A 57,671-nucleotide genomic window follows, 5' to 3' on the forward strand; every position below is an offset into this window, starting at 1 on the left:
TGCCGTGTCAGTGGAGGCGCAGTATAGACACTTCTCGTGCCCTGACAAGGGCTAATTTCAATTTTATTTCTGAGTGCCTACTATTCAGCCAAAAAGCCACTAAAGCGGTAGTTTTTCCAACGATTCAAAGCCGAAGCGCTGCAAAACGGGCCACAGGGTCGCCACTTTAGGCGTAATCGTCATGCAATAAGCCAGATTTTTTTCCGTGCTCAGGGCCGGTGGCTGTTCCAGGTTAGCGAGATGCCATGCCGTTCTTCTGGCGATTGCCGCCCCGGAATCCACCAGTCGCGTGCCGTTGGGCAACACCAACTGTAACTCTTCCGCTAATAAGGGAAAGTGCGTACAGCCAAGCACCACAGTATCCGGAGGCTCAGGCAATTTCAGCCAAGGGTGGAGAATTTGCTGCAATGCCAATAACGATACGTTATCTCCTTGCAACTTAGCCTCCGCCAGCTCCACTAACTCCGCCGACCCGAGCAGCAATATCTGGCAGTCCGTGGCAAAACGAGCAATCAGCTCGTGCGTGTAGGAGCGCTGCACCGTGGCACGCGTTGCCAGAACGCCGACGATGCCATTACGTGTCAATTTTGCGGCAGGCTTCACGGCAGGCACAACGCCGACTACCGGGAAGGTAAAACGCCCGCGCAATGCAGGCAGTGAAATGGTGCTTGCGGTGTTGCAGGCAATAACGACGGCGGCCAGTTGATGGCGCTGTTGTACCGCAGAAACGATTTGAACCACACGCTCAACAATAAAGTCTTGCGGTTTCTCACCGTAGGGGAACGCTTCATTATCGAAGGCGTAGATATAATGAAGATCCGGCAGCAACTGCCGAATCTCGTTATACACAGATAACCCCCCCACGCCGGAGTCAAACACCAAAACCGTGGGGCGGGCGGGCAGGTTAGAAGGTGTAGCTTCCGTTGAGATAGTACTCTCTTCCTGCCGTTTGATAGCCATATGCTGTCTCGTACTCTTTATCAAACAGGTTGGCGATTCTACCACGAACTGTAAGATGAGAGGTGACAGGATATGATACAGCGAGGTCCCAGAGACTTACGCCACCAAGTTTGACTGTTGGATTATCGAAAGTGGGAGTATAGACACCATAGTCTTTATCATAACGGCTACCCAGATAGTGATAGGTCACGCTCCAATCCAAGTCATACACCTGCCAGTCCAACTGATATTTAACTTGTTGTTTTGAACGGCGAGTCAGCGGCTCATCGGTAATGGCATTACGGGAATCAACGTAGTCATAGCTAATTCGATGGCCCAACAGACCTGTATCAAACGCTGCTGTTGCTTCAATTCCTTTGATTTTTGCTTTGCCGACATTTTCAAAAACGTAGCCCGTACTACTCGTTGCATCCATCAGGTTGTCGATATCGTTACGGTAGCCTGAAATACGCCACGTTACGGGGCCACTGAGTCCTTCAACCCCAGTTTCCCACTGTTTGCTTTCTTCTGGCTGTAGGTTGCGGTTGCTGTTATTTCGACCATATAGCTGCACCATATTTGGCGCTTTAAATGCAGTAGCATAGGAAGCAATCACGCGATAGCCTTCAATAAACTCCCAGGACGCGCCGGTTTGCCACGTGTTGTGCCAACCAAATTCTGAATGATCGTCACCACGCACAGACCCTTCAAGCACAATGGAATCAAAACGTTGCTGGCCTGTCAGATAAATGCCAGTATTGTTCTGGCTTTCCTCCCGCTTCACGTTGGTTGAATCCGGTTTGATGATCTGATCTTTCCAATCAACACCAGCGCTCACTGTACCTGCACCCAGTTGCAGCGTGTTGCCCCACTGCGCATTGTATTGCTGGGAATCTACTAACGTCCCACCGCTAGCATGTAGGCCTTTGCTCGGATCATAGTCATAATCCTTACTATGGCTATAGCTTCCAATCAACTGCGTGGAGTAAATCCCACTCTGGTAACGCAGTCCTGTATCCCATGTTTGGCTATAAAGCTGGCGAGTATCGACTGCATTGAAGTTGTCGTAATCGCTGCGGTTATCATAGCCATAGGCACGTAAAAAACCGCTAAACCGATCATCAAATTTGTGCTCAACCATACCGTACAGCGATTTACTCAAAAATCCGTCACGGTCGGGTTGCGCAGGCGAAGCGGTACCATAGGCAACAACATCAAAACCTTTGGTGTAGAGGTAATTCCCCGCCAACGTCGCTGTTGTACTGTCACCCAAGGCCTGTTGCGTTGCCGCATCGTAGGATTGATAACCTTTCGACCCCACGCCAGCCGTTAATGTAGTGCCATTCTTCTCTCTGGTTGTGATGATGTTGACTACACCACCGACAGCATCTGAGCCGTAGACCGCAGAACGTGCACCGCGAATATATTCAATGCGTTGTACTAAAGATATGGGGATTTGGCTAAGGTCTGATGAGCCACTGATACCTGCCTGATTTAAACGAATACCATCAACCAAAATCAGTACGTGACTAGAATTGGTTCCGCGAATAAACAGAGAGCTTTTTTGCCCCAACCCGCCATTCTGCCCAATATCCACTCCCGGCAAACGGCGCATCACGTCGGTCAGGCTCTTCGCCTGCCAGCGGTCAATATCTTCGCGAGTAACCACTGTTGTCGGTGCCAGCACCGTATTCACAGGCTGTTGAAAACGGTTAGCGGTAACCACCATGGTGTTGTTGTCAGTTTGCTGAGCCCAGCCGGAAAAAGCCGTAGCAGAGAGCGCCGCTAGCAGCGATAATTTTTTATAAGACATGTAGTTAGCATCCAAATCACATTGCGGATGCCGCATTACCACAATCGATAGCTCGCGACGATCGTGAACATTGCGACGTAAACCGGCAGGTCTTCGGGCTCGGGTGACATTGCTGTTGCAATCAGAAACGACGACTTCCCACCCGCAGGCAGTGTCTGCATTCAATGCTGTCGTTACTCTTCCCCTTACCGCTGCGCGTCAGCTCCAGATTTTCACTGGATTCCCTTTTAACTCACACTGCATTAGCACACAGTGCAATACCGGCACGCTATGCTACGATGGCCGCTTACGGATGTCTAGACTTCCACGATGTGAAATTACTCTCGCAGCAACAACGCTGGACATCCCTTCGAGATGCCCTACAATCCCGGCCAGTAACTTCTTTTCATCTTTTCATCGTTTTGTAGCCGAGAACACCATGACGCCAGAGAACCTGCCCATCGAACAGTATGACGACCAGCTTGCGGAAAAGACGGAACGTCTACGGCAGATGATGGTGCCCTTTGCTGCGCCAGAGCCAGAGGTGTTCCGTTCCCCGGTGAGTCATTACCGTATGCGGGCCGAGTTTCGCATTTGGCACGAAGGGGACGATCTCTACCACATCATGTTCGATCAGCAGACCAAACAGCGGATCAGAGTCGATCAATTCCCTGTGGCCAGCGCGTTGATTAATCAGCTCATGCCCATTCTGGTCGATGCACTACGCAACGATGTGATACTGCGCCACAAGCTGTTTCAGATTGACTATCTGTCGACGATGAGCGGTGAAATCGTGGTGACGTTTATCTACCACAAAGCGTTAGATGACGCGTGGCAACAACAGGCACGCGCGCTGCGCGATACACTGCGCGCTCAGGGATTCGCTCTGCAACTGATTGGCCGGGCAACAAAAACTAAAATATGTCTCGACAGAGATTATGTTGATGAACGCCTGCCAGTCGCCGGGCGTGAGATGACCTACCGCCAGGTTGAAAACAGCTTCACCCAGCCCAATGCCGCCATCAATATCCAAATGCTGGAGTGGGCGCTGAAGGCTACCGCGGGATCAACAGGCGATCTGCTTGAGCTTTATTGCGGCAACGGCAACTTCTCATTGGCACTGGCGCGTAATTTCAACCGTGTATTGGCTACCGAGATCGCCAAACCGTCTGTCGCCGCAGCACAATTCAATATCGCCGCGAACCAGATTGATAACGTGCAGATTATTCGTATGGCGGCGGAAGAATTCACTCAAGCGCTACAGGGTAAGCGTGAATTTACCCGTTTGCAGGGTATCGATTTGTCCGAGTATCAATGCAACACCATTTTTGTCGATCCGCCACGCAGTGGCCTGGACGACCAAACGCTGTGCATGGTGCAGGGTTACTCGCGTATTCTCTACATTTCCTGCAACCCGGAAACCTTGTGCAACAACCTGGCCCAACTCACGACGACCCACCGTATCACTCGTCTGGCCTTGTTCGATCAGTTTCCCTACACCCATCACATGGAATGCGGCGTGCTGTTAGAGAAGAAGGCGTAACCGCCCACCTCCGTCATTCCCGCGAAGGCGGGAATCTCTTACAGTAGAGACGCGTTTATTCTGGCAGAGATCCCCGGCTTTCGCCGAGGATGACGGAGAGGAGAGTCGAGGATGACGAGGAGTAAAGTGACTTTGTCCGTAGTCATCAGGATGCAGGCGCGTCGTCTACCGGGCGGCGCTTTTTAAGCCGCAAACCAATCCAGAACACCAACACAACGCACAGTAACGAAGGCAGGAAGTTGGAGCCAATCTGCGGATATTCAACGCGAACCAATGCGCTATACAGCAGCAACCCCAACAAAAAGCAGGCGGCGGCCAGCAGCGGTATGCCTTCAGGCATCTCAATATTGAGGTAACGCTGGTGCAGGCAGTAAACCGAGAGCACCAGGGCAATCAGCGGAAAGACGGAAAAGGGCACGATTGAACTGAACAAGGCGGCAAAGGAACCATTGACCGACAAACCGGCGATCAATGCCAAAACCAGGGTGCCTTTTTCTTGATGAGGGTATTTTGTCATGATGTCTCCCGTAGTTTTAAACACTCAAGCGTTTTAAACACTCAGGAACACGATGAGACGCCTACCGCGTACCGCCTAACAGAGGGAAATGTCACCTCAGGCTCGCTGCTACACGTCAGAAGTATTCACTTCCTTCTCATGTTCCTTTCTGTACCAGTAGTAAGCCCCTTTGGCGATCAGGCGTAATTGCAGCACCAGGCGCTCTTCCAATTGCCGCCGCTGTTCAAGCCCTACGTCCAACGCCTCTGCGCCAGCGCTAAACACAATCGTAACCATAGCCTCAGACTGGGCCTCCGCAAATTCACGCGGGATATGATTTTCCACTTCAAGGTAATCCGCCAGCTCCGCAATAAAATGCTGGATTTCACGGGCGACAGCAGCACGAAACGCGGCGGAGGTGCCCGAACGTTCACGCAGCAACAGGCGAAACGCATTGGGGTTATTGCCAATGAACTCCATAAAGGTGGCGACCGACGTGCGAATAACGCTACCGCTTTTGGCAATGCGCTGGCGTGCCTGTCGCATCAGTTGACGCAACATCAGGCCGCTTTCATCGACCATCGTCAAACCCAATTCATCGACATCGCGGAAGTGGCGATAAAAAGAGGTAGGAGCGATGCCCGCCTCACGCGCGACTTCGCGCAAGCTCAGGCTGGCGAAACTCCGTTCGGCACTGAGTTGACTGAAAGCAGCTTCGATTAAGGAACGGCGAGTGCGTTCTTTTTGTTGTGCTCTGACACCCATATTTTGTGTTCCGACACCCATATTCAGCTGACACCATTCGCTTTCCTTTCCAGGAAAGCACTATAGCAAACTTTACTTACGACATACTGAGACAAAGTTTGCCATATTGAAAATGAGACAGAGGATTGTCATACCAGCAACAGGGATAAATTGGGTTATGAACGCGGCAGTGTTACAATAGCGTTATCGGCTTGTATAAAAACAGGATTACCCTACCATGACACAGCAAGCACAGACTCAGCAACCGTTTGATTATGACGCCATCATCATTGGTTCCGGCCCAGGCGGCGAAGGGGCCGCGATGGGGCTGGTAAAGCAGGGTGCCAGAGTGGCCGTCATCGAGCGATATAACAACGTCGGCGGCGGGTGTACGCACTGGGGAACCATTCCCTCCAAAGCGTTGCGCCATGCCGTCAGCCGTATTATCGAATTCAACCAGAACCCGCTGTACAGCGATAATGCACGCCCTATTCGCTCCTCGTTCTCCGATATCCTGCGCCACGCAGACAGCGTTATCGGCCAGCAAACCCGCATGCGGCAGGGTTTTTACGAACGTAACCATTGCGAAATATTTTCGGGTGAAGCGCATTTCATCGATGAACACACGGTTTCCGTACAGTATCCCGATAATATGCAAGATACGCTTACCGCCGCCCACATAATCATTGCCACAGGCTCACGCCCCTACCACCCGGCAAATGTAGACTTTGCGCATCCCCGTATTTACGACAGCGATTCCATTCTGGAGCTGGATCACGAGCCCCAACACGTGATTATTTATGGCGCAGGCGTGATTGGCTGTGAATATGCCTCGATCTTTCGCGGCCTGAGCGTAAAAGTGGATCTGATCAACACCCGCGATCGCCTGCTGGCGTTTCTCGATCAGGAAATGTCAGACGCCCTTTCCTACCATTTCTGGAACAACGGCGTTGTCATTCGCCATAACGAAGAGTTCGAATCGATCGAAGGCACCGCTGACGGCGTCATTGTTCACCTTAAATCCGGTAAAAAGATGAAGGCCGACTGCTTGCTGTACGCCAATGGCCGCACCGGCAATACCGAGACGTTAGGGCTGGAAAAAATCGGTTTGGTGCCCGACGGACGCGGCCAGTTGAAGGTCAACAGTATGTACCAAACCGCGCTGGCACACATCTACGCGGTGGGTGACGTCATCGGCTATCCCAGCCTGGCTTCGGCAGCCTACGATCAGGGACGGTTGGCGGCGCAGGCCATCGTCAAAGGCGATGCCAGTGCCCACCTTATCGAGGATATCCCGACCGGGATCTACACCATTCCGGAAATCAGTTCAGTGGGGAAAACCGAACAGGAGCTTACTGCGATGAAAGTGCCCTATGAGGTTGGGCGAGCGCAGTTCAAACATCTGGCGCGGGCGCAAATCGTCGGTATGAACGTGGGGAGCCTGAAGATACTTTTCCACCGAGAAACCAGGCAAATCCTCGGCATTCACTGCTTCGGCGAGCGCGCGGCGGAGATTATTCACATCGGCCAGGCCATCATGGAGCAAAAAGGCGAAGGTAATACTATCGAATATTTCGTTAATACAACCTTTAATTACCCAACGATGGCCGAAGCTTACCGGGTGGCGGCACTCAACGGGTTAAACCGCCTGTTTTAATGCACTGTCCAAATAGTGCTGCATGTGTTCCCGCACGGCGTCCGCCAACTGTTCATAGCGACCGCGCAGTGGCGATCCAGGGCGGTACACCAGCGCGACAGTTCGCTTCGGCTCCGGCTTGTAGCACGGCAAATAACAGACGCCATCGCGCTGGCGCTCATGAGGCACCGCCAGTGAAGGCAGCAAGGTGATACCACTGCCGGCGGCAACCATGTTGCGCAGCGTTTCCAGGCTGGTGGCGCGAAAATGCGTATCTTCATCGGCCCCTGCCTGGAAGCAGAACCCCAGCGCCTGATCGCGCAGGCAGTGCCCATCTTCCAGCATCAGCAGTTTTTCACCGGCCAGATCCGACATGGCAACGCGCTCACGGTTTGCCCACGGGTGATCCTGATAAATTGCCAGTTTCATGGGTTCATCAAACAATGGTACTTCGATAAACGCTTCCGATTCCTTGACCATCGCGAGAATGGCGCAGTCCAGCTTGCCGCTATCCAGATGTGTCAGCAGTTGATGGGTCTGCGCTTCATGCAGGTACATTTCCAGCTTGGGGAACGTGCGGTGCAGCATGGGAATGATATGCGGCAACAGGTAAGGCCCAACGGTGGGGATCAGCCCAATATGCAGCGGGCCAGACATGGTCTCTCCCTGCTGGCTCGCCATCTCTTTAAGTACTTTGACTTCGCGCAGCACGGTTCTTGCCTGTTCGACCAGTAGCAAGCCAGCCTGAGTAAACAACACTTTTCTGCTGGTGCGCTCCAATAACATCACGCCCAGTTCATCTTCCAGTTTACGAATTTGACCGCTGAGCGTCGGTTGGCTGACATGACAGGAGTCCGCTGCACGCCTGAAATGACGGTGTTCAGCTAACGCCACCAGATACTCTAGATCCCGAATGTTCATTTATCATTATCCTTAACACGATAGCCAAAAACGATAGGTAGGATACCAATCAATGGTAAGCCCTATCAACAAAGAAAACGTTTGGTTCCCGACAACAACGGTATCTTATCGGTTAAAAAAATATAACCAGCGACGGCGTTAAGAAAATGAAGTTTGTTTCACTATTGAAATTTTATAAAACCTTCACTGCTGGATAATCACAAGATGCCAAATATTAAAAACACACAAAGCCGACACACTTTACCGAGGTCGTGGTAATAACATAGCGCATCAATAATGACATAATTATTTTACCCTGCAACATATCAATGAAGCTTGAATAAAAAGTGGAATCAAGCCGAGCGTTTACCTGTCACATCGTGCGATGTAGTAGCGAAATTTAGTACTCCATCAGCGTCAATCGCGTTAAGGTCCAAGAAAGACTGTAAACTGAGAAAGAATATTAATGAAAATATACCAGCAAGGGAGATGTCATCACTCACGCTTACCGGCGGACAAGCATGTCAGAAACAGTGATATCAATGACTTAATTTTGAGGTTATGGCGAGTTAAATCAATGCCCGATAATCCCCCGCCATTGCGTACTAAGAGAAAACAAGAACTCGAATCCATATTAAAAAATACGCGAAGATGTTTAGAGATTATTATCAATAATCCTGAAAAGCATAACTTTAGTAAAATTCCCCGGCTGGATAAGCTGGAGGTAAAAACCTATGGCTATATTCTCGATGAGCGGGCCAAAGACTACGACACGGAATCAGATTCTGAGATGTCACTCTGTGAATCAGAGTCAGAACCGGAGAGCAAGGATCGCCCGACAACCAGCAAAGCGACGAGGGAAAGAGGAAAAGAAAAACGCACGTTATGACAATGCGTGACGATCACGCACTGTCATAGAGGTTTACGATCAGTTAGCAGCAGGTCTTACACCCAGTGTGTGGCAGATCGCATAACTCAACTCTGCACGGTTGAGCGTGTAGAAGTGGAAATCCTTTACCCCCTCACGACTCAGAATTTTCACCATGTCCATGGCGATGGCCGCGCCCACCATCTTACGGGTGTCCGCATCGTTATCCAGCCCATCGAACATTGCCGTCATCCAGTTCGGCACACGCACGTTCGTCATGGTGGCGAAGCGTTGCAGCTGTTTGAAGTTGGAGACCGGCAGAATACCCGGCACAATCTCCACATCAATGCCGGTTGATACACAGCGATCGCGAAAACGTAAATAGCTTTCTACATCGAAAAAGAACTGCGTGATGGCGCGATTAGCACCTGCATCAATCTTTTTCTTCAGGTTGATCAGATCGGCCTGCGCGCTTTTGGCTTCCGGGTGAACTTCCGGATAAGCCGCGACCGAGATATCAAAATCACCGACGCTTTTAAGCAGGCTCACTAAATCGGCGGCATACATGTCCGGTTTGCCCCCTTCCTGCGGCAAATCCCCACGCAGCGCCACAATGTGGCGAATACCGCTCTGCCAGTAATCCTGTGCGATTTCACGCAGTTGCTCGCGGGAGGCATCAATACACGTCAGGTGCGGCGCAGCTTCCAGCCCGGTACGCTCTTTGATCGTCTTGATAATGCTGTGAGTGCGGTCGCGTTCGCCAGAGTTTGCGCCGTAGGTAACAGAAACAAACTTGGGTTTCAGGTTGCTCAGGCGATCAATTGAGTTCCACAGCGTTTCTTCCATTTCACTGGTTTTCGGCGGGAAAAATTCAAAAGAAACATTGATTTGCCCCTGGAGCTCCGCCAGGCTTTGATTCAGCGCTTCCCGCTGGTTTGCGTGAAAAAAACTCATACCCTTGCCACCCTTGTCGTCACGTTACCGTCATGATTTATCGAACGTCTATACGTTTAGACGTCTATATAGAAAATGACGGAATCTCAACCAAGAGTCAACGAATTTCGTTTAAAAGCTGTTGATGATTGCTCAAGGTAAATGAATTTTTTTCATCATGTTGTCCAGCCTCGCGTCAAAGGGCGGGAACGTCATTGAAATGCACCGTATGCCCTTGCGCCGTTACCCAGAAAACAGCGTATTGCGGCGTTTCCTGACTGACCTCAAAACCGGGTACAAAACGCAGTGCCGACTGATGGTTAGTACCGCGCACTGTACTAAAGGTGATACCGCGCCAGTTACCGCTGGCAGGGCGATGCACATGGCCTGCGGCTATATGCCGCACATTGCCATAACGCAAACAGCATTGATGCAACGCATCCGCAGCGTCCGGCGCTAACCGCACCTCATCCAGCGACGGCAAGCCGATGGGCATCGGCGGATGATGTAAAAACAACAATACGGCTTTGTCCTGAGCTCGGCGCAGTTGGTCTTCCAGCCACTGTAAGCGCGTACTGCACAGGTTTCCCGCAACATCACCACTTTGCAATGAATCCAGCATAATCACGCAGTGATCGCCGAGGTTCGTGACATTTTGGATAAAACCGTATTCATCTGCCAACGCGGGAAACGCACGCAAAAAAGCCGCTCGATCATCATGGTTACCCAGCGTCACGCGCCAGGGAACCTGCAACTCAGCCAGCGTGTCAGCGAGGGCAGCATAAGATGCCGCGCTGCCATCATCAGAAAGATCGCCGGAAATAACCACCAGCGCAGCGTCACGCTGGTGCGTATTAATATCCGCGACGGCGGCCTGAAAGTGTTGTAGCGGATCGCGCCCGTGCAACACACGGCCAGGCGTCGTTAAATGAAGGTCGGAGAGCTGAATGATTTTCATGGTTTCCCTTTGTGCATCATCAAGAGTGGCATGTTCAAGCGAGTCAGGCCGATTGACGACGCACCAGCGGCGCGCTGACTTCGGCTTTGCTGGTCGGTGCCTGCGGCTGTGCTTGTCGACGTTCCAGCAGCCGTAGCGCCTGCGCCGCCATCACCACCGGATCCTGACGGAAGGTGGTCAGCGAATAGGCATCCCAACCTGCGGCAGGAATATCATCGAAACCAATAACCGCCAGATCGTCTGGCACTGATAATCCTCGCTGACGCGCGCAATCAATAACGCCAAACGCCATCAAATCATTGATGCAGAACACGGCATCCGGCCAATCCACCGGCGACTGCGCGAACAGAGACTGACAGGCACCAAGCCCCCCCGCGTAGTCTGATTCAGCGCCACGTACCGTACTGACGTCCAATCCCAGCGTGCGCGCTTCATCGCAAAACGCCTGTTCACGTTCAACAATGTTCGGTGTCGCCGAGGCACAGCCAATCAGCGCCACCTGTTTTTTACCATCAGCGGCGAACAAGCGCGCCGCCGTGCGTGCCGCCGTGTCATTGTCGATATGCACGCTGTCGCAGGCGTCTTCATTGCGCCCAATGACGATCAACGGCTGGCCGTTCAACTGCGCCAGTTCAACAAATTCCTGCGGCGGTGAGCCAGATAAAACGATAGTCGCTTCAGCACGATGGCCGAACAGAATCGAACGTGCCGCCGCCATCGCACCGCGCGTGTGTCCGGTGTTGATCAGCACCGGAATCGAACCACGCTGAATGAGCGCCTGAGAAAGTGCCGCCACAAGATTGGCGCGGAACCCCACTTCCGGCTGTGTGACCACCAAACCCACCAAACGGCTGCCGTTCGCCAGCAGACCACGCGCCAAATCGTTGACCTGATAGCCCAGTTCCTGCGCCGCCGTCATCACTTTAGCGTAGGTCTCTGCCGAGACGCTTGCGCCCGGTGTGAAGCTGCGCGACACCGCCGAGCGCGATACGCCTGCCCGGCGCGCCACATCCTGCGCGCTGACATAGCGCTGTTTGTTGATACTCATTTACCGATCCTCGCCAACACGTCCGCTTTTAGGAAACGTTCCACCACCAGCATGAAAACGATGGAAGGCACCAGCAATACCAGCGCGGTTATCGACGCAATCTGGTAATTTCCGCCCGCCCCGGCGCTGTAAAGCATCAGCGGCATCATCTGCACATCCGGCGCGCCGACAAAGTAGCTGCCGGTGAATTCATCCAGCGATTCCAGAAAGACAAAAATGGCCGCCGCCATCAGCCCCGGAAGTGCTTGCGGCAGGGAAATATCGATAAACGTGCGCCACGGTCCGGCCCCAATGGAGCGCGCGGCCTGTTCCATCTCGCGGCTGATGGCAGCAAACGCCGCTGAGGCAATCCACACCGCAAACACCAGCCCGTGCACCGTATGTACCAGCACCACGCCAAACAGCGTGCCGTTCAGCCCCCACTGATAAAACAGGCGGGCGATATTCACATACACCGTCAGATTGGGAAACGCTTGTGGAATCAGAAAAACCAGCAGAATAACGCCGCGCGCAGGCAACGCCAGCCGCGCCAGCGCATACCCGGCGGGAATAGCCAGCGCCAGCGAGGCCAGCACCGTGAATATCGCCACCAGTACACTGTTGCCCAGCGCTTCCCAGGCAACGCTGCGCGCCGAGAACACGCGCCGCCAGAAGGCAAAACCCCATTCATTGGGCAGCAGGTGCGGATAAAACCATTTTTCCGCCACCGCCCACAGCAGCAGGTTAGCCAACGGACCAAAGATAAGAAAAATCAGCACGCCCAGAATAAGCGCCGGGGCAATCCATCCGAATACGCGTCTCATGCTTTCTCCCTCATGCTGATACGCAGATAGATAACCGCAAATACCGCCGTCATTAGCAGTGAGATGGCACCCAGCGCATTCGCTACGCCGTAGTCTCCATAGGCATTGATACGAAAGGCAATATTAGCGCTCAGCAGCGTCGGGGATTGCGCATTGATCATCAGCGGCACCGACAGCACCGACATCATGGTCACGAAAGAGAGAATCAATCCGGTCAGCAACGTGTGCCACACCTGCGGCACCACAATTTCGAACAAAATACGCAGCCGCCCCGCGCCGAGATTGCGCGCCGACTCCATCGTCGCACGGTCCAGCGATGCCATCGCGCCGGAGACCAACAGCGCCACAAACGGCGTCTGTTTCCAGACAAAAGCAAACACGATACCGCGCCAATCGAGCCAGTTACTGGCGCTGGCGATATCGACGATGCCCACCATATCCAGGGCGCCGTTTAGCCAGCCGTTCTTAGCCAGAAAGGTACGTAAAATCTGTCCGGTGACGATAAACGGAATAAACAGCGGCCAGCGATAAACCCAGCGCAGCAGTGCGACCCAACGCGGATTTTCACCCAGCGTCAGGTAGCCGCCGATCAACACGGAAAACAGACCGATCAGTAACGTAGACACGCCAACAATCAGCAGGGTAAACAGAATATCCGGGGTATAGAGCGTCAGTGCGGTAACAAAATTGGCACCGCCGATGCCCTGCTCGCTGACAAAGGCGCCGCCAACGGACAGCCCAAGCGGTGCGATAAAGCACAGCGCCACCACCAGCAGCGCAGGCAGCACCAGCGCAATGCCAGCCAGACGAGAAGAAAAAGAAGGGAGTGGTAACATGCGGCTCTCCCCTTCCCGGCCAGACGGGCCGGGAAGGATGCTATCAATAGATCGGGTCAATAAAGCGGGCGATTACTGCGCCATCGCGTGCTCATAAGCATTGAGGATCGCCGCGTTATACGGCGCGATGGGGAAGGTTTTCCCTTTCGTCGCCAGATCCTGCGGCGAAATATCGGTAAACAGACGCTGCCAGACTTCCGGCTTCAGCGCCGATTGTACGTATTTGGCATCAATGCCCGGATACCAGTTGAAACGCTCAACAATGCCTTGCGCCTGCACTTTCGGGCTGGTGGCGAGTTCGACAAACTGCTGGGCCAACTCGCGATTGGGCGCTTGCGCCGGGATCACGTAGTGCATCGGCTGACCGGGCATACCCGGAGCAGGCAGCAGCAGTTTGAAATTATCCGGCAACTGGCCGTTGGCTTTCCACGAGTAGAACATGTCTACCCACACCGGACCGATGGCAATCTCACCCCGGCTCAGCATATCCAGCGTGCCCGCATTGCCCGGCGTCAGGGTAACGTTTTTATTGAACGCTTTCAGGCGGTCAAAGGCCGGTTGCCATTTCTGCGCTTCCGTTTCTTCAAACGGGCCGTTCATCAGCTTATTGGCATCGCCGCCGTAAGCATAAACCCATCCCATCACGAAGCTGACACCCGACGCGCCCCCTTTAATGCCGTTATAGCCAAACTGTTTTGGGTGTGCCGCTGCCCACTGTTGCAGTTCGTCATAGCTTTTCGGCGGATTCGGCACCAGCGCCGGGTTATAGGCCAGTGCGGTTTGGCTGCTGAACATCGGCATCACATAGCCTTTGACATCACTGCCTAACGCTTTGTCTGCCGCCGCCATGGTCACCAGCTTGCCGCTGGCAATCGCATCACGGTATTGCAGCAGTTGGCCGCCCTTCACCATCGGGCCGACAAATTTTTCATGCACCACGGCAACGTCGGTATCCCAGACTTTGCTGCCTGCGGCTTGCTGCGCGTTAAAGCGCTCGAGGATCTTCTGTGAACCTGCATCGCCCGGCCCAGTACCAACGGCTCTGACCTTGACGCCCGGATGCTGTTGCTCAAACAGCGGCCCCAGATAGTCGTTCACATAATCGACCATGTTTTGATCGCCAGCCGTCAGCACGGTCAGCTCTTGCGCCTGCGCGGCAGAAAGTGAAGCGCCCATCATGAGCGTTACAGCAAAAATGCGTTTCATGTCAGTGGTCTCCAGTACAAGATTGGGTAGTCAGGCCGGGAAGCGAATCGTGAGAAGGGGAAGCAGAAGCCAGTGATGTTGCAGTGAACGGGGCTGATGCATCAGATGCCGAAAACAGAAACAGCGCCTCAGCCGGGATCTGTACCTCAACGCGCTGACCAACGGCATAAGGCGCAGAGGCATGCACCTGCATCCGCCATACACCGCTGACAACCGTGTGCTGCCAATGGCCGCCCGGATAGCTTTGTGCCAACACCGTGCCCTGACGCACCAGCATGCCGGGAGCCGCTGGCGGCGCTTGTGTTGCATCGTAGAGCTGTGCAGCTTCGGCGCGAAAGCGCGCTTCTACCATGCCGGGTTGCAACGTCGAATGCCGTGGCACCAGCGCCGCGCCCTGCTCATCGCCGCGCAGCGTCAACCTGTCGCCGTCATAATAGGCCTCCAGCATCAGCTGGTTTTCAGCCCCCATAAACGCCGCGACAAAGGCACTGGTTGGGTGGTGATACACCTGTTGTGGACTGCCCGCCTGCATCACACGTCCTTGGTGCAGAATAACGATGCGATCCGCCATCACCATGGCTTCTTCGCGATCGTGCGTCACGTGAATCGCCGTGAGGCCCAGACGCTGCTGCAAGGCGCGAATCTCGTCGCGCAGTTGCAAGCGAATGCGGGTATCCAGATTGGAGAGCGGCTCATCAAGCAGCAAGATGTCTGGCTGTATCGCCAATGCTCGCCCCAAGGCTACGCGCTGGCGCTGGCCGCCGGAGAGCTGTGCCGGTTTGCGCTCCCCCAACCCGGTCAGTCCCAGCATGCTTTCAAGCTGGGTCACGCGGCGCGCGATCTCCGCTCTCGGCAGGCGCCGTAATTTGAGGCCGTAGGCAATGTGCTGTGCCACCGTCATATGCGGCCACAGCGCGTAGCTTTGAAACACCAGCGCCATGCCGCGTTTTTCCGGCGGAAAGTGGGTAATATCCTGGCCGTTGACCAGAACCGCACCGGCATCCGGCGAGGAAAATCCAGCAATAGTGCGCAGCAAGGTGGTCTTGCCACAGCCAGAGGCACCGAGCAGCGCGACAAATTCACCTTGAGCAATCTCCAGGTGAATATCATTTAAAACAGGCGTAGCACCGTACCCGGCATGCAGATGCGCGAGCGTAATGTGCGGCGTTAGCGCGGCGGAAGAAGACGTTGTGTTTTGCACACCTGTGCACCCAAACAAACCTTTCGATGGCGCTGATTGTCCGGGGTAATGATGTCAACGACGTGTTAACGCCATGACATTTCAGTGACAGGATGAAGAGGAATAGCGGTGGTCAACAACCACCGCTAGCAAGAGAAGAGGCCTTACAGCAGTTGCGCCAATCGGTTGAGATCCGACTGAATTGCCCCGGCCGTTACATCGCGTCCGGCACCCGGCCCGCGGATCACCAGCGGATTGTCGCGATACCACCGGCTTTCGATAGCGAACACGTTGTCACAGGGCAGCAGAGAAGCCAGTGGATGATCGGGTCGTACCGCTTCCACGCCCACGCGCGCCTTGCCGCTGACATCGAAACGCGCCACGTGACGCAGCACCAATCCCATCTCCTGTGCCGCTTCCAGACGCTGTACCATCTGCTCGTTCAGCGAATCGCCATTTTCGAAAAACTGATCGATTGACCCCGCTTCACTGCCCGCAGGCACCAGCGATTCCACCCGTACCTGATTAGGTTCGATGTCATAGCCCGCTTCGCGCGCCAAAATAACCAGTTTGCGCATCACGTCCTGCCCGGAAAGATCGACGCGCGGGTCCGGCTCCGTCAGCCCCTGTTGCCAGGCCTGATCCACCAGCTCGGTGAACGGGACGCTGCCATCAAATTGCAGGAACAGCCACGACAAAGTGCCGGAGAAGATACCGCTGATAGCCAGAATACTGTCACCGCTGTCGCGCAGATCGTGCACCGCATAGTTCACCGGCAGCCCTGCACCCACGGTGGCGTTATACAGCCAGTGACGCCCGGTTTTGGCAAAGGCATCGCGAATCTGGCGATAACGATCGCCGCTGGAGGCGCCCGCAATCTTGTTGGCGCTGATCACATGAAAACCGTAGCTGGCGAAATCAAGATAGAGATCCGATACCGCTTCGCTGGCGGTTACATCCAACACCACCAGGTCGTCATAAGGATGAGCACGCATCCATAGGAACAGGTCTTCACCATCACGTTCCTGCGCTTCATCATCAAAGAAGGCCAGCACGCGACTGGCTTCCAGCCCGTCGTAGTTCAGCAGGCTACGCGTACTGTCTACCACGCCCGCCAGCACAAACTCAAAGCCGGTACGCGCCGAGATCAGCGCCTGCTCGCGCGCAAACAGCTCCAGCCAGCGGGAACCAATATTGCCTTTGCCGAACAGCACCAGTCCGATCCGTTTTTCTGCGCGGAACAATGAGTGGTGCAAACCGCGAATCAAATGCTCGGTCGGCCCCACGCGCAGCACCGCCACCAGGCTGATACCATCTTCGGACTGCCAGACAAACTCGATAGGCTGATCTTTCAACTGCTGATAAAAACGGTGGCTGTGCAACGGGTTACGACACACACCGGCCCCGACCATGGCTACCAACGCCAACCCTTCACGCAGAGTGAACGTCACTGGCAACCCCGCCTTTTCCAATGCCTGCCAGGCGCTGTCCACCACTTCCGAGGTGTAACACAGTTGCACCAGATTGCGATCGGCATGGACACCAATCGCCAGCGGACGCACTTGCGCACGGCTGACGAATTGTTCAATCTCTTTGTGCACGCGCGCAAAATCATGCTGTGTGGGAATCTGCACGTCGATCAGGCAAACGTCATCGTGGCTGGTGACAATCTTCGCCCCCGTGCCCGACGCTAACACGCGCTCAATGCGCGTAGAGCCTTGTTCCGGGTTGTAACTGCAACGCAGTTGCAGATCGATATCGCTCGCAGACACCGGCTGCAAGGTGCGCGCATGCAGCACCGGTGCCGCCAGACGCGCCAGTTCGCTGGCCTCATCAAGGCGCAGCAAAGGCAGCAGACAGGCATCTTTCACCTTACGCGGGTCGGCGCTGTAAACACCGGCAACATCGCTCCAAATGGTCACGCGCTCTACACCCGCCAGCGCACCGATTTGCGTCGCCGAATAGTCACTGCCGTTGCGCCCCAGCAATACCGTCTCACCGGCCTCGTTGCGGCTGATAAAACCGGTCACCACCAGCCGTTGCCCCAGATGCTGCGTCAACAGCTGTTGCAGCAGCGGCCAGGAGCGCCCTTCGTCCACCTGTGGCTGTGCGGAGCGTTCAGCGCGTAAGAAATCGCGAGCGTCCAGCCAGTTGGCGTCGATATTGCTCAAGTTCAATACCGCCGACATCAGGCGCGCAGACCAAATTTCACCGTGCCCCACCACTTCGGCATAAACCGCATCGGTCACGCCACCATCCAGCAGCGCCGCCAGACGCTCCAGATCGCGGATAAAAAGCGAGGTCAGCCGCTCTGCGGCATCCGCAGGCAGCAAGCCGGCAATCAAATCGCTTTGGTAACGACGCAACGCCTGCTGCACCTGATGGGCAGAAAGGCGATCGCTCTGGCTCAGTTTGAGCCAGCTAATCAGTTGGTTCGTTGTGCCGCCTGCGGCTGACACCACCATCAAATCACCAGGGCGGCTGTACTCCGCCATGATCCCCGCAACGCGTTGATAACACTTCACATCTGCCAGACTGCTGCCGCCAAATTTATGCAGTTGGCGGCCAGAAACCGCCGCTGATACGCCTAACGCACTCATGCTGCTCCCTCAGTTGCCACCCGGAATGCCCGATCCAGATCGGCAACCAGATCGTCACCGTCTTCAATGCCGACCGAAATACGCAGCAGGGTTTCAGAGATACCCGCTGCTGCACGCGCTTCCGGCGCCATGCCCGCATGGGTCATGGTGGCCGCATGAGAAATCAGGCTTTCCACGCCGCCCAGCGATTCCGCCAGCGTAAACAGTTCCAGCTCACCCAGGAAACGGCGCAGGGTGTCTTCATCCCCGTCCAGTTCAAAACTCAACATGGCACCGAAACCGGACTGCTGACGACGCGCAATCTCATGGCCTGGGTTGTTCGGCAGCGAAGGGTGATAAAGCTTTTTCACCAGCGGCTGCGTTTGCAGGTAATCAATCAGTTGCAGCGCATTTTTCTGCGCGGCGGCCATACGCGGGCCGAGGGTGCGCAGCCCGCGCAGCAGCAGGTAGCTGTCAAACGCCGCTCCCGTCACACCGATATTGTTCGCCCACCAGGCCAGCTCGGTCACGAGCGCCGGGTCTTTGGCAATCACTGTACCTGCCACCACATCGGAGTGACCATTGAGATACTTGGTGCAGGAGTGCACCACCAAATCCGCCCCCAATGCCAGCGGACGCTGCAACGCCGGGCTCAGGAAGGTGTTATCCACCACGCTGACCGCACCGGCTTCACGCGCTGCCTGACAAATGGCGGCGATATCCACCACGCGCAGCAGCGGGTTGCTGGGGCTTTCCACCAGCACCAGTTTGGGTTTCTCTTCCAGCGCCGCTGCCAGCGCAGCCGCGTCGCCCTGATCGACAAATTTTACGCGGAACGCGCCGCGCTTGCTCAGGCTGTCAAACAAACGGTAGCTGCCGCCATAGCAATCATGAGGCGCAACCAACACATCACCCGGACGCAGAAAAACGGTGCACACCAGCAAAATGGCTGACATGCCGCTGCTGGTCATTACCGATCCAGCCCCGCCTTCCAGTTCCGCCAACGCACGCTGCACCACATCACGCGTCGGGTTACCGCGACGCGAGTAGTCATGGGCTCTGGGCTGGTTGAAACCGGTGAAATTGTAGGTGCTGGAGAGATGAATCGGCGGAACCACACAGCCGTATTGTTCATCATCATTAAGTCCGCTACGAACGGCGATCGTTGCTTGTTTACGCGTCATGGTCATTTTCCTAACTGGCGGCAGGGTATAGGCTCTCAAGAGTAATCCCAAGCTCAACGGACGTCAATACATCTAGACTTCTAAACTTCTTTGCGTATAGATTGAGCATTGACGGAAATCCCGTTAGAATTACCCTCATATCATGACGGTTTTATCTTCCCGACGACTATATTTTTAAGGTATCCCATGGCTGAGTGGAACGGCGAGTATGTCAGCCCTTACGCTGAACACGGTAAAAAGAGCGAGCAAGTTAAAAAGATCACGGTCTCGATTCCGCTTAAAGTGCTGAAAATCCTGACTGATGAGCGCACCCGACGTCAGGTCAATAACCTGCGCCATGCAACCAACAGTGAATTGTTGTGCGAAGCGTTTCTGCACGCATTTACCGGTCAGCCGCTACCGGATGACCACGATTTGCGTAAAGAGCGCAGCGATGAAATCCCTGAAGTGGCCAAGGCGATCATGCGCGAGATGGGGATTGACCCGGATACGTGGGAATATTGATCGGTTGATCGGACGGTAGAAACAATAAAGGCACCCTTGGGTGCCTTTATTGTTTATGCGGGGACGCTTATTTTTTGCTGCCCGGCACGCTGAAACGCTTGTTGAAGCGCTCAACACGACCACCGGTGTCAACAACACGTTGTTTACCGGTATAGAACGGGTGGCATTCGCCACAAACGTCCAGGTTCAGATCGTGACCCACGGTAGAATGGGTTTTGATAACGTTACCGCAAGAACACGTTGCAGTAATTGCGACATAATTCGGGTGAATACCTTTTTTCATGGCAAACCTCTGTTAAGGCCGTGTCGCTATCCAGCCCTGTTTCGCCAGACACCACACGAAGTTAAGTACTGTAAGCACAGTACTGTACATTGACTACTTACGATCAGTATACGCTTCGCCATCGCGCCGGTCATTACACCACGCATAGCAAAGTCGTATAAAGGCGGCGAATCATACAGAAATTAGCCAGCCGATGCAATCAGGTAACACATTTTAGTCTGCAACCTGTACACTGGCGGCGCAAGCCCCCATGACGTCCGCAGCGCGGTAACCCATCGTGCCGCCGGACTGCGCTGTGCAGGGAAAACAGCATAGCGCCAGAGTTATCAGCCGGAGAAAGCATGTCCATCGTTCAGGTCGCATTGCCCGTGCCACTGGCACGCACATTCGATTACCTGCTGCCCGCAGGCATGTCGCCGTCGCCGGGCGTGCGCGTCAGCGTGCCTTTTGGCAACCGCAAGGCAATTGGTATTGTCGTGGCATGCAGCGATCGCAGCGAACTTCCGGTAGAACAGCTCAAATCCATTCACGACGTACTCGATGCGCAGCCGCTTTTCCCTGACAGCCTGTGGCGCATTCTGCTCTGGGCCGTGGGCTACTATCACTATCCGATAGGTGAAGTGCTGTTCCACGCCTTACCGATTTTGCTGCGACAGGGCAAACCGGCCCATCGCGCCCCGCTCTGGCAGTGGTTCGCCACCGAACAAGGCAAGGCCACGCCGCTCGCCACGCTGGCGCGGGCCCGCAAACAGCAGCAGGCACTGGCGGCCCTGATACAGGGTGCGTTGTACCGCCATCAGGTGACTGAATCCGGCCTGACGGAAACCGCATTGCAGGCGCTGCGCGCCAAAGGGTTGTGCGATCTCAAAGCCATCGAGGCAGAGGTGCGGGACTGGCGTGACCAGCCCATCACCCATGATGAGCGGCTGCGCCTCAATACCGAGCAGGCGACCGCCGTGGGTGCCATTCGCAGCGAAGACAGCCATTTTACCACCTGGCTGCTGGCGGGGATTACCGGCTCTGGCAAAACCGAGGTGTACCTGAGCGCGCTGGAAAACGTGCTATCACAAGGCAAGCAGGCGCTGGTGCTGGTGCCCGAGATCGGCCTGACGCCACAAACCATTGCCCGTTTCCGCGCACGCTTCATCGCGCCGGTGGATGTGCTGCACTCTGGACTGAACGACAGCGAGCGCCTGGCGGTTTGGCTACGCGCACGCAGTGGAGAATCCGCGATTGTCATCGGCACCCGCTCCGCACTGTTTACCCCGTTTGCCCGTCTGGGAATGATCATCATCGATGAAGAGCACGACGGCTCGTACAAACAACACGAAGGATGGCGTTATCACGCGCGTGATTTGGCGGTGTTCCGCGCCAGAGAGGAAAATATTCCCATCGTGCTGGGCTCCGCCACGCCGGCGTTGGAAACGCTCTACAACGTGCAGAACGGTAAATACCGTCAGCTTACGCTGCGCAAACGCGCGGGCAATGCACAACCTGCGCGCCAACATATCCTCGATGTCAAAGGATTACCGCTCACCAGCGGCCTGTCACAGCCGCTGATTACCCGCATTCGCCACCATCTTGAACACAATAATCAGGTCATCCTGTTTCTTAACCGCCGGGGTTTTTCGCCGGTGGTGATGTGTCACGAATGCGGTTGGATCGCCGAATGCCAGCGCTGCGAGCACTATTACACCTATCACCAGCAGCAGCGTCAGCTCCGTTGCCACCATTGTGACAGCCAGCGTCCGGTGCCGCAGCAGTGTCCGCACTGCGGTTCAACGCACTTGGTGCCAGTTGGCTTGGGCACCGAGCAGTTAGAGGAGTCGCTGACGTCGCTGTTCACCGACGTACCGATTACCCGTATCGATCGCGATACCACCAGCCGCAAAGGCATGCTCGAACAGCAACTGGCGCAGGTACGTCAGGGAGACGCACGCATTCTTATCGGCACGCAGATGCTGGCAAAAGGGCATCATTTCCCTGATGTCACGCTGGTGGCGCTGCTGGATGTTGACAGCTCGCTGTTTTCTGCCGATTTTCGCGCCACAGAACGTTTTGCCCAGTTGTATACCCAGGTTTCCGGACGCGCCGGACGCGCCGGGAAAAGCGGCGAAGTGGTGCTGCAAACCCACCATCCTGACCATCCGTTACTGCAATTGCTGCTACAAAAGGGTTACGACGCCTTCGCCAGCCAGACGCTGAAAGAGCGCCAGAGCGTGTTTCTGCCCCCCTACACCAGCCACATTCTGTTCCGCGCCGACGATCACGATAATCAGCATGCGTCGCTTTTCCTCCAGCAGCTGCGCAACCTGCTGGAAAGTAGCCCGCTCAAGGATGATGCGCTCTGGCTGCTCGGCCCGGTTCCCGCATTGCAACCCAAACGCGCCGGGCGCTTTCGCTGGCAATTGCTGTTGCAGCATCCTTCCCGCGCCACGCTTCAGCGTGTCGTCAAAGCTTCACTGCCGCTGATCCCGCTCCTGCCCGAGGCGCGAAAAGTGAAATGGGTGTTGGATGTCGACCCCACCGATAACTGATCGCCGACGTTAACACACCGCGAAAAAATGCGAACGGTGCCGAAAAAACGACATCCGTCACATCTTTTATGCAATCGGAGCAGCAAAACTTGCGCGCCATCTGTTAAGCGTATGCAGAGAAACAGTATCCTTAGCACAAAAGGTGGTATAAGCCTGTCGGGCAAAAAATTGGGCGGTGTGCGTGCCGCCGTCTTGTTCGCCAATCGCATACGATGCAAGGAGAACCGCGTTGGACTATAAAAATGACACCACGCCGGCGACGATGAAAGACGTGGCAGAGGTCGCTGGTGTGTCGACGGCCACGGTCTCCCGAACGTTGATGAACCCGGAGAAGGTTTCCAGCCAAACGCGTAAGCGGGTTGAACAAGCCGTGCTCACTGTCGGTTACGCGCCGCATGCGCTTGCCCGTCATGTAAAACGCAGCGAGTCACGCACGCTGCTCGCTATCGTGCCGGATATTTGCGATCCTTTTTTCACCGATGTGCTGCGCGGTATCGAAGAAACCGCCGCAAAACAAGGCTATCTGGTACTGATTGGCGATTGCGCCCACCAGCATCACAAAGAAAAATCCTTCGTGGATTTGATTATCACCAAGCAGATTGATGGCATGTTGCTGCTCGGAGCCAATCTGCCGTTTAGCGCCAGCAAAGAGGAACGGCGCAACCTGCCGCCGATGGTGATGGTCAACGAGTTCTCACCCGACCTGGAATTGCCGACGGTGCACATCGATAATCTCACCGCCGCCTTTGATGCCGTTTATTATCTGCACCGACTCGGGCATCGTCGTATTGCCTGTATCGCGGGTCCTGAAAACATGCATCTGAGCGAATACCGTTTGCAAGGGTATATTCAGGCGCTGCGCCGCAGCGGTATTCAAGTGGATAATCAGTATATCTATCGCGGCAGCTTCAGTTATGAAACCGGCATCAATGGGCTAATGATGCTGATGAAGCACCCGGCACCGCCCAGCGCCATATTTTGCCACAGCGACATGATGGCGATGGGCGTGCTCTCTCAAGCGAAAAAAATGAAGCTGGATGTTCCGAAAGACCTGTCGCTGGTGGGTTTTGATGATATCGAGCAGGCACAATACTGTTTCCCAGCGCTCACCACCGTCGCGCAACCCCGCTATGAACTGGGGTGTGAATCCATGCATCTGTTATTGGAACAATTGCAGGGCCATTCGGTGCCCAGCGGTTCACGGTTACTCAACAGCAAACTGGTTATTCGTGACAGCACGGCCACGCCAAATTACGCTCGTTATCGGGTTTAAGAATTCCGGTGCTGGTCAAAGTTTTTAGGGTTCAGTAACATGCTCCCTAAATCTTTCATTTCATTTGTAGCGAAACGACAGTGGCACAACGAGATTACGTCAGCCGTGGGCGCTCAGGCGCACGACGAAAAAAGACAACCAGTCGAAGAGGAGGCTCTTCGTCGGGCGTCTCTAAGTTTATGATAATGCTGGCTGTTGCCGTGCTGGTAACCTTTGCTGGCGGGCTCTATTTTATCGCCAACAACAAGCCTGCCGAGTCGCCGGTGTTACCGCGCAGCGCCACTAACAACGGCAATGGCCTGCCGCCGAAGCCGGAAGAGCGCTGGCGTTATATTAAAGAACTGGAGAATCGTCAGTTGGGTGTTCCTGAGCCGACGGCGCCCAATTCCGGTGGAGAAATCAAATCACCGGTCCAGCTTACGCAAGAACAGCGCCAACTGTTAGAGCAGATGCAGGCGGATATGCGCCGTGCGCCGACGCAGTTGTCAGAAGTGCCTTATAACGATCAAACGCCGGTGCCCCGCTCTCAGGTCACGGTTACCACGCCCAAAACCGTGGTGGTACCGCCGGTGGCGACCACGCCGACGGTGACTCAGCCGCCTGTGAGTGCGCGTGCGCCTGTCACCGCCCCCGTGACACAGCCCGCCACGCCTAAGCAGGAAGCGCAAAAACCGGTGGAAACCGCGAAGCAGCCGGAAGCGCCCAAACCAGAAAAAGCGCAGCGCTGGATGGTGCAGTGTGGTTCGTTTAAAACGCTGGAGCCAGCGGAATCAGTGCGCGCGCAGTTGGCGTTTGCCGGTATCGAAAGCCGCATCGCCAGCAGTGGCGGCTGGAATCGCATCACATTAGGGCCGTATAAAGATCGTGCCACCGCCGACAAAATGTTATCGCGCTTGAAAGATGCAGGCGCAGCAAACTGTATTCCTCTCGCTGCCGGGGGTTGAAAACCCCCACCTTTTCCCCCATCTACAACATCAATATGCCCCGCATCGCTGTGGGGTTCTTCTTCCTTATCTAGCGGGGATCGACACGTGACAACTATAGTAAGTGCACGTCGCAACGGCCACGTGGTGATTGGCGGCGACGGCCAAGCCACATTGGGCAACACGGTTATGAAGGGCAACGTGCGTAAAGTGCGCCGCCTGTATAACGACAACGTCATCGCTGGCTTTGCGGGCGGCACCGCCGATGCGTTTACGCTGTTCGAGCTGTTTGAACGCAAGCTGGAACTGCATCAGGGCCATCTGGTCAAGGCCGCCGTAGAATTGGCAAAAGACTGGCGCACCGATCGTATGCTGCGCCGTTTGGAAGCACTGCTGGCCGTTGCCGATGAAAAATCATCACTCATCATCACCGGTAATGGCGATGTAATTCAACCGGAAAACGATTTGATTGCTATCGGTTCTGGTGGCCCCTATGCGCAAGCCGCAGCCAGAGCACTGTTGGAGAACACCGAGCTTAGCGCACGCGAGATCGTTGAAAAGTCGCTGGGTATCGCAGGCGATATCTGCATCTACACCAACCAGTTCCACACGATTGAAGAATTAGCCTCAAAGGCGTAAGGAATAACATTATGTCTGAAATGACCCCGCGCGAAATCGTTAGCGAACTCGACAGCTACATCATCGGTCAGCACAAGGCCAAACGTGCGGTGGCAATCGCATTGCGTAACCGCTGGCGCCGTATGCAGCTTTCCGACGCGTTACGCCATGAAGTGACACCCAAGAATATCCTGATGATCGGGCCGACCGGCGTCGGTAAAACCGAGATTGCCCGTCGTCTGGCCAAACTGGCTAACGCCCCGTTTATCAAAGTGGAAGCGACTAAATTCACCGAAGTCGGCTATGTCGGTAAAGAAGTAGACTCCATCATCCGCGATCTGACGGATGCAGCTATCAAGATGATGCGCCAGCAATCGCTGGAAAAAAACCGCTTCCGCGCTGAAGAGATGGCCGAAGATCGTATTCTGGATGCCTTGATTCCCCCGGCAAAAAATAACTGGGGCCAGCCGGAAGAGCCGCAAGAACCTTCCGCTGCGCGTCAGGCTTTCCGCAAAAAACTGCGTGAAGGACAGCTAGACGATAAAGAAATTGAAATCAATCTGGCAGCCACCCCGATGGGCGTTGAAATCATGGCCCCTCCCGGCATGGAAGAGATGACCAATCAGTTGCAGTCCATGTTCCAGAATCTGGCGGGTCAGAAGCAGAAAGCGCACAAGATGAAAATCAAAGACGCCTTCAAGCTGCTGATTGAAGAAGAAGCCGCCAAGCTGGTGAACCCGGAAGAGCTGAAACAGCAGGCTATCGAGTCCGTAGAGCAACACGGTATCGTGTTTATCGATGAGATCGATAAAATCTGTAAACGCGGGGAAACCTCCGGCCCGGACGTCTCGCGTGAAGGGGTACAGCGCGATCTGCTGCCGCTGGTGGAAGGCTGTACGGTCTCCACCAAACACGGCATGGTGAAAACCGATCACATCCTGTTTATCGCCTCAGGCGCGTTCCAGGTCTCCAGCCCGTCGGATCTGATTCCCGAGCTGCAAGGGCGTTTACCTATCCGCGTTGAGCTGCAAGCGCTGACCACGGAAGACTTCGAACGCATCCTGACGGAGCCCAGCGCATCACTGACGGAACAGTACAAAGCGTTGCTGGCGACGGAAGGCGTGGATATCATCTTCACCACGGATGGCATTCGTCGCATTGCCGAAGCGGCCTGGCAGGTCAACGAGCGTACCGAGAACATCGGCGCACGTCGTCTGCATACCGTTTTGGAACGTTTGATCGAAGAGATCTCTTACGATGCCAGCGAAATGGGCGGCCAAACTGTTACCGTGGACGCAGAATACGTGCGTAGTCATCTTGACGAGCTCGTAGCAGATGAAGATCTGAGTCGTTTTATCTTATAATCCCTGTAACTCGGATTGTCCTGTTGCGCAAACGTTCTGTTTGGCAAATGATGGGAGGCTGACGCCTCCCATTTGCGTTTCTGGCCAGCGCTCATGGACTGGACTTTTCATCAACACATGCATGCGACAGACATTGCATTGAAAAAACGATACGTATCATGACCTTATCAACCAAAAGCAGCAAAACCAAAGCCTGGCTGGACAGCTTGCGTCCGAAAACGCTTCCCTTGGCGTTTGCGTCCATTGTCACAGGCTCCGCCATCGCCAGTTGGCACAACAATTTTAAACCGGGTATCGCTCTGCTGGCGCTAGTGACTGCCGGATTGCTGCAAATCCTCTCCAATCTGGCGAACGATTACGGTGATGCGGTAAAAGGCAGCGATACCGAAACCCGTATTGGGCCGTTGCGCGGCATCCAAACCGGCGTGATCTCGCTGTCGCAGTTGCGCATGGCGCTGATCGTCACCGTGGTGCTGACCATCGTGTCCGGGCTTTCGCTGGTCATCATGGCGTGCGAGAAGCCGTCGGATATCGTCGGTTTTCTGATCCTCGGGGTGCTGGCGATGATCGCCGCCATTACCTATACCGTGGGTAACAAACCCTACGGTTATATGGGGTTGGGGGACATATCCGTCATGATTTTCTTTGGCTGGCTCAGCGTCGCAGGCTCCTATTACCTGCAAACCGGCCATTTTGACAGCATTGTTATGCTGCCCGCCACCGCCTGTGGCCTGCTCGCCACCGCGGTGCTCAACATCAACAATTTGCGCGATATCGACAACGATCGGCTCAGCGGTAAAAACACGCTGGCCGTTCGCCTCGGCGCGCAGCGTGCCCGTTGCTACCATTCCCTGCTGTTGCTGACCGCGCCGCTGTGCCTGGCCCTGTTCGCGATGTTTTATCTGCACACGCTGGCTGGCTGGCTGTTTATCCTGACCCTGCCGCTGCTGCTCAAGCAGGCTGCCTATGTACGCCGCGAAATCAGTCCGTTCAGTATGCGTCCCATGCTGGAAAAAACCGTCAAGGGCGCGCTGCTGACCAATTTGCTGTTTGCTGTGGGTGTGATGCTCAGCTAAGCGGCGAGTATTTACTGATACGCATCAAGTTAACATTTGATGATTTTGCCAACACTTGCCTTTAAGGGATATACTCAGGATCCCGGCGGCAAACTGACGTAAATCCGATGAAATACGATACTTCCGAGCTGTGCGATATCTATCACGAAGAGGTGAACGTTGTTGAACCTCTGTTTTCCAACTTTGGAGGACGCACTTCCTTTGGTGGCAAAATCACCACGGTGAAATGCTTTGAGGATAACGGCATCCTCTACGATGTGCTGGAAGAGAGCGGCGTAGGCCGTGTACTTCTGGTGGATGGTGGCGGTTCTGTGCGTCGTGCGTTAATTGATGCCGAACTGGCCCGTCTGGCGACACAGAGCGCCTGGGAAGGCATCGTCGTCTACGGAGCGGTGCGCCAGGTGGACGACCTGGAAGAGTTGGATATCGGCATTCAGGCCATGGCTGCCATTCCAGTGGGTGCCGCCAGCGAAGGGGTTGGCGAAAGCGATATTCGCGTCAATTTCGGCGGTGTGACCTTCTTCTCCGGCGATCATCTGTATGCCGACAACACCGGCATTATCCTGTCGGAAGATCCGCTGGATATCGAATAGTTCGGCAATAACGTATTGATAAAAAAGGGCGCAATGCGCCCTTGAGATTGCAGACAAACGTGCTTATGCATGTCCGTGTTTCCCGGCGAATCACGACGAGGGGCACTCCGGCGGCTCACGCCGCTACGACCCCATCGCCGCACTCCGCCTAATAACAGACTGTTATACTCGCTTAGACTTCTTCCATCTTGCCCAGCAGCGCGCGCAGGCGTTCCTGCCAGACGACCTGTTCTTCTTTCAAGTGTTCGTTTTCACGCACCAGCGTTTCACGGGATGCAGCGGCCTGTTGTACTTCCTGGCTCAGCTGACCGTTCTTTTCTTTCAGCTCTTCGATTTCCATCTGCAATAATGTAATGGTATCAATCGCCTGCTGAACTTTGGCTTCCAGTTTTTCAAACACTTCAAATGACATTCTTCAACCCCTTTTAATCGCAAGGCACCAATGAGGCGTACTATCTCCCCTTCCCATGCCAATCCTGCTTAACGGACGCTCGCTATCACGCTTGCGTTAAGGATGGCACTCCACCAGCACGTCTCTTTCGTTCAGTGTATCAGTAAATTGTATGGGGCCGTCAGGGCGCTGTCTAGCAGACATCCACTCTGGTGGGAGTCTTGATCGATTTTTTAACCGCAACAATCAGCGCAAACTGAAATTCCTTGCTTGCTTGCATAATAATTCGCGCGCTACTCTTCTGCCCCACCCGCCCTCATGTTAACAACGTTAACGCCGCCATTAACATGAAACGGGCGTAAGTAACCGTACAGCAGTGCTTTGATAGGCGAATACGCTCATTTTTATGACGAACAACACACATTTTGATTTCGATATTTCTCGTTTTCGAACATTAACGATAAATTCACATCGTCCACACATTTATACAGGGTCGCTCTATGTCAGCGGCCTGAACATTACTCTGTAGCCCCGTAAACAGGAAACCATTATGAGTCAATCAAGAGTGCCAACCTTAAAAGGCCAATGTATCGCCGAGTTTCTCGGCACCGGTCTGCTAATTTTCTTTGGAGTGGGTTGCGTGGCAGCATTAAAACTTGCCGGTGCCAGCTTTGGTCAGTGGGAAATCAGCGCCGTCTGGGGTTTGGGCGTCGCCATGGCGGTCTACCTGACTGCTGCCATTTCCGGGGCCCACCTTAACCCGGCAGTCACCATCGCCCTGTGGCTGTTTGCCTGCTTCGACGCACGCAAGGTAGTTCCGTACATCATTGCGCAAGTGGCGGGAGCCTTCTGCGCCGCGGCCCTGGTTTACGGTCTTTATCACAATTTGTTCGCAGATTTTGAACAGACTCACAACATCGTGCGCGGTAGTGTGGAAAGTTTAAATCTGGCGGGCACGTTCTCGACGTATCCACACCCGCAGATTTCAGTCTTCCAGGCCTTTATCGTTGAAATGGTTATCACCGCCGTACTGATGTGTTTGATTCTGGCGCTGACCGACGATGGCAACGGCGTACCGCGCGGTCCGTTAGCACCGCTGCTGATCGGTATCCTGATCGCAGTCATCGGTGCCTCCATGGGTCCGTTGACCGGGTTTGCACTAAACCCTGCACGTGACTTCGGTCCGAAGCTGTTTGCCTATCTGGCTGGCTGGGGACAAGTGGCCTTCACCGGCGCGCGTGATATTCCGTATTTCCTCGTGCCGATTTTCGGGCCGATCGTTGGGGCATGTTTGGGTGCCTTCGGCTACCGCGCCTTGATTGGCCGTAATTTGCCTTGCGATGTCTGCGAAGTAGAAGACAAAGAAACGCAGCGTACTGAAGCACGCTAAGCGACGCCACGGCATACGCTTTTTTACCCGCTACACAACAGGATTAGAACCTATGACACCGGAAAAAAAATACATTGTCGCGCTGGATCAGGGTACTACCAGCTCCCGCGCCGTCATACTCGATCATGATGCCAACATCATCGCCATCTCCCAGCGCGAATTCACCCAGATTTACCCCAAAGCGGGCTGGGTTGAACATGACCCGATGGAAATCTGGGCAACGCAAAGCGCCACGCTGGTTGAAGTGCTGGCTAAAGCAGATATCAGCTCTGATGAAGTAGCCGGTATCGGTATCACCAACCAACGTGAAACCACGGTGGTGTGGGAAAAAGAGACAGGCAAACCGGTTTACAACGCTATCGTATGGCAGTGCCGTCGCACCGCTGATATTTGCGAAACGCTGAAAAAACAAGGTCTGGAAGATTACATCCGCACCAACACCGGCCTGGTGGTTGACCCTTACTTCTCCGGCACCAAGGTGAAGTGGATTCTGGACAACGTGGAAGGTGCGCGCGAGCGCGCCAAACGTGGCGAACTGCTGTTCGGTACCATCGATACCTGGCTGATTTGGAAAATGACCCAGGGTCGCGTACACGTGACCGATTACACCAACGCCTCACGTACCATGCTGTTCAACATCAAGACCTTGGATTGGGACGATCGCATGCTGGAAGCGCTGGATATTCCACGCAATATGCTGCCGCAAGTGCGTCCTTCTTCCGAAGTTTATGGCCAAACCAACATTGGCGGCAAAGGCGGCACGCGTATTCCGATCGCCGGTATCGCCGGTGACCAGCAAGCAGCCCTTTACGGCCAGCTTTGCGTTCAGCCGGGCATGGCGAAAAACACCTACGGTACAGGCTGCTTCCTGCTGATGAACACCGGCAAAGAGCCGGTGCAATCCCAGCATGGCTTGCTGACCACCATCGCCTGTGGCCCGCGTGGCGAAGTGAACTACGCGCTGGAAGGCTCCGTGTTCGTGGGCGGTGCCTCTATTCAATGGCTGCGTGATGAACTGAAACTGATCGGTGAATCCATGGACTCCGAATATTTCGCCACCAAGGTGAAAGATTCCAACGGCGTCTACGTTGTCCCTGCCTTTACCGGACTGGGCGCACCCTATTGGGACCCGTATGCCCGTGGTGCCATCTTTGGCCTGACGCGCGGCGTGAACTCCAACCACATCATCCGCGCTACGCTGGAATCCATTGCTTATCAAACACGTGACGTGTTGGATGCCATGCAGGCAGATTCAGGCACACGTCTGCAATCACTGCGCGTTGACGGCGGTGCGGTTGCCAACAACTTCCTGATGCAGTTCCAGTCCGATATCCTCGGCACCCGCGTAGAACGCCCTGAAGTGCGCGAATCCACCGCACTGGGTGCAGCGTTCCTGGCAGGCCTGGCTACCGGCTTCTGGAACGATTTGGATGAAGTGAAGAGCAAGGCAACGATTGAACGTGAGTTCCGTCCCAGCATTGAAACCGTAGAGCGTAACTACCGTTACAGCGGCTGGAAGAAAGCCGTGGCACGTGCTCAAGCGTGGGAAGATCACGAATAATTCCCGCAGGGAAAACAAAAAGGGCGCAGCAATAGCTGCGCCCTTTTTTATTAACCGGCAACGGGTAATCGCTCAGGCGTCAGCGCATTGATGCAACGCTGTACCACACCGTCGACGGGTGAGGCGATATCTACCGCCACCACATCCGGTTCGTCCGCCTGTGGCGTTTCCAGCGCCATAAACTGACTTTTGAGCAAACTTTCCGGCATGAAATGGCCTTTGCGCTGCTGCATACGAGCCAATACCAGCGCGTAATCCCCCGTCAGCCAGAGAAAGGTGATGCCGTGATTATCCTTCCTCAGCCGATCGCGATAGCGTTTTTTCAGCGAGGAACAGACCAGAATGCCTGTCTCATTCTTTTGTTGCAGGCTGAAGATCACATCGTTCAACCGCTCAAGCCAGGGCTCACGATCATCATCATTCAGCGCCTGCCCCTGTGACATCTTGAGAATATTGTGACGCGGATGCAGATCGTCACCATCAATAAACTTGGCCCCTAACCGCTGCGCCAACCGCGCACCCACACTCGATTTTCCCGTGCTGGATACGCCCATGATCACCGCGCATTGTCCTGCCATAACGGCTCCTTGTTAAACGGCAACCAGCATGCCGCCATCAACAAACAACAAATGTCCGTTAACAAAATCAGAGGCGCGTGAGGAGAGATAAACCGCCGCGCCGATCAGCTCTTCCGGGTTGCCCCAGCGCGCAGCAGGCGTGCGTTTACACAGCCATTGGGTAAAGGCTTCATCGTCGACCAGCGCTTTGGTCATGTCGGTTTTGAAATACCCTGGAGCAATGCCGTTGACCTGAATGTTATAGCGCGCAAGCTCAACGCACATGCCACGCGTCAGCATTTTTACCGCCCCTTTTGAGGCAGCATAGGGGGTAATGGTGTCCCGCCCAAGCTCACTCTGCATTGAGCAGATATTAATGATTTTGCCACGCTGCCGTTTCACCATAAAACGGGATACCGCCTGAGAAACCAGAAACACGGATTTCTGATTAACATCGATCACCGCATCCCATTCTTTTTCAGGAAACTCAGTGAAAGGATGGCGGCGTTGAATACCGGCGTTATTAATCAGCACGTCGATTGCGCCAATATTTTCTTCAATCTCGGCAATGGCGTTATTCACCGCCTGACCATTGGTCACATCAAAAGCGCAGGCATAAGCGACAAACCCGGCATCACGTAATTGGCTGGCAGCATGTTGAGCGCGATCGTCGGTAATATCATTGATAATAATATCGGCACCTTGCTCGGCTAAACCTTGCGCCAACAGAAAACCAATACCTTGCGCGGAACCGGTAATAAGGACTTTTTTATTCGTTAACGAAAAAAGATCTTTCATTATGCTTTCCCGATAAATAATAGAACGGCATGTCCTATTGATAACGATAAGAAACTCAAAGCCCGCTGAGAAGAAGGCTCAATAAGTGATCGTGTGGAACGCCGCTGTCGTGATAATAACAGCGGCGTAAATAACATCGCCAATGCCAGACGCCCTATTATCAAACCGGTTTATTACCCGCAAAACTGTGAAGGAGATCACTCAATATCATGTTACGAAAAGAGGTTACTTTTTACGTGATCCGTTGCGCGTATTTCCGCTGGAATAGAGGCTACCGTTTATGCCCCTTTCTCTAACACACGAAAAACTCTTATTATTTTCGCGCTTATTGCCATGTTACAAGAGGTATTCCGGTAACACGCTTTCCTTTTCCCGAAGCGGCAGTGCATAATCCTCGTTTTGAATCAGGCGACACTCGGGCTTTCCTGCATGAAGAACCAGCGCGTTACGTTACAGGACATTGCACAATTATCAGGCGTCACCAAGATGACCGTCAGTCGTTATCTGCGCACGCCGGATAAAGTGTCGCCTGAAACCGCGCAGCGCATCGCCCAGGTGATGGCGGAAGTGAATTACACTGCCGATGAACGTAAAGAGGCGGCACAAGCGCCCGCACCGCGCATCGGCATTCTGGTACCTTCGTTTAATAACCAGATTTTCTCCGATCTGCTGGCCGGGATTGAATCGGTTACCGCACTGAACGGCTACCAAACGCTGGTGGTCAATTACAACTACGATAAAACCCGGGAAGAAGAGCAGATCGTTAACCTGCTGTCTTGTAACATCGCCGGCTTGATTCTTACCGACTCCGAACACACGCTGCGCGCCAACAAATACCTCGACTCGGCCAATATTCCCGTCGCGCAGGTGATGGATCTGGAGCCGTTACCGGGCCGCATTGTGGTTGGGTTCAACAATACGCAGGCCGCCTATGACATGACGGTGGCGATTCTGGCCAGCGGCAAACGCCACGTGCTCTATTTTGGATCCATGTCCGATGTGCGCGACCGCAAGCGCTATCAGGGCTATAGCCGCGCCATGCAGGAAGCGGGATTAGAACCGATGCAAATATCGCCCAACAAGGTCTCTTCTGTCTCGATTGGTGCTGATATGCTGGCACTGATACGCCAGATGTACCCACTGGTGGATGCGATTTTCTGCACCAATGACGATATCGCTGTCGGGGTGCTGCAAGAGTGCCTGCGCCTGTCGCTTAACATTCCGGGTCACATCGCGATTTCCGGTTTCCACGGTTTAGATATTGGGCAAGCCACCACACCTGCCATTGCCAGCGTTGTCACACCCCGTTTTGAAATGGGTAAAGTGGCAACAGAAATATTGATCAAAAAAATCAATAAACTGCCAACGATTGAATACGTTGATTTGCATTATCGCCTGTCGCTGGGCGGTACGCTGTAATCGCCTGCCAAACGCGCCATTGCCACCCAAATGCGGCGTGACTCGCCGCCAAATGTCAGGCCGATCACGTTGCCGGTAACATCTTTTTTTAACATGATTTACAGTGATATCTGTCACAAAAATAAAATCGGAAAAAGGTTCTCATATTTATAACGTCAACAATGCCTGATGACAGAGAAGTACAAAATAAGTATCGGCAACAGTTATATTGCCATTGATTAATTAATATTCATTCGGAGCACCTATTTCTAAAATAGATCTCAATGCAAGATGATGCGGGTTAATAATACGCATCACATAAATCCTTTTACATAACATTATGTGCCTTATCATTTGATTTGGCATCCAGGAATGTTTTTCAACATTATCCTGCTGCACGCTAAGATGCAGATGATAACAATGCAAAATAAACAGGTAACCATGATGACGACTAAAAAATTAGCTGTTCAGCGTTGGTGGTATTTAATGCCCATCATTTTTATTACCTACAGCCTCGCCTATCTCGATCGTGCCAACTATGGTTTCGCGGCCGCATCAGGTATTGAGGTGGATTTGGGCATCAGCAAGGGAACATCTTCACTGATTGGCGCGTTGTTCTTTCTCGGCTATTTCTTCTTTCAAGTACCGGGTTCCATTTACGCCGTCAAACGCAGCGTGCGCAAACTGATTTTTGTCAGCCTGATCTTGTGGGGGTTGTGTGCTGCCGCCACCGGGTTGGTCAATAATATTCCGATGCTGATGGTGATCCGTTTCATCCTCGGCGTGGTAGAAGCGGCGGTGATGCCCTCCATGCTGATTTACATCAGCACCTGGTTTACCAAAGAGGAACGCTCGCGCGCCAACACCTTCCTGGTATTGGGCAATCCGGTCACCGTGCTGTGGATGTCCATCGTCTCCGGCTACCTGATCAATGCGTTCGGCTGGCGCGAAATGTTCATTATCGAAGGTGCGCCGGCGATTATCTGGGCGTTTATCTGGTGGTTCCTGGTACGCGATAAGCCGTCTGAAGTCACCTGGATGAGTGCTCAGGAAAAGGCGGATTTCCAGGCGGTGATGGATGCCGAACAAAAGAACATCAAGCCGGTACGCAACTACGGTGAAGCCTTGCGTTCACGCAACGTGATTATTCTGTGTGCCGTGCATGCCTTCTGGAGCATCGGGGTTTACGGCTTTATGATGTGGATGCCGTCGATCCTCAAATCTGCCGCCTCTCTGGATATCGTTTCCGTCGGCTGGCTCTCGGCACTGCCTTACTTTGCTGCCATCGTGCTGATGCTGACGGTCTCCTGGCTATCGGACAAAATGCAGAACCGCAAGCTCTTTATCTGGCCTCTGCTGTTGATCGCATCGTTAGCCTTCTTCACCTCTTACGCCATTGGTACCCAGCACTTCTGGGTGTCTTATGCGCTGTTGGTGGTTGCAGCTGCCTGCATGTATGCACCCTATGGCCCGTTCTTCGCCCTGATTCCTGAGCTGTTGCCTAAAAACGTTTCTGGGGTATCGATTGGTTTGATCAACAGCTTTGGCGCACTGGGCGCATTCCTCGGCGCCTGGCTGGTTGGCTACCTCAACGGCATTACCGGCAACCCGAGCATGTCCTATAGCTTTATGGCCGTTGCATTGCTGCTCTCGGTGGTATTGACCATTACGGTTAAAGCGCCGGGCAGTGAGAAAAAAGCACAACTCGCCACTTCACACCGTTAATACTCATGACGCCGCTCAGCAGAGCGGCGTATTCTCCACTCCCTTGATATCATCCTGCTCCCGCCCGCAGCGAGTGTGGTAAAATCGCGCGCAATTCCCCCTATTCCTATTACTCAACAGACAGGTATCCATGAAACGTGAATTGGCGATTGAGTTTTCCCGCGTGACAGAAGCTGCCGCGCTGGCAGGCTACAAATGGCTTGGCCGTGGCGATAAAAATGCCGCCGATGGCGCGGCGGTGCAGGCCATGCGCATCATGCTCAATCAGGTTGATATCAACGGGCAGATTGTCATCGGTGAAGGCGAAATCGACGAAGCCCCCATGCTTTACATCGGTGAGCAGGTCGGCACCGGCGTGGGTGATGCGGTGGATATCGCCGTCGACCCGATTGAAGGCACGCGAATGACGGCGATGGGGCAAGCCAATGCGCTCGCCGTATTGGCGGTCGGCGAAAAAGATACCTTTCTGCACGCGCCCGACATGTACATGGAAAAGCTGATCGTCGGTCCACAGGCCAAAGGCGCTATCAACCTGGCACTGCCGTTAGCGGATAACCTGCGCAACATCGCCATCAAAATTGGTAAACCATTACAGCAGCTTACGGTAATCACACTGGCGAAACCGCGCCATGACGGGGTGATTGCCGAAATGCAGCAACTGGGCGTGAAAGTCTTTGCCATTCCTGACGGTGATGTTGCCGCCTCAATTCTGACCTGTATGCCTGACAGCGAAGTCGATGTGCTGTATGGCATCGGTGGCGCACCGGAAGGGGTGATTTCCGCCGCAGTGATCCGTGCGCTGGATGGCGATATGCAAGGCCGCCTGCTTGCACGTCATCAGGTTAAAGGGGACAGCGAGGAAAACCGTCGTTTGGGTGAGCGTGAGCTGGAACGTTGTGCAGAAATGGGGATTGAAGCCGGACGCGTACTGACGCTGAGCGATATGGCGCGTAATGACAACGTGATCTTCTCGGCTACTGGCATCACCAAAGGCGATCTGTTGGAAGGGATTGCCCGCCGGGGTAACATCGCCACCACCGAAACCCTGCTGATTCGCGGCAAATCACGCACTATCCGGCGTATTCGCTCTACACACTATCTCGATCGCAAAGATCCGGCGTTGCATGACTTCCTGCTGTAATCGCATGAATTCACAACGTCTATACCCTAAATAATTCGAGTTGCAGGAAGGCGGCAAGTGAGTGACAAATCTGTCTGGAACAGATTTGAACAGCGCTTGCGCTGGCCCGCAGGGTGAATCTCAGGGATGAGATTCATTAATCCCGATGAGCTTACACAAGTAAGTGATTCGGGTGAACGAGAGCAGCCAACACGCCTGCAACTTGAAGTATGACGGGTATATTGCATTGATTGTTTCACTGCTGTTAAAAAATCGCGTATCGTAAAGGCCCTCTCCCATGACGCACCGTTTTGTCAGGGGATGGCCTGAGTGGCCGAAAAACATCAGGAGCACAACACTATGGCAGAGTGGGTAACCGGTAACGTTATTCAAGTAACAAATTGGACGGACAGCCTTTTCAGCATTCAGGTTCAGGCACCGATTGCCGCGTTCACTGCGGGCCAGTACGCCAAACTGGGATTGGAAATTGGCGGCGAGCGCATTCAGCGCGCCTATTCCTACGTGAATGCCCCCAGTAATCCCACTCTTGAGTTTTATCTGGTCACGGTGCCGGACGGCAAGCTCAGCCCGCATTTGCACGCTCTGCAACCCGGAATGCCATTGGAAATCACCAAAGACGCGGCAGGTTTCTTTGTGCTGGAAGAAGTCCCTGACTGCGACACGCTGTGGATGCTCGCAACCGGCACTGCCATCGGCCCTTATCTGTCGATTTTAGAGGAAGGGAAGGACCTGGAGCGTTTCCAGCACATCGTGTTAGTGCATGCGGCACGCTTTGCCTCTGACCTTAGCTACTTGCCCAAAATGCAGCAGCTACAGCAGCGCTACGGCGACAAACTGCGGATACAAACGGTCATCAGCCGGGAAACGCAGGCTGGTTCTCTGACAGGACGCGTTCCGGCGCTTATCAGCAGCGGTGCGCTGGAGAATGCGGTCGGGTTGCCCCTCAATGCGCAAACCAGCCATGTGATGCTGTGCGGTAACCCGCAAATGGTGCGCGATACCCAGCAATGCCTGAAAGAACAACGGGAAATGACCAAGCATCTGCGCCGTCGTCCGGGGCATATTACCAGTGAGCATTATTGGTGAGAAAGTAGACGTTATTTTTTCCATATATAATATGCATTATATATATTATTGCGAACGTCACCTAAAGCTCTCGAGAAAATTTTTCTTGAGAGTCAAACCTCTCACTTTAAAGATATAACACACCATAAAACTCATCAGTTAATAGCCGAAGTAGATTGGTTTATAATTAACACCCTTACCTAATTTGAGCACTCTAAATGGCTTCTTCTCCGGAGATAGAACCTCTTCAATAAATGCATCAGGTCGATTTCCGTATCTATTTTTAAATATAGAATAATAATAATCTGGCTCGATACTTAAATCAACATTCACAACGCCTTTATATCCTTTAACGGGTTTTTGCGTTAAGATATTTAATTGAGAAGCAAATGATAATGAATCGCCATCACCTGAATGACACGCAACAACCCTCAAATATTTATACTGTGAGAAATCAATACCACTTTTGACTGTTTGCTCTACAAAATCTGTCGAATTTAGTAATTTACCATTATTTATCAAATACGAACCCATAGGTGTTTTTTGTCCTGGCCTCATTGTGTTGACATGCTGCCCATGAGAAAAAATATTTAATCTTTGCTCATTTTTATATACATCGGTAAACATACCTACATGAGCATCAACTAATCGGAAATCAGTCACTTTACCACCCAATTGAACGGTAGTGTTTGATTTCCCTGAAGCTATTTTACTTAATGAATTGTACGCACCTCTACCCAATACTCCCAGTGAACCAAGACCCAACCCCAACGACACCCATCCCAACACGCTCGAAGCCTCTGGGTTCACCGCCTCAGTCGCACCGCTGGCAATAGCAGTAACATCTGCCGCCACGGCCAGCCCACCCACAATCAATGAGGTCGCTGATGCCGCATTAATGGCCGCAACTACCCCACCCGCTGCCGCAATGGATGCCCCGGCGGTAAACGCCGCCAGTCCAATGCCGATCGCCCCGGCAATAATGCCGGTGATCGCCTGCCAACTCAGGTGACCAGACGGGTCCATGTAATTCACCGGATCGCCCGCGCAGTAAGCATAGGGGTTTATCCCACCGGCACCAAACGGACTCAGACTATCCGGGCAGTTAAAACGCATTAGCACCGGGTTGTAGGCGCGATAACCGTTACCGAGGTGGTAGGTGCCACTCACCGGATCGACCCGCTCACCGTTAAAACCGGGCAGCAGGTCAGTCACGTCTCCGCTGCCGTACGGTGACCACACATGCAGGCTGCCTGTCGCCTGCCCGCCCTCCCGCGACCACAGCAGGCTATCCTTGCTGTCGCTTCCGGTCAGCGTCAGCCGAGCGCCGTCACTGACGCCCAGACAGGTATGTGCCGCTTTGATCAGCCGCAATTCCCGGCTCTGTTGCATCAGCGTTTCATTCACCCGCTCATCCGCACGGTAATACAACTGGCGCCTGTCGCTGCTGCTCACCTGTTGGCTCACCAGTTGGTTCAGCGCGTCATAGCCGTAGCCACCGCCGCTGATACCCGTGCCACTGACCGCTATCAGACGTCCCAATGTATCGTATCCCAGCGTGCGCCCGGCATCGTCTTGCGTCATCCGGCCATTCGCATCATATTGCAACGCAATGCTCGGCGGAAAACCACTGTGGGTATGGGTTACAGAGGTCAGTTGGGTCGGGTCTTGCGGATTGGCATAATGATAGGTCGCGGTATCCGAGGTGCCGTCTGCCAATGTAGTCGTCACCGACGTCAGGTTGGTCAACGCATCATAACGGTAGGTCTGCCCTGACATGGCATGACCATAGGCATCCGGCGGCAAGCTGCTGCCCGTGGCGCTGTAGCTCACCAGACGATTGCGCGTATCGTAATCGTAGACTTCTGCCCGTATCTGACTGCCATTACGCACCGTCGTGCGCGTTGCCAGCAGGTCGTTCTCCAGCCAGGTCTGCGTCAGAGTGATCGTTGTGCCGTTATTGTCACTGAGTGTGCGCGTCACTTCCCGGCCAAAATCATCGTACCCCAGCGAGGTGGTCAGCGCCGATGATGTCGCGGTATCCGTCACCGCCTGAGACACCAGTCGCCCCAGTGCATCGTACTGCATGGTGGTTTGCAGCGCCGGGTCGATAATGGTGATGATATGCCCAAACCCGTCCATCTCATAGCGCGTCAGCTTGCCGGTGATATCGCTATAGGTGACCGGCTGCCCCGCCAGCGTGTAGGTGTGTGCCGCCGTGCGGGTGGCCCCATTTCGCGCAAAGGCTTCGTTTTTCAGGCTACCGGACGGATTCCAGGTGTTGGTGTTTTCGGTTCCCCCCTCCTTTGCCTTCAGCAAATCGGCCGTGCGGTTATCATAGCTAAAGGTCTGGCTCACTCCGCCCGCCGTAACACTGCTGATCGCATTGCCCAGTTCAGGAATGGTGGTGCTCGTGATGAGGTCGCCGGAGGGTTGGGTAACGGTAGTGGGAACCGGGGAAGCGCCCTGATAAGTAAACAGGGTCAGTCGCCCGCCGCTGAGGCGTTGGGTTACCCGGCCGAGACTGTCAAACTCCTGGCTTCCGAGCAGCCAGGTTCGCGTATTGCCTGCCGCATCCGGACCGGTCACGCTGATGGCGATCACCTGCTCTTCTGCAGACTGGGGCGCATAAGTCCGCGTCACCACGCTGCCGTCCGGCAGGGTCTGGGTCAGCACCCGATCGTAGGCGTCATAAGTGCGACCGGTTGCGTTACCCAGTTCGTCCGTCTCCAGCCGCAAACGCCCCAGCCCATCCCAGGCGTAGTGGCGACTGCCCTGCGGGCTGCCGGACACCGATGTCCTGCTCTCCGTAACGGGCAGATAGCTCTGTTTGTCAAATACAGTAGTCAGCAGGCCGGTGCGCAACGTGCTGCCAGCGCGGTTTCCGCTGCTGTATACGGCCTGGGTCACCCCCACCATATCGAGGTTTTGCAGCTCATTGGTGCCATCAGTAAAGGCCAGCGCACTTACCGCCCCCCAGCCATCGTGGGTTGCCGTAACATTGACGGAAAAACGTTCAGACGTTCCGGTCAGCCAGTCACTCCCTGTGCCACCGTCCGTTTCGCCAAAAACGTTATAATTGTGCGATGAGACAGTAAACCACTGCAGCGTCGAGTCTCTGTCCAGACGCCGCGTATCAATTTCCCGCCCCATGCCGTCAAACTGGGTTTTTACCTGATTACCCGAGGCATCGGTTTCCATCGTTTCCGGGCCATTCGCACCCAGGGTATATGACCAGGTGGTGGTATTTTCATACGGCGTGCCCGGTGCCAGCGTTCTCCGCAGCGAACGCCCCAGCCGATCGTAGGCGTATTGCACCGTCACATTCTGTGGGCTGGTATCACGTAACAGCAGGCCGGAATATACGGATTGTTCACGGCTTGATAGCAATTGCAAACCGTCATACCCGGTAAACGTGATGGTTTGGTGCATCACCCCCTGCGTAATCACGGTCGTAAAGGACTGACTGTTGGTAAATGCCGAGGAGGCCTCACCATTTTCATATTGGGTATCGGTGATCCGCGTTATCCGGCCATATTCTGCATTACCGAGAGTCTGATTGTAGGTGTATACACGGCGACTCAGGAGAACATCGTCGGCATAGTCTGACTCCTGATCCTGCACCACGTGTCCGGCCGCCCCCAGGGTTTTATAGGTGTAATGGGTGCGCCTGACGGGAGCCACATACGCGGTATTGCGTGGAATAACGGTCTGGTCCTGCATAAAGCGGACAAACCCATTGGGCTCCATGGCAAACCAGGTCATTACAGTTTCCGTTCCGTCGGGTGCCACTTCCCGCGTGGGATTACCGCTTGGATCAAACGTGGTCACCGTCGTTTGTACCCGGCGCGTACCATTGATATCCGTCCAGGTTTCCTTTTTTTCACGGGGAAGCTGGAATTGCGGCGGCTGACCATCAATAAAAACGCCTTGCTCTGCATAATAGGCAAAATCCGTGCGGTAGAGGTCGCCTTGCCGCATCGTCTCTTCACTCACCTGAAGGTGATAGTTGTTGTAGGTGCGGATGACAGTAATGCTCTCATTGCCGTAAGACACCGTTTGGGTTGAACCATAGGTATAATCCGTTAGCGTGGTATAGATATAATCACTGTTTGCCGACCAGATGCCAAAGTTGCCGTTGTAACCCAAAAAATTATGGGCCGTATAACTGTAGTACGTCAGGGTATCAGGCTGACCACTTCCCGGGCTTCGGCTATGAGAAAGTACCGCAGGTAAACGCCCCAGACCGGAATTCGCCGGGAATTGCAAACCCTGTAACAGGCTGTAATCCACTTTTTCCGTCATTCCGGTAGGATAGCGCACCCCTGTCAGCAAAAGGTTTGGCGTGCCGTCAACAGAGTCGTATTCAAAATACCAGCGCAGGCTTTCCGTACCAGAGACCTGGCGATGCAGTGTATTCAGCCAGGTATCATTAATCCGCTCAAATAAAACCTGATACTCATCGGATGAACCCGGCCAAACAACCATATTGACAGCATAGCCATACTCAACCCGTAATAATGTTCCGAACTCATCATCAATACGGGACAACCTGGCATATTGTCCACTCCAATTCCAGAATAAAGTCAGTGTGCGTCCCAAGGGCGAAATCACTCTGGTTGTCACGAACGTTTGACCATCATCAGTAATGGTTAATAACTCCTTTTTCCCCTCCTTCCACAAGACAGTATATCCATCAGCAGCATCAAATCCGTTGGTATACGAAAAGCGAAAGTTATCTAACTTCTTGTTGCGCACAATATCTGAGCCAGGCATAACCCGGTATTGTTCACCGTCACTCAGTTCCAAGAGGTTATTGCGATTATTAAACTGTGTCAGACCAATGCCAAACCCTCTGCCAAACCCAGCGTCCGTCATATTTAACGGAGAATAACGTAGCGACAAAGAGAGCTCAGGCCCCAGTTGATTATTTCCCACTACGTTGGCTAATGGGAAATTAACCATAAACTGCCCCGTACGTGGATCGACCTGAGTTTCCAGCGCACCGACAAAGTTACCAGATTGGGACGAGAATGTATTGTTCATCGTTTAAATCACTTATTGATAATAATCATTTCACATGAGATTTATATTTCAAGCGCACCTAAACATGCAAAACCGATCATCAACTGGCTACAGAAACACCGTTGATTATCAATCTCCCTATTTCATCTTTATTTTCACTTACTGAAATGCTAATAATACCAGAATTTCCAAATTGATCGAAGACAGAAATATGAGCAGGTATAGGAGAGTTATTCCATCCTTTACTACCCCATGTTTCGCCGGTATAGAAATAAGCACAATGTCTGACATGAAGCATTGCAATAGCGATACTTGAACGATCTATTGTGGTGTTAAAAACAGCATTACTAAGTGGAAGTTTTAACGTCCATTCTGTCGGCCTGTATTGCGAGTTCTTACCAAATATAGCCAATCCACCAGACGTTGAGCTCCTTACACCAAACTCGCTCATATCGATAAATACCATACTCGTATCGTACACCTGTACAGGCGCGGGTAATTTATCATCACGCGTATTGAAACCACATAAAATATCAACACCTGATTGCCCGCTCCGGGTTACTACATTATATCCAGGTACCGGCGTTCTATTACCATTAATTATTTTAAGAACAAAAGGCCAGCCCTCTTTTGAAGATATTCGTAGCGACCGGTAATAGGCTTTCCCCTTATTAAACACGGCTTCACTACCATCAGCAGGGGAATGATCTGAACTTAGGTTGACAGGCAGCTTATCCGAGAGCAAATTCATTTGCTCGAGACGGCTCCAACCATCAGATATTACTATGTTGGATGAAACACCATAATCTATAGGTTCAAGTGACGAGATGGTGATATTTTGAGGGTTTTTGAAAACGCTACCACTTCCCCCACCAGGCCCATTTAGGGTAGTAGTGCCATGTTCGGAGGTATCAAACTTACCGACCCCCGGTATGTCTATCCCCAATGAAATCAGAGTACTAGGTATTGCTTTTCCACAGCTCAGATAACAGGTCAGGAAGTTATCTCCTGGTGTCAGTGAATCTGCACTATTGGCACTCAGATAATTTACAGCGCCAACATAATCTCCAGGAGTTTTAGACAGTTGCCAATCACTTGATAACCTGGAACCATCACGGTAGTTACAGAGATAAATGGCATCGAATATTTCTTGGTCCGTCAACGGCAAAACAGTCGTGACCGATGACATAACTCTTACATGAATAGAAATAGCAACCTGATTACGGCCATTACCATAAATAACGGCACTCGTGCTGAGTGAGTCTTTAAAATCAATTTCTAGCACATTCAGTTGATAAAATTGGTCCCAGATGCTCATACCATCCTCCTGTTTAAAATGTTATAGATTTTGTACACCCCGATGAACCAGGACTACCATCTGGTTTATAAAAATACATTCTAAATTTCATCGCAGGCATATCAACTGTACATCTGTTTGTATTCTGATCAGAGCTTGAAAATGAACAGTAGAAGTTATCCGCTATTCTGAATACCCCCCTATTTGTCTCTACATTCATATACCAGTAGTCTCTATTACCAACCCCGCTTCGTTCAATCCTAATGGGAAGTCTTGGTAAAGAAACCACATCATTATTATTCGGCTCATAGTAATAAATCCACGACTCTCTGTTAGGATCGTTACCAATCCTGTGTCTAAGGTATAGACTTGTAGTGGTTGCATTAGGATTTATATATCCAATTCGGGTGTATGCATCCTGAAGTGCCATAGTAATACCTCGTGCCTATTAATATATTAGTTGACTAATAAATATCTTGATGTGTTTGCAAAAGTGTCAATTTCAAAATTGAGTGTAGAACGGTAAATTGAATTGCTCAATTCACCCTGCATGCATTAAAAATGCCCATAAAAATAGAGAGATAAACAGAAAAAAGAGTATAAACCTAAAAATCAGGAGAAATAATATGATTACTGCTACAGAATAGAGTTGAATTAGGACTATAACGAAAACCTATCAACGCATAGATAGAAGCGTTGAGATCATTTCGATTGCATTAATTTGCAATAAAGTTATTTATATAAAAACGATTTGATACCTAAGGAACTCAAATTTTACTACAGTTAACGTTATCCCTTCCCTTATAAACTTAATATTCTGAATATCAATAGACAAACTCTGGTTTAAAATTCAGAGGGCAATCATTATTGTGCAATAGCTTATAGGCTATCCTACCACCGAGGCCCTACTCAACAGCATTAATAGTGTGACCGCAGAGTATTCTTGATAAGGAAAATCATTTCCCAGGAAAATAACTGAGCCAGTCATACACATCCTCAAACAGCCGATGATGGACAACAATCGTTTTATTTTCCCGACATATCAGCCCTTCGTTTTGCCAATGTGCCAGTATTCTGGAAATGGTGACGCGAGTCACGTTGATAATCTGACCATATTCCTCATGGGTCAACGTCAGCGGCACCGCATACCAACCGGCTTTAATCTCAATCCCGCTTTCTAATAACATGCTTTTCAGTAAAATTTTGAGGCGTTGCGAGGGTTCGCAACTGGTGTTGGTGATGACCGCCTCCAGGCTGCTCTCCTGCTTGGCTACAACGTGACGGCATATTTTTATCGCCAATTCGGCATCCTGCCGCATGGCATCCAGTAAAATATCGGGCGGCACCACCAGAATATCTGCATCCCGGATCACGATAGTGGTGACATTAACATGCTGTTGGGTAATGCAAGTGATATCCCCCATAGTACGTTCTGGCAACACCAGTGAGAATGACATCGGGTTATTCTCGACATAGTTGGCATAATACATACAGAGCCCGTTAACCAAATAGAATAACCGCTGTGATTCGCCACGACTCTTGATGATGGTGCCTTTCTTATAATGCACCAGAGTGCCATGCCGTTGATATAATTCGCGAAGTTCGACAATATCTTTCGGGTATATCCAGGGCATTTGGTGGAAAATGTGTCTCATTATTATTTCCCTGTTTTGTCGAACGATATAAGCACATCAAATGGTAATTAACCGTGAAAATTCAATTGGTCAATATCGAGTAACGTTGTGCACACCAGTTTGCCGCTTCCGGTGTAGAATTACTACCGCACCAAACCACACTTTGTTAATTTCACAGTGTTAATTTACCCGCGCGTTTTTAGGTCCAAAGACAGCAGGAATAAAGGAGAGTAAATAGCGTCGTTGACATGTTGCATAACATAATCGATGAAAGGGAAATTAAAGGCATTTGTTGAAAGCAATGTTATGAAAGGATTAATCGTGATGACAACCGTCAGTTGATTCACTCAGGCTGAATCAACCCGAGTGAATCTGTAAATACATTACAGGAGGAAGGCAATTAGCTCTTTTTATCGCTGGCTTTCATGATCTGTGGCTTTTTTGCCCCCAGATCTTGCGCAATATTCTCCGCCGCAATGCGCGCCGAGTTGATGGCAAAGCCAACGGTGCTGCCCGCCATCACCAGATCGTAACTGTCACCGTACATGCCCCCGGCATCGTTGCCGATTACGTACAGGCCAGCAACCGGGACGTTTTTATCATCAACCGCCTGCAATTTTTCGTTCACCTTCACGCCGCCCAAGGTGCCGAGTGAGGTTGCTACGCTCTTCACCGCATAGAACGGCGCTTTCGCAACAGGGCGCAGATAGCGCGCATCTTTCACGAAATCTTCATCGTGGCGGACGTTGCAAAACTGGTTGTAACGCTCAATGTTGTCTTTCAGCGTTTGGTAATCCATGCCGGTTTTTTGCGCCAGCTCTTTGATGGAATTCGCACGGAACGCTTTTCCGGCAGCCTCGCCTTTGGCAAAGTGCTCTTCCAGTTTGGTGAGCTTGGTAGCAACGGGAACCATCACGCCTACGCCAACATCAATGCCGTGATCGACCATGTAGTTTTTGGTGTCCTCGTCATACAGCACAAACATGGTTCCACCCTGATTTTCCAGGGCATTGCCAGCAAAAGGCCACTGCTCAATATTGGCCTCGTTGGTGAATCGTTCGCCTTTGGTGTTTAGCCACAAATGGGGCTGTTTGGCAGAAGCCGCGTAATGGTTGGTGGTGGACTCTTTTGACGGCCCCGGACGATAGGACATATTGATAAATTCACGGCCATCTTTTGCCGCGCCTGCCGCCCAGGCCATGTTAATGCCGTCACCCACTTTTCCCGGGATACCGATCACTTCCACATCGGGGAAGCGCGTATACTCGGTCAGCATCTCTTTATTGCTGCCGAAACCACCCGTGGCAATAACCACGGTTTTGGCATTGATACGAATGGCTTCACCGGCAGAACTTTCGGCCATGAGTCCTACCACTTTTCCTTTTTCATCGGTGATGAGCTGTTTGCCTGCCGTTTTTACCAGCAGTTTCCCGCCCTTTTCGGCAAAATGCTGTTGCAGAACATCAATCACCGCGCGCCCACGGCCCTGATAAATATGCCAGGTATAATAACCGCCGGGATAATTCGAAGTCAGTTTCTCAAAATGAACGCCGAGATCTTGTAGCCAATCAATGGTATCCGCTGATTTATTAATATAATTGCGTACCAGCTTGGCATTTGGTCGCCAGTGGCTGTAATCCATGATGAGCTTAAATGCCTGATCGCGGGTAAATACATGATTATTTTCCCGCTGTATTTTACTTTCGACGGCAAATATCCCTTCCGAAAATTGTCCGGTTCCCCCGGTCTGCGGAAGTTTCTCCAAATTGATAACCTTCAGGCCCTGTTCGGTTAATGCATAGGCTGCCGCAGACCCTGATGCCCCGGCACCGACCACCACCACATCCGTGTCCATGACTTGCTCCGCATTCGCGGTCATCCCAAAGCACGAAAGAATAGCGGCAGTTAGAATTGATTTTACTCTCATTTCTCTCCCCTCAATACGTTATATTATTATGTTGAAACCGATATAATTTACACACTGGCTAACGGGTTATATATCAAGAGAAATTGCCACTTACGTATACCGTGATACATTATTGCGAATATTTTAAATACTGTTAATAACCTCTCATTTTGGTTGATAATATTTATTCACCCTACAACCACAAATAAACAACAATGCGTAATATAACGCTAACAAAGAAAAGGTATTGTATATTCTCTCATCGACGCCTTTATTCGAAAGGTGAGTACCTCTTGCTGACAGAAGGGATCGACAAGGGTGTGCCAGCACGTGCCTTTTGACAATCGCGCCCAAATCCCGCTTTAATCAGACAAGCGCCCGTTGTCAGTGCCGCCGATCCCGCTCTGGCAACGCTCTCTCTTGAAAACGTAACACTTCAATAGCGGAACTATGACTATACGACTCGTTGCCCCAGCGTTACTCCTGCTTCTACTGACGTCTGGACCGGAGGTTCACGCGCAACCCCTTATGCCGTCAAAAGACGCCACGGTGGCACCTTACCTGCTGCCCGACGCGCCAACGTTCGACCAGACTATTCCACAATTTCGCACGCGCTATAACCTCAGCAACCCCTCATTACCGATAGGTGAATTCCGCGCGGTGGATACCGGCGAGCCCGCCGGACCGCTGACGCGGGCTGCGAGCAGAATCAATGCCCAACTCTATGCCTCAACCGCCCTGGAGCGAGGCACCGGCAAAATAAAAACCATGCAGCTTACCTACCACCCTCTGGCGGGCGATCCTGAAACCGGCGCACGCCGCGCGCAGGCTATCCAGTATATGGCCGCACTGCTGCGCCATTTCATCCCCTCGCTCTCAGAGGAACAAAGCAGCAAGAAAGTCACGGAATTGCTGGATATCGGCAAACGTCAGGGCTTTTACCAACAAACGGAAGGCGCATTGCGATATGTAGTGGCAGATAATGGGGAAAAAGGGATAACATTCGCTGTTGAACCGATTAAGCTAACGCTATCTGAACCGTGATCGCGCTGGCATTGAGTGATGAAAATCCGAGCTTCTCGCGGGTTTGGTCTCTATACTGTCTGAAAAATAAAATTACTTGCTATCCCTATTCGGAGGAAAAAAGATGCGTCATCCATTAGTAATGGGTAACTGGAAGCTGAACGGCAGCACGCACATGGTTATTGAGCTGATCGCCGGTTTGCGTAAAGAACTCAGCACCGTGACTGGCTGCAACGTCGCCATCGCGCCGCCCGAGCTGTATCTGGATCAGGCAAATCATCAATTGGCCGGTGGCCGCATTGCCCTCGGCGCACAGAACGTCGATGTTAACCTGTCCGGCGCCTACACGGGCGAAACCTCTGCCACCATGCTGAAAGACATCGGTGCAAAATACATCATCATCGGCCACTCCGAACGCCGCACCTACCACAAAGAAAGCGATGCCTTCATTGCGAAAAAATTTGGCGTGTTGAAAGAAGCCGGGCTGATCCCCGTGCTGTGCATCGGTGAAACCGAAGCCGAAAACGAAGCTGGCGAAACCGAAGCCGTGGTGGCCCGTCAGTTGGATGCCGTATTGAACACCTTGGGTGCAGCGGCATTCAACGACACTGTCATCGCCTACGAACCCGTATGGGCTATTGGTACCGGCAAATCAGCGACCCCTGCTCAGGCACAAGCGGTGCACAAGTTTATCCGTGACCATATCGCCAAACAGGACAAGGCGGTCGCCGATCAGGTCATCATTCAGTACGGTGGTTCGGTCAACGCTGCCAACGCCGCTGAACTCTTCACGCAGCCGGATATCGACGGTGCACTGGTAGGTGGCGCTTCACTGAAAGCCGATGCCTTTGCCGTGATCGTAAAAGCCGCCGCAGAAGCCAAACGCGCATAATGCAGTAATACTGCCACAGCGTATCCGTGTTACGGATACGCTGTTTTATTCTCTTATCCCCGTCCCTCGCTGTACTCTTTTTCTGAAACCTTTACCCCGCCTCACGCCAGTAATTAAATACTTCGCAGTGAATTTTTCACGTTGCTAAATTAAAACTTTTATTTTTTAAAAAAAAAATCCAAATTTACAGGATTAAATATCTTAAATTACCTGATAATTATTATTTTATATAAACCCTGTCTTTTACCCTAAGGCGCATGCGTCTCAAATCAAACCGTAATCATCATGCCGCGCTGTACTACGCTCTATAGAGGGAAGAAGCATCTCAATGATGCCCCTATTAAATTGATAAGTAAGGAAAATAGCGGTTTATTACGGAGATATCACCATGCCCTTTGACGATCCCAGCAATACCTTTAGCCCCTATGTTTCGACCGGGCATCTGCCGGACCAGGACACCGTTACGCGATTGATACAAGAAGCCCACCAGCGTTTTGGGCAGAACCACGAGGGCGTCGTTTCTAAAGTTTATCCTGCACTCGAACGCGTGCCTCCCGCGCTGTACGGCATTTGTATGGTCGGTACCAACGGTGCTGTACACGCCGTGGGTGATGTGGATTATGAATTCACCATCATGAGCGTATCGAAACCCTTCGTCTTCGCGCTGGTGTGTCAGGCACTGGGTGCCCGCGTCGCGCGCGAAAAGCTGGGCGTAAACAGTACCGGTATGCCGTTCAACTCTGTCACGGCCGTTGAATTTACCGCAGACGCCCGCACCAACCCGATGGTGAACCCAGGGGCAATCGCCACCACCAGCCTGATCCCCGGCAATACCAGCGACGAAAAATGGAATTTCATTTACAGCGGGTTATGCGGTTTCGCGGGCAGAGAACTCACCCTTAACGAGGAAGTGTATCAATCCGCCTGTGAGACCAATTTCCGCAATCGCGGTATCGCCAATCTGCTTTACAGCTACGGGCGGCTCGGCTGCGATCCGGCCATTGCCGTCGATTTGTATACCCGCCAATGCTCACTGAACATCAGCGCGCGCGATCTGGCGGTGATGGGGGCGACCCTGGCCGATGGTGGTGTCAACCCCGTCACCCGCGATCGCGTGGTCAACAATGACGTGTGCCATTACGCCCTGGCCGTGATGGTCACCGCCGGGCTGTATGAGACATCCGGCGACTGGCTCTACGATATTGGCCTCCCCGGCAAGAGCGGCATTGGCGGCGGTATCGTCACGGTCTCGCCCGGTAAGGGCGGTTTAGGCACCTTTGCGCCCTTGCTTGACGGCGCGGGCAACAGCGTCAAAGGCCAATTGGCCGCACGCTTTCTCTCCCGCAGTCTGGGTATGGATATGTTCGTCTCCGAACCTTACACCGAAAAATGCTGATCATCGCTACCACACTAACGACGTAAAACTCACAAAAAGACAAGGATAATAAGGGGATAACCATTATGGTGAATCAATCAACACCGCACACAGTGACAGATGAGAAGGCGTCATGGGTACCGATGATCACCATCGCACTCGCCCAGATTCTGATGTCATTCAACGTCGCCTCGCTCCCCGTCGCGCTGGGCGGCATGGTGAACAGCTTCAATGTGCCGCCCACCACCATTGCAACGGGTATCGTTGTCTATTCGCTGTCCGTCGCCGGTTTCGTTATGTTGGGCGCAAAACTCAACCAGCGGTTTGGCCCACTGATCATATTTCGCTCCACCGTGCTGCTGTTCGGTGTCGCTCAGGTGATGATGACGTTCAGCCCGAACGCCACCATCATGATCAGTGCACAGGCCCTCAGCGGCCTGACGGCAGCAGCGTTGGTACCCGCACTGGTGGCACTGATTGCGGAGAATTATCGCGGAGCACAACAAGCCACCGCGCTCGGTACGCTGGGTTCTGCACGCGCCGGTGCGGGTGTGGCGGCATTTTTAATTGGCGGCGTGCTGGGTACCTATATCGGTTGGCGTCCGGCGTTCGGTCTGCTGATCGTCTTGTCCGCCGTCATTTTCATTCTCAGCTTTCGCATGAAAGCGGATAAGGGCCGACCGGAAGTCAGCATTGATATTATCGGCGTGGTACTGGCGGCAACCTCCATCATTCTGCTCTCTTTCGGCTTCAACAACCTCAACCGCTGGGGAATGGGTCTGGTACGGGACGCTGCACCTTTTGACCTGCTTGGCTTCTCTCCGGCCCCCTTTATGATCGTAGTGGGTATCGTACTCGGTCAGCTCTTTGTGGTCTGGACTCGACGCGTGAAAGAAAAGGGCAAAACCCCGTTGCTGGCGCTGGAAGTGATTACCTCGCCCACGGAGCGAGCTGCTGTGGTCGCCATGTTTGCGGTGGTCGCACTGGAAGCGATGCTGAATTTTTCCGTGCCCCTCTACATTCAGATTGTGCAGGGCAGCACGCCGTTGGCAACCGCCATCGCCATGATGCCATTCAACCTATCCGTATTCTTCTCCGCAACGCTTATCGTGCGCTTTTACCACAAGCTGACGCCGCAAAAGATTGGTCGTTATGGCTTTATTATTTGTACCCTTTCGCTGCTGTGGCTCGCCTTCGTGGTGCGTAACAACTGGAGCGAATTTGCGGTGCTGTTTGGGCTGGTGGCGTTCGGCATTGGTCAGGGCTCGCTGGTCACCCTGCTGTTTAACGTATTGGTGAGTGCTTCACCGAAAGAGCTGGCAGGTGACGTCGGCTCACTGCGCGGCACCACCAACAATCTGGCGAATGCGATTGGTACCGCCGTGGCCGGTGCGCTGTTGGTCGGATTGCTCAGTTCCAGCGTGATGCGCAACATTGTGCAAACCCCGGTGCTGACCCCTGAAATTCAGGCGCAGGTGAATCTGGATAATATTAACTTTATCAGCAATGACCGTCTGCTCACCGTGCTGTCGCAAACCACGGCAACGCCGGAGCAAGTGGCCGAAGCGGTGCGCGTTAATGAGGAATCACGCCTGAAGGCACTGAAGTTTGGTCTGCTGATCATGGCCTTCCTGTCCATGATGGCGATTATCCCGGCAGGCCGACTGCCCGGCTATCTGCCTGGTGAACTGCCTGCGGATAATCTGGATAAAGAACCGACCAAATAGGTCACTGTCAGATAAGAAAAAGGCTCCGGTTGTTATCGGAGCCTTTTTGCTGATAGAAAAACCGGCTTAACGAACTGACGGGATCTGCTGAGTAATGCAGTGAATGTTGCCACCACCTAACAGAATTTCGCGCGCAGGCACGCCCACAATGGCGTAATCCGGGAACATCTGTTGCAGCAGATCACGCGCCGTATTATCGGTACGCGCATCCAACAACGGGAAGATAATTTGCTGATTGCTGATCAGAAAATTCACGTAAGAACCCGCCAGACGCGAACCGGCTAAACGTTCAATCGCATCACCCGAAGCAACGCCCACCGCTTCCTCTTCCGTGGCATAAAGCGGACCCGGCGCAGGCAGCTTCCAGATCTTCAGAGCACGCCCTTGCGCATCCCGGGCTTGGGACAAGACCTGATACGCCGCGATGGAGCGCGCATACTGCGGATCGTTTTCGTCATCCGTCCAGTGCAGCGCCACTTCACCGGGACGTACAAAGCAGCACATGTTATCGATGTGACCGTCAGTTTCGTCGTTGTACACCCCCTCTTCCAACCAGATGACGGTGGAAATATTGAGGTAATCACGCATCAACTGCTCAATCTCAGCCTTGCTCAGATGAGGATTGCGGTTCGGGTTTAACAAGCATTCTGCCGTGGTCAACAGCGTGCCTTCACCGTCAACGTGAATAGAGCCGCCTTCCAGAATCAGCGGTGCCGCATAGCGAGCATCGCCGTGGTGCGCCAGCACCTGCTGCGCCACCTGTTCATCCTGTCGCCAGTCGTCGTATAACCCGCCCAGTTCACCGCCCCAGGCGTTAAATTTCCAGTCGATACCCCGGCGCTCACCGTTACCGTTTAGCACCACGGTCGGGCCGGTATCACGCATCCAGGCGTCATCGCTTTCCATCGCAACCAGCGTCACCGTTGCAGGCATCAGGCTACGCGCCTGCGCCATCTGCTGCGCTGGCACAGCCATGATCACCGACGTCTTTTGACCAATCGCCTGTGCTACCGCGGCAAACGTCTGCTGCGCAGGCAAGGCGTTATTGCGCCAGTTATCCAAGCGATAGGGCCAAATCATCCACACCGCATCATGCGGTGCCCACTCGGCGGGCATAAAAAAGCCATCCTGACGCGGCGTTGAAGTGAGAGTCGAAGGTGACATCGATTATCTCCGGGTCTTGCCGTCAGAGGTGCCGAGCGCCGTGTACATCTCCGGACGACGGTCGCGGAACAGCCCCCAACTGGCGCGTTGCGCGGCGATCGCTTCCAGATCGAAGGTGTGCAGCAGCACGGCTTCATCCGTTTTGTTCGCCTGCGCCAACAGCGCACCGGTTTGATCGGCAATGAAAGAGGAACCGTAGAAGGTCATTTCCAGCCCATCGATATATTTGCTCGCTTCAGTCCCAATACGGTTAGAGGCAATCACCGGCACCAGATTGGCGGCCGCGTGGCCCTGCTGCACCCGCGTCCAGTGCGGCTGGCTGTCGATATCCGGGTAAGCCGGTTCAGAACCGATCGCGGTAGGGTAGAAAATCAACTCTGCGCCCTGCAACGCCAGGCTGCGCGCGGTTTCCGGGAACCACTGGTCCCAGCAGATGCCCACGCCGACCTTGGCGTAACGGGTTTGCCACACCTTGAAGCCAGTGTCGCCAGGGATAAAGAACTGCTTTTCCTGATACGCCGGGCCATTGGGGATGTGGGTTTTACGGTACACATCCAGCACGCTGCCGTCGGCGTCGATCATCACCAGCGAGTTGTAGTAGGCATTATTGGCGCGCTCAAAGAAGCTGAGCGGCAATACCACCTCAAGCTCTGCCGCCAGTGCGGAGAAGTGTTTGATAAGCGGGCTGGTTTCCAGCGTTTGCGCCAAGGCATAGTGCTCAGGACTCTGATCGATACAGAAGTAAGGTGCGGCGAACAGCTCCTGAATCAGGATTATTTGAGCACCCTTGGCGTGCGCCTGTCGCACCAGTTTTTCGGCATTCTCAACATTCTTGGGCAGATCCCAGGAACACGCCATCTGCGTTGCGGCAACGGTCACTTTTGTCATGCGAAGACCTCTATTATCTCTCTATAAACGCTGGCTGTGCGCCAGCCCAACCCGTTAATGTGTACGACCTATTATGGCTTACGCAGCACCCGCTGTACACGCGCCTGCTCCCAGCGCTGCCAACGATCGCGCAGCCAGAACACCTTCACGGCATTCAGCGCCAGAAAACCGCCCCAGATCAGCAGCGGCCATAGGAACCAGTGGGAACCCGGCGATGTCATTCGGTTCACCACAAACAGCACCAGATTGACCACAACATAAACCACAAGCGAGCGCCAGAAACGACTCTCCTGCCGCACCTGACGTTTTGCTGCCTGAACGCGCAGCTCAAGCGATTCTCCGCTCAGGGTTTGCTCACTCTCTTCCGTCATCAACTCGGTAACATTCACGCCAAACGCCGCGGCAATGGCGCCGAGCGTATCCAGGCTGGCACGCTCACCATTCTCGATGCGCTGAACGGTTCTGACACTTAAAGAAGAGAGTTCCGCCAGTTGTTCCTGAGACCAGGCACGGGCAAGGCGTAATGTTTTGATCGGATTGGTATTCATGGTTGTTTTCCTCATGGCTGTTTTTTCACAGAATGAAACACAGCCTCAACCTACGCCCACCCGGCTGCCGCGAACACGACAGCGACCTGACAGCAACCTGACACGCTCCCGACAGACTGCCGCATCAAGAAAAAAAACCACCCTGCCGTCATACGGCGGGATGGCTTTGATGACTAAACACCACATGATGCTAACGTTAGAACAGCTTTCTCGCCGTTTCCAGCCAATCAAGCTTGAATGGCCGTTTCATGTTCTCAATGGCATCGATGATATCGTGATGCACCATTTTTTCATTCTGGATGCCAACACAGCGACCGCCGTAACCTTGTAGCAGCAGTTCAATGGCGTACGCGCCCATACGCGACGCCAGAATACGGTCATAGGCGACCGGAGAACCGCCGCGCTGAATGTGGCCCAGCACCGTTGAGCGCGTTTCACGCCCGGTTTCTCTTTCAATATAGCGCGCCAGTTCGTCGATATCGCAGATGTGTTCAGTGATGGCGACGATGGCGTGTTTTTTCCCTTTGGCGATGCCCGCTTTGATTTCACACACCAGATCGTCAGGTTTAAACGCTTCTTCCGGCAATACGATAAACTCACAGCCCCCGGCAATTGCCGCAGCCAGCGTCAGGTCGCCGCAGTGGCGTCCCATCACTTCCACGATGGAAATACGTTGGTGAGAAGAAGAGGTATCGCGCAAGCGGTCGATGGCTTCCAGAACGGTTTCCAGCGCGGTGAAATACCCAATGGTGTAGTCGGTGCCCGCCACATCGTTATCGATGGTGCCCGGCAGACCGATACACGGGAAGCCCATTTCAGTCAGGCGTTTGGCACCCATATAGGAACCGTCACCGCCGATCACCACCAGCGCATCAAGACCACGGTTTTTCATGTTCTGAACCGCGACTTCACGCACATGATCGTCGCGAAACTCGGGGAAGCGCGCCGACCCTAAAAAGGTGCCGCCGCGATTGATAACATCAGACACGCTGTAGCGGTCCAACTGCTCCATGCGATCCTGGTACAAGCCCTGATAGCCATCATAGATACCGTAGACTTCCAAACCTTCCGTCAGCGCCGCGCGTACTACGCCGCGAATCGCCGCATTCATGCCTGGCGCATCGCCACCGCTCGTCAATACTCCGATTTTCTTGATCATGACAACCTCTGGACTTGTAGATGTAGTTTTGCAGGATGTTTCTATCTGACGGATCGCCTTGGCGAATCGTCGCTCACCTTTTTAAGCATATTATAACAAATGTCCTGAGCTGAATTGATTCAGGTCAGGCAAAATAATGCCGCACAATCCATTTTCTATCACATTTCTCAAACAAATACAGGCTGGATCAC

The 57,671-nt window shown here is 53.2% G+C and carries 49 protein-coding genes and 1 riboswitch (1 of these 50 running past the window's edge); of the genes, 21 read left to right on the forward strand and 28 right to left on the reverse strand.

Features of this window, described 5'->3' with window-relative positions; genetic code table 11:
- Positions 1–99: 99 nt before the first annotated feature.
- A complete protein-coding gene (gene murI / locus J5069_RS17590) occupies positions 100–960 on the reverse strand; it encodes a glutamate racemase (RefSeq protein ID WP_264645096.1) in 861 nt (286 codons plus the stop codon).
- Entirely contained in the window at positions 905–2,752 is a 1,848-nt protein-coding gene (btuB, locus tag J5069_RS17595; RefSeq protein ID WP_264645097.1) for a TonB-dependent vitamin B12 receptor BtuB, read from the reverse strand. The genes murI and btuB overlap by 56 nt, the downstream gene beginning before the upstream one ends.
- 66 nt (positions 2,753–2,818) lie before the next feature.
- Positions 2,819–3,032: riboswitch (cobalamin riboswitch) on the reverse strand.
- Positions 3,033–3,170: 138 nt separating this feature from the next.
- On the opposite strand from btuB, the gene trmA reads away from it, so the two are divergent.
- Positions 3,171–4,274, forward strand: coding sequence for a tRNA (uridine(54)-C5)-methyltransferase TrmA (gene trmA, locus J5069_RS17600; protein WP_264628514.1), 1,104 nt, complete (start codon positions 3,171–3,173; stop codon positions 4,272–4,274).
- A 145-nt stretch (positions 4,275–4,419) separates the two neighbouring features.
- On the opposite strand, the gene J5069_RS17605 is transcribed toward trmA, so the two are convergent.
- Together J5069_RS17605 and fabR are read right to left on the reverse strand one after the other, a co-directional pair.
- A complete protein-coding gene (locus J5069_RS17605; protein WP_264645098.1) occupies positions 4,420–4,791 on the reverse strand; it encodes a YijD family membrane protein in 372 nt (123 codons plus the stop codon).
- A gap of 108 nt (positions 4,792–4,899) precedes the next feature.
- Positions 4,900–5,535 carry an HTH-type transcriptional repressor FabR gene (gene fabR / locus J5069_RS17610; RefSeq protein WP_196907442.1) on the reverse strand — a complete coding sequence of 212 codons (636 nt, stop codon included), beginning with the start codon at positions 5,533–5,535 and terminating at the stop codon, positions 4,900–4,902.
- 217 nt (positions 5,536–5,752) lie between these two features.
- On the opposite strand from fabR, the gene sthA reads away from it, so the two are divergent.
- Positions 5,753–7,171: a Si-specific NAD(P)(+) transhydrogenase gene (gene sthA, locus J5069_RS17615; protein WP_264645099.1), complete on the forward strand. Its 1,419-nt coding sequence runs from the start codon at positions 5,753–5,755 to the stop codon at positions 7,169–7,171.
- Here sthA and oxyR read toward each other — a convergent pair.
- Complete coding sequence (oxyR, locus tag J5069_RS17620; protein ID WP_264645100.1) at positions 7,154–8,071, reverse strand: DNA-binding transcriptional regulator OxyR; 918 nt, start codon at positions 8,069–8,071, stop codon at positions 7,154–7,156. The two genes, sthA and oxyR, sit on opposite strands and share 18 nt — an antisense overlap.
- Before the next feature lie 445 nt (positions 8,072–8,516).
- Between oxyR and J5069_RS17625 the strand changes: the two genes are divergently transcribed.
- On the forward strand, positions 8,517–8,939 hold the full coding sequence (locus J5069_RS17625; RefSeq protein ID WP_264645101.1) for a hypothetical protein: 423 nt from the start codon (positions 8,517–8,519) through the stop codon (positions 8,937–8,939).
- Between the two features lie 39 nt (positions 8,940–8,978).
- On the opposite strand, the gene metF is transcribed toward J5069_RS17625, so the two are convergent.
- From metF to metB, 9 genes are all read right to left on the reverse strand, one after another.
- Entirely contained in the window at positions 8,979–9,872 is an 894-nt protein-coding gene (metF, locus tag J5069_RS17630) for a methylenetetrahydrofolate reductase (protein WP_264645102.1), read from the reverse strand.
- A gap of 175 nt (positions 9,873–10,047) precedes the next feature.
- Positions 10,048–10,809 (reverse strand): phosphodiesterase, encoded by a 762-nt coding sequence (locus J5069_RS17635; RefSeq protein ID WP_264645103.1) that lies wholly within the window; start codon positions 10,807–10,809, stop codon positions 10,048–10,050.
- A 43-nt stretch (positions 10,810–10,852) separates the two neighbouring features.
- On the reverse strand, positions 10,853–11,857 hold the full coding sequence (locus tag J5069_RS17640) for a LacI family DNA-binding transcriptional regulator (protein ID WP_264645104.1): 1,005 nt from the start codon (positions 11,855–11,857) through the stop codon (positions 10,853–10,855).
- Positions 11,854–12,660, reverse strand: coding sequence for an ABC transporter permease (locus J5069_RS17645; protein WP_264645105.1), 807 nt, complete (start codon positions 12,658–12,660; stop codon positions 11,854–11,856). The genes J5069_RS17640 and J5069_RS17645 overlap by 4 nt, the downstream gene beginning before the upstream one ends.
- A complete protein-coding gene (locus tag J5069_RS17650; RefSeq protein WP_264645106.1) occupies positions 12,657–13,496 on the reverse strand; it encodes an ABC transporter permease in 840 nt (279 codons plus the stop codon). The genes J5069_RS17645 and J5069_RS17650 overlap by 4 nt, the downstream gene beginning before the upstream one ends.
- Before the next feature lie 72 nt (positions 13,497–13,568).
- Positions 13,569–14,702: an extracellular solute-binding protein gene (locus J5069_RS17655; RefSeq protein WP_413542254.1), complete on the reverse strand. Its 1,134-nt coding sequence runs from the start codon at positions 14,700–14,702 to the stop codon at positions 13,569–13,571.
- Position 14,703: 1 nt separating this feature from the next.
- Positions 14,704–15,903, reverse strand: coding sequence for an ABC transporter ATP-binding protein (locus tag J5069_RS17660; protein WP_264645107.1), 1,200 nt, complete (start codon positions 15,901–15,903; stop codon positions 14,704–14,706).
- Between the two features lie 143 nt (positions 15,904–16,046).
- Positions 16,047–18,482: a bifunctional aspartate kinase/homoserine dehydrogenase II gene (locus J5069_RS17665; protein ID WP_264645108.1), complete on the reverse strand. Its 2,436-nt coding sequence runs from the start codon at positions 18,480–18,482 to the stop codon at positions 16,047–16,049.
- A complete protein-coding gene (gene metB, locus J5069_RS17670; protein ID WP_264645109.1) occupies positions 18,479–19,645 on the reverse strand; it encodes a cystathionine gamma-synthase in 1,167 nt (388 codons plus the stop codon). The genes J5069_RS17665 and metB overlap by 4 nt, the downstream gene beginning before the upstream one ends.
- Before the next feature lie 186 nt (positions 19,646–19,831).
- On the opposite strand from metB, the gene metJ reads away from it, so the two are divergent.
- Entirely contained in the window at positions 19,832–20,149 is a 318-nt protein-coding gene (gene metJ / locus J5069_RS17675; protein ID WP_196907435.1) for a met regulon transcriptional regulator MetJ, read from the forward strand.
- Between the two features lie 67 nt (positions 20,150–20,216).
- Here the strand turns inward: metJ and rpmE are convergent, their stop codons facing one another.
- Positions 20,217–20,432 (reverse strand): 50S ribosomal protein L31, encoded by a 216-nt coding sequence (gene rpmE / locus J5069_RS17680; RefSeq protein ID WP_195313079.1) that lies wholly within the window; start codon positions 20,430–20,432, stop codon positions 20,217–20,219.
- A gap of 341 nt (positions 20,433–20,773) precedes the next feature.
- On the opposite strand from rpmE, the gene priA reads away from it, so the two are divergent.
- The 7 genes from priA to rraA all read left to right on the forward strand — a co-directional run bounded on the left by priA (position 20,774) and on the right by rraA (position 28,816).
- Positions 20,774–22,969 (forward strand): primosomal protein N', encoded by a 2,196-nt coding sequence (gene priA / locus J5069_RS17685; RefSeq protein ID WP_264645110.1) that lies wholly within the window; start codon positions 20,774–20,776, stop codon positions 22,967–22,969.
- Positions 22,970–23,231: 262 nt separating this feature from the next.
- The gene (gene cytR, locus J5069_RS17690; protein ID WP_413542259.1) at positions 23,232–24,242 is read left to right on the forward strand and encodes a DNA-binding transcriptional regulator CytR; all 1,011 of its coding nucleotides are present in this window, start codon (positions 23,232–23,234) and stop codon (positions 24,240–24,242) included.
- Between the two features lie 80 nt (positions 24,243–24,322).
- The gene (ftsN, locus tag J5069_RS17695; protein ID WP_264645112.1) at positions 24,323–25,186 is read left to right on the forward strand and encodes a cell division protein FtsN; all 864 of its coding nucleotides are present in this window, start codon (positions 24,323–24,325) and stop codon (positions 25,184–25,186) included.
- An 87-nt stretch (positions 25,187–25,273) separates the two neighbouring features.
- Positions 25,274–25,804, forward strand: a complete 531-nt coding sequence (gene hslV, locus J5069_RS17700) for an ATP-dependent protease subunit HslV (RefSeq protein WP_264645113.1) — start codon at positions 25,274–25,276, stop codon at positions 25,802–25,804.
- A gap of 11 nt (positions 25,805–25,815) precedes the next feature.
- A complete protein-coding gene (gene hslU, locus J5069_RS17705; protein WP_264645114.1) occupies positions 25,816–27,147 on the forward strand; it encodes an HslU--HslV peptidase ATPase subunit in 1,332 nt (443 codons plus the stop codon).
- Between the two features lie 158 nt (positions 27,148–27,305).
- Complete coding sequence (locus J5069_RS17710; protein ID WP_264645115.1) at positions 27,306–28,223, forward strand: 1,4-dihydroxy-2-naphthoate polyprenyltransferase; 918 nt, start codon at positions 27,306–27,308, stop codon at positions 28,221–28,223.
- 107 nt (positions 28,224–28,330) lie between these two features.
- Positions 28,331–28,816: a ribonuclease E activity regulator RraA gene (rraA, locus tag J5069_RS17715; RefSeq protein ID WP_264645116.1), complete on the forward strand. Its 486-nt coding sequence runs from the start codon at positions 28,331–28,333 to the stop codon at positions 28,814–28,816.
- Positions 28,817–28,988: 172 nt separating this feature from the next.
- Here the strand turns inward: rraA and zapB are convergent, their stop codons facing one another.
- A complete protein-coding gene (zapB, locus tag J5069_RS17720) occupies positions 28,989–29,228 on the reverse strand; it encodes a septal ring assembly protein ZapB (protein ID WP_264645117.1) in 240 nt (79 codons plus the stop codon).
- A 529-nt stretch (positions 29,229–29,757) separates the two neighbouring features.
- Between zapB and J5069_RS17725 the strand changes: the two genes are divergently transcribed.
- Together J5069_RS17725 and glpK are read left to right on the forward strand one after the other, a co-directional pair.
- Positions 29,758–30,597 carry an MIP/aquaporin family protein gene (locus J5069_RS17725; protein ID WP_264645118.1) on the forward strand — a complete coding sequence of 280 codons (840 nt, stop codon included), beginning with the start codon at positions 29,758–29,760 and terminating at the stop codon, positions 30,595–30,597.
- Positions 30,598–30,649: 52 nt separating this feature from the next.
- Positions 30,650–32,158, forward strand: a complete 1,509-nt coding sequence (gene glpK / locus J5069_RS17730; protein ID WP_264645119.1) for a glycerol kinase GlpK — start codon at positions 30,650–30,652, stop codon at positions 32,156–32,158.
- Positions 32,159–32,208: 50 nt separating this feature from the next.
- On the opposite strand, the gene J5069_RS17735 is transcribed toward glpK, so the two are convergent.
- Together J5069_RS17735 and idnO are read right to left on the reverse strand one after the other, a co-directional pair.
- The gene (locus tag J5069_RS17735) at positions 32,209–32,736 is read right to left on the reverse strand and encodes a gluconokinase (protein WP_264645120.1); all 528 of its coding nucleotides are present in this window, start codon (positions 32,734–32,736) and stop codon (positions 32,209–32,211) included.
- Positions 32,737–32,748: 12 nt separating this feature from the next.
- Positions 32,749–33,513 carry a gluconate 5-dehydrogenase gene (gene idnO / locus J5069_RS17740; RefSeq protein WP_264645121.1) on the reverse strand — a complete coding sequence of 255 codons (765 nt, stop codon included), beginning with the start codon at positions 33,511–33,513 and terminating at the stop codon, positions 32,749–32,751.
- A 429-nt stretch (positions 33,514–33,942) separates the two neighbouring features.
- Here idnO and J5069_RS17745 point away from each other — a divergent pair, with 429 nt between their 5' ends.
- The gene (locus tag J5069_RS17745) at positions 33,943–34,932 is read left to right on the forward strand and encodes a substrate-binding domain-containing protein (RefSeq protein WP_264645122.1); all 990 of its coding nucleotides are present in this window, start codon (positions 33,943–33,945) and stop codon (positions 34,930–34,932) included.
- Here the strand turns inward: J5069_RS17745 and J5069_RS17750 are convergent.
- A complete protein-coding gene (locus J5069_RS17750) occupies positions 34,902–35,027 on the reverse strand; it encodes a hypothetical protein (protein ID WP_264645123.1) in 126 nt (41 codons plus the stop codon). The two genes, J5069_RS17745 and J5069_RS17750, sit on opposite strands and share 31 nt — an antisense overlap.
- A 325-nt stretch (positions 35,028–35,352) precedes the next feature.
- Between J5069_RS17750 and J5069_RS17755 the strand changes: the two genes are divergently transcribed.
- The 3 genes from J5069_RS17755 (at position 35,353) to fpr (ending at position 38,863) form a co-directional block, all read left to right on the forward strand.
- Positions 35,353–36,636: an MFS transporter gene (locus J5069_RS17755; RefSeq protein ID WP_264645124.1), complete on the forward strand. Its 1,284-nt coding sequence runs from the start codon at positions 35,353–35,355 to the stop codon at positions 36,634–36,636.
- Between the two features lie 130 nt (positions 36,637–36,766).
- Complete coding sequence (gene glpX, locus J5069_RS17760) at positions 36,767–37,777, forward strand: class II fructose-bisphosphatase (protein WP_264626479.1); 1,011 nt, start codon at positions 36,767–36,769, stop codon at positions 37,775–37,777.
- Between the two features lie 339 nt (positions 37,778–38,116).
- Positions 38,117–38,863 (forward strand): ferredoxin--NADP(+) reductase, encoded by a 747-nt coding sequence (fpr, locus tag J5069_RS17765; protein ID WP_264645125.1) that lies wholly within the window; start codon positions 38,117–38,119, stop codon positions 38,861–38,863.
- Between the two features lie 138 nt (positions 38,864–39,001).
- Here the strand turns inward: fpr and J5069_RS17770 are convergent, their stop codons facing one another.
- The 4 genes from J5069_RS17770 to J5069_RS17785 form a co-directional block, all read right to left on the reverse strand.
- The gene (locus tag J5069_RS17770; RefSeq protein WP_264645126.1) at positions 39,002–43,888 is read right to left on the reverse strand and encodes an RHS repeat-associated core domain-containing protein; all 4,887 of its coding nucleotides are present in this window, start codon (positions 43,886–43,888) and stop codon (positions 39,002–39,004) included.
- 79 nt (positions 43,889–43,967) lie between these two features.
- A complete protein-coding gene (locus tag J5069_RS17775) occupies positions 43,968–45,185 on the reverse strand; it encodes a hypothetical protein (protein WP_264645127.1) in 1,218 nt (405 codons plus the stop codon).
- 935 nt (positions 45,186–46,120) lie between these two features.
- Positions 46,121–46,819: a Crp/Fnr family transcriptional regulator gene (locus J5069_RS17780; protein WP_264645128.1), complete on the reverse strand. Its 699-nt coding sequence runs from the start codon at positions 46,817–46,819 to the stop codon at positions 46,121–46,123.
- A 379-nt stretch (positions 46,820–47,198) separates the two neighbouring features.
- Positions 47,199–48,653 (reverse strand): FAD-dependent oxidoreductase, encoded by a 1,455-nt coding sequence (locus tag J5069_RS17785; RefSeq protein ID WP_264645129.1) that lies wholly within the window; start codon positions 48,651–48,653, stop codon positions 47,199–47,201.
- Positions 48,654–49,154: 501 nt separating this feature from the next.
- Here J5069_RS17785 and J5069_RS17790 point away from each other — a divergent pair.
- From J5069_RS17790 to J5069_RS17805, 4 genes are all read left to right on the forward strand, one after another.
- Positions 49,155–49,748 (forward strand): YiiQ family protein, encoded by a 594-nt coding sequence (locus J5069_RS17790; RefSeq protein WP_264645130.1) that lies wholly within the window; start codon positions 49,155–49,157, stop codon positions 49,746–49,748.
- Positions 49,749–49,851: 103 nt separating this feature from the next.
- On the forward strand, positions 49,852–50,619 hold the full coding sequence (gene tpiA, locus J5069_RS17795; RefSeq protein WP_264645131.1) for a triose-phosphate isomerase: 768 nt from the start codon (positions 49,852–49,854) through the stop codon (positions 50,617–50,619).
- 388 nt (positions 50,620–51,007) lie between these two features.
- Complete coding sequence (glsA, locus tag J5069_RS17800; protein WP_264645132.1) at positions 51,008–52,015, forward strand: glutaminase A; 1,008 nt, start codon at positions 51,008–51,010, stop codon at positions 52,013–52,015.
- Between the two features lie 65 nt (positions 52,016–52,080).
- Positions 52,081–53,721 carry an MFS transporter gene (locus tag J5069_RS17805; RefSeq protein WP_264645133.1) on the forward strand — a complete coding sequence of 547 codons (1,641 nt, stop codon included), beginning with the start codon at positions 52,081–52,083 and terminating at the stop codon, positions 53,719–53,721.
- A gap of 66 nt (positions 53,722–53,787) precedes the next feature.
- Here the strand turns inward: J5069_RS17805 and aguA are convergent, their stop codons facing one another.
- The 5 genes from aguA to fieF form a co-directional block, all read right to left on the reverse strand.
- Positions 53,788–54,885, reverse strand: a complete 1,098-nt coding sequence (gene aguA, locus J5069_RS17810) for an agmatine deiminase (protein ID WP_264645134.1) — start codon at positions 54,883–54,885, stop codon at positions 53,788–53,790.
- 3 nt (positions 54,886–54,888) lie between these two features.
- Positions 54,889–55,773: an N-carbamoylputrescine amidase gene (gene aguB, locus J5069_RS17815; protein ID WP_264645135.1), complete on the reverse strand. Its 885-nt coding sequence runs from the start codon at positions 55,771–55,773 to the stop codon at positions 54,889–54,891.
- A gap of 71 nt (positions 55,774–55,844) precedes the next feature.
- Positions 55,845–56,321 (reverse strand): 2TM domain-containing protein, encoded by a 477-nt coding sequence (locus J5069_RS17820; protein ID WP_264645136.1) that lies wholly within the window; start codon positions 56,319–56,321, stop codon positions 55,845–55,847.
- A gap of 196 nt (positions 56,322–56,517) precedes the next feature.
- On the reverse strand, positions 56,518–57,480 hold the full coding sequence (gene pfkA / locus J5069_RS17825) for a 6-phosphofructokinase (protein ID WP_264645137.1): 963 nt from the start codon (positions 57,478–57,480) through the stop codon (positions 56,518–56,520).
- 187 nt (positions 57,481–57,667) lie between these two features.
- A protein-coding gene (gene fieF / locus J5069_RS17830; protein ID WP_264628697.1) for a CDF family cation-efflux transporter FieF crosses the window boundary here: on the reverse strand, positions 57,668–57,671 show its final stretch. Its footprint extends 899 nt past the window's final position; 4 of the gene's 903 nt are visible here — the last part of the coding sequence; the start codon falls outside the window, past its right edge; its stop codon occupies positions 57,668–57,670.

Origin of the sequence: Candidatus Symbiopectobacterium sp. NZEC127 (assembly GCF_025962675.1) — a bacterium.
GTDB lineage: Bacteria > Pseudomonadota > Gammaproteobacteria > Enterobacterales > Enterobacteriaceae > Symbiopectobacterium.

What these genes read in the sequence shown, in the direction of transcription:
- murI (WP_264645096.1), bottom strand. Translation starts at nt 960, where the DNA reads ATGGCTATCAAACGGCAGGAAGAGAGTACTATCTCAACGGAAGCTACA.
- btuB (WP_264645097.1), bottom strand. Translation starts at nt 2,752, where the DNA reads ATGTCTTATAAAAAATTATCGCTGCTAGCGGCGCTCTCTGCTACGGCT.
- trmA (WP_264628514.1), top strand. Translation starts at nt 3,171, where the DNA reads ATGACGCCAGAGAACCTGCCCATCGAACAGTATGACGACCAGCTTGCG.
- J5069_RS17605 (WP_264645098.1), bottom strand. Translation starts at nt 4,791, where the DNA reads ATGACAAAATACCCTCATCAAGAAAAAGGCACCCTGGTTTTGGCATTG.
- fabR (WP_196907442.1), bottom strand. Translation starts at nt 5,535, where the DNA reads ATGGGTGTCAGAGCACAACAAAAAGAACGCACTCGCCGTTCCTTAATC.
- sthA (WP_264645099.1), top strand. Translation starts at nt 5,753, where the DNA reads ATGACACAGCAAGCACAGACTCAGCAACCGTTTGATTATGACGCCATC.
- oxyR (WP_264645100.1), bottom strand. Translation starts at nt 8,071, where the DNA reads ATGAACATTCGGGATCTAGAGTATCTGGTGGCGTTAGCTGAACACCGT.
- J5069_RS17625 (WP_264645101.1), top strand. Translation starts at nt 8,517, where the DNA reads ATGAAAATATACCAGCAAGGGAGATGTCATCACTCACGCTTACCGGCG.
- metF (WP_264645102.1), bottom strand. Translation starts at nt 9,872, where the DNA reads ATGAGTTTTTTTCACGCAAACCAGCGGGAAGCGCTGAATCAAAGCCTG.
- J5069_RS17635 (WP_264645103.1), bottom strand. Translation starts at nt 10,809, where the DNA reads ATGAAAATCATTCAGCTCTCCGACCTTCATTTAACGACGCCTGGCCGT.
- J5069_RS17640 (WP_264645104.1), bottom strand. Translation starts at nt 11,857, where the DNA reads ATGAGTATCAACAAACAGCGCTATGTCAGCGCGCAGGATGTGGCGCGC.
- J5069_RS17645 (WP_264645105.1), bottom strand. Translation starts at nt 12,660, where the DNA reads ATGAGACGCGTATTCGGATGGATTGCCCCGGCGCTTATTCTGGGCGTG.
- J5069_RS17650 (WP_264645106.1), bottom strand. Translation starts at nt 13,496, where the DNA reads ATGTTACCACTCCCTTCTTTTTCTTCTCGTCTGGCTGGCATTGCGCTG.
- J5069_RS17655 (WP_413542254.1), bottom strand. Translation starts at nt 14,702, where the DNA reads ATGAAACGCATTTTTGCTGTAACGCTCATGATGGGCGCTTCACTTTCT.
- J5069_RS17665 (WP_264645108.1), bottom strand. Translation starts at nt 18,482, where the DNA reads ATGAGTGCGTTAGGCGTATCAGCGGCGGTTTCTGGCCGCCAACTGCAT.
- metB (WP_264645109.1), bottom strand. Translation starts at nt 19,645, where the DNA reads ATGACGCGTAAACAAGCAACGATCGCCGTTCGTAGCGGACTTAATGAT.
- metJ (WP_196907435.1), top strand. Translation starts at nt 19,832, where the DNA reads ATGGCTGAGTGGAACGGCGAGTATGTCAGCCCTTACGCTGAACACGGT.
- rpmE (WP_195313079.1), bottom strand. Translation starts at nt 20,432, where the DNA reads ATGAAAAAAGGTATTCACCCGAATTATGTCGCAATTACTGCAACGTGT.
- priA (WP_264645110.1), top strand. Translation starts at nt 20,774, where the DNA reads ATGTCCATCGTTCAGGTCGCATTGCCCGTGCCACTGGCACGCACATTC.
- cytR (WP_413542259.1), top strand. Translation starts at nt 23,232, where the DNA reads ATGAAAGACGTGGCAGAGGTCGCTGGTGTGTCGACGGCCACGGTCTCC.
- hslU (WP_264645114.1), top strand. Translation starts at nt 25,816, where the DNA reads ATGTCTGAAATGACCCCGCGCGAAATCGTTAGCGAACTCGACAGCTAC.
- J5069_RS17710 (WP_264645115.1), top strand. Translation starts at nt 27,306, where the DNA reads ATGACCTTATCAACCAAAAGCAGCAAAACCAAAGCCTGGCTGGACAGC.
- rraA (WP_264645116.1), top strand. Translation starts at nt 28,331, where the DNA reads ATGAAATACGATACTTCCGAGCTGTGCGATATCTATCACGAAGAGGTG.
- zapB (WP_264645117.1), bottom strand. Translation starts at nt 29,228, where the DNA reads ATGTCATTTGAAGTGTTTGAAAAACTGGAAGCCAAAGTTCAGCAGGCG.
- J5069_RS17725 (WP_264645118.1), top strand. Translation starts at nt 29,758, where the DNA reads ATGAGTCAATCAAGAGTGCCAACCTTAAAAGGCCAATGTATCGCCGAG.
- glpK (WP_264645119.1), top strand. Translation starts at nt 30,650, where the DNA reads ATGACACCGGAAAAAAAATACATTGTCGCGCTGGATCAGGGTACTACC.
- J5069_RS17735 (WP_264645120.1), bottom strand. Translation starts at nt 32,736, where the DNA reads ATGGCAGGACAATGCGCGGTGATCATGGGCGTATCCAGCACGGGAAAA.
- idnO (WP_264645121.1), bottom strand. Translation starts at nt 33,513, where the DNA reads ATGAAAGATCTTTTTTCGTTAACGAATAAAAAAGTCCTTATTACCGGT.
- J5069_RS17745 (WP_264645122.1), top strand. Translation starts at nt 33,943, where the DNA reads ATGAAGAACCAGCGCGTTACGTTACAGGACATTGCACAATTATCAGGC.
- J5069_RS17750 (WP_264645123.1), bottom strand. Translation starts at nt 35,027, where the DNA reads ATGTTAAAAAAAGATGTTACCGGCAACGTGATCGGCCTGACATTTGGC.
- J5069_RS17755 (WP_264645124.1), top strand. Translation starts at nt 35,353, where the DNA reads ATGATGACGACTAAAAAATTAGCTGTTCAGCGTTGGTGGTATTTAATG.
- glpX (WP_264626479.1), top strand. Translation starts at nt 36,767, where the DNA reads ATGAAACGTGAATTGGCGATTGAGTTTTCCCGCGTGACAGAAGCTGCC.
- fpr (WP_264645125.1), top strand. Translation starts at nt 38,117, where the DNA reads ATGGCAGAGTGGGTAACCGGTAACGTTATTCAAGTAACAAATTGGACG.
- J5069_RS17770 (WP_264645126.1), bottom strand. Translation starts at nt 43,888, where the DNA reads ATGAACAATACATTCTCGTCCCAATCTGGTAACTTTGTCGGTGCGCTG.
- J5069_RS17775 (WP_264645127.1), bottom strand. Translation starts at nt 45,185, where the DNA reads ATGAGCATCTGGGACCAATTTTATCAACTGAATGTGCTAGAAATTGAT.
- J5069_RS17780 (WP_264645128.1), bottom strand. Translation starts at nt 46,819, where the DNA reads ATGAGACACATTTTCCACCAAATGCCCTGGATATACCCGAAAGATATT.
- J5069_RS17785 (WP_264645129.1), bottom strand. Translation starts at nt 48,653, where the DNA reads ATGGACACGGATGTGGTGGTGGTCGGTGCCGGGGCATCAGGGTCTGCG.
- J5069_RS17790 (WP_264645130.1), top strand. Translation starts at nt 49,155, where the DNA reads ATGACTATACGACTCGTTGCCCCAGCGTTACTCCTGCTTCTACTGACG.
- tpiA (WP_264645131.1), top strand. Translation starts at nt 49,852, where the DNA reads ATGCGTCATCCATTAGTAATGGGTAACTGGAAGCTGAACGGCAGCACG.
- glsA (WP_264645132.1), top strand. Translation starts at nt 51,008, where the DNA reads ATGCCCTTTGACGATCCCAGCAATACCTTTAGCCCCTATGTTTCGACC.
- J5069_RS17805 (WP_264645133.1), top strand. Translation starts at nt 52,081, where the DNA reads ATGGTGAATCAATCAACACCGCACACAGTGACAGATGAGAAGGCGTCA.
- aguA (WP_264645134.1), bottom strand. Translation starts at nt 54,885, where the DNA reads ATGTCACCTTCGACTCTCACTTCAACGCCGCGTCAGGATGGCTTTTTT.
- aguB (WP_264645135.1), bottom strand. Translation starts at nt 55,773, where the DNA reads ATGACAAAAGTGACCGTTGCCGCAACGCAGATGGCGTGTTCCTGGGAT.
- J5069_RS17820 (WP_264645136.1), bottom strand. Translation starts at nt 56,321, where the DNA reads ATGAATACCAATCCGATCAAAACATTACGCCTTGCCCGTGCCTGGTCT.
- pfkA (WP_264645137.1), bottom strand. Translation starts at nt 57,480, where the DNA reads ATGATCAAGAAAATCGGAGTATTGACGAGCGGTGGCGATGCGCCAGGC.